Annotated in this window: 53 protein-coding genes, 1 tRNA gene and 1 rRNA gene (1 of these 55 only partly in view); 19 read left to right on the top strand and 36 right to left on the bottom strand. The window is 60.2% G+C overall.

Annotated elements, in window-relative coordinates; all coding sequences use genetic code 11:
* From mshE to AB5Z02_RS04470, 8 genes are all read right to left on the bottom strand, one after another.
* A protein-coding gene (gene mshE / locus AB5Z02_RS04505) for an MSHA fimbrial ATPase MshE (protein ID WP_005348611.1) crosses the window boundary here: on the bottom strand, positions 1–502 show its 5' portion. Its footprint begins 1208 nt before the window's first position; 502 of the gene's 1710 nt are visible here — the first part of the coding sequence; its start codon is at positions 500–502; its stop codon lies off the left edge, out of view.
* Positions 503–576: 74 nt separating this feature from the next.
* A complete protein-coding gene (locus tag AB5Z02_RS04500; RefSeq protein WP_231720647.1) occupies positions 577–1671 on the bottom strand; it encodes a tetratricopeptide repeat protein in 1095 nt (364 codons plus the stop codon).
* Positions 1668–2558 (bottom strand): MSHA fimbrial biogenesis protein MshM, encoded by an 891-nt coding sequence (gene mshM / locus AB5Z02_RS04495; RefSeq protein WP_120416286.1) that lies wholly within the window; start codon positions 2556–2558, stop codon positions 1668–1670. Before mshM ends, AB5Z02_RS04500 begins: the two co-directional genes overlap by 4 nt.
* Before the next feature lie 92 nt (positions 2559–2650).
* Positions 2651–4324: a pilus (MSHA type) biogenesis protein MshL gene (mshL, locus tag AB5Z02_RS04490; RefSeq protein WP_231720648.1), complete on the bottom strand. Its 1674-nt coding sequence runs from the start codon at positions 4322–4324 to the stop codon at positions 2651–2653.
* Between the two features lie 70 nt (positions 4325–4394).
* Positions 4395–4724 (bottom strand): MSHA biogenesis protein MshK, encoded by a 330-nt coding sequence (locus tag AB5Z02_RS04485; protein WP_005342886.1) that lies wholly within the window; start codon positions 4722–4724, stop codon positions 4395–4397.
* Positions 4717–5364 (bottom strand): MSHA biogenesis protein MshJ, encoded by a 648-nt coding sequence (locus AB5Z02_RS04480; protein ID WP_181269656.1) that lies wholly within the window; start codon positions 5362–5364, stop codon positions 4717–4719. The genes AB5Z02_RS04485 and AB5Z02_RS04480 overlap by 8 nt, the downstream gene beginning before the upstream one ends.
* Complete coding sequence (locus tag AB5Z02_RS04475; RefSeq protein WP_231720649.1) at positions 5364–5957, bottom strand: PilN domain-containing protein; 594 nt, start codon at positions 5955–5957, stop codon at positions 5364–5366. The genes AB5Z02_RS04480 and AB5Z02_RS04475 overlap by 1 nt, the downstream gene beginning before the upstream one ends.
* Positions 5957–6820 (bottom strand): hypothetical protein, encoded by an 864-nt coding sequence (locus AB5Z02_RS04470; protein ID WP_047434655.1) that lies wholly within the window; start codon positions 6818–6820, stop codon positions 5957–5959. The genes AB5Z02_RS04475 and AB5Z02_RS04470 overlap by 1 nt, the downstream gene beginning before the upstream one ends.
* An 87-nt stretch (positions 6821–6907) precedes the next feature.
* On the opposite strand from AB5Z02_RS04470, the gene AB5Z02_RS04465 reads away from it, so the two are divergent.
* Entirely contained in the window at positions 6908–7831 is a 924-nt protein-coding gene (locus AB5Z02_RS04465; protein WP_231720650.1) for a 1-aminocyclopropane-1-carboxylate deaminase/D-cysteine desulfhydrase, read from the top strand.
* Between the two features lie 64 nt (positions 7832–7895).
* Here AB5Z02_RS04465 and AB5Z02_RS04460 read toward each other — a convergent pair whose 3' ends face one another.
* A complete protein-coding gene (locus tag AB5Z02_RS04460; RefSeq protein ID WP_162504463.1) occupies positions 7896–9824 on the bottom strand; it encodes an EAL domain-containing protein in 1929 nt (642 codons plus the stop codon).
* A 504-nt stretch (positions 9825–10328) separates the two neighbouring features.
* Here AB5Z02_RS04460 and AB5Z02_RS04455 point away from each other — a divergent pair.
* Both AB5Z02_RS04455 and AB5Z02_RS04450 read left to right on the top strand, forming a co-directional pair.
* Positions 10329–11855, top strand: a complete 1527-nt coding sequence (locus AB5Z02_RS04455) for an EAL domain-containing protein (protein ID WP_368215392.1) — start codon at positions 10329–10331, stop codon at positions 11853–11855.
* A 310-nt stretch (positions 11856–12165) separates the two neighbouring features.
* A complete protein-coding gene (locus tag AB5Z02_RS04450; RefSeq protein WP_005348596.1) occupies positions 12166–13263 on the top strand; it encodes a calcium:proton antiporter in 1098 nt (365 codons plus the stop codon).
* Between the two features lie 145 nt (positions 13264–13408).
* On the opposite strand, the gene hutH is transcribed toward AB5Z02_RS04450, so the two are convergent.
* The 10 genes from hutH to ftsY all read right to left on the bottom strand — a co-directional run bounded on the left by hutH (position 13409) and on the right by ftsY (position 25467).
* Complete coding sequence (gene hutH / locus AB5Z02_RS04445) at positions 13409–14941, bottom strand: histidine ammonia-lyase (RefSeq protein ID WP_368215390.1); 1533 nt, start codon at positions 14939–14941, stop codon at positions 13409–13411.
* Between the two features lie 4 nt (positions 14942–14945).
* Positions 14946–16667 (bottom strand): urocanate hydratase, encoded by a 1722-nt coding sequence (gene hutU / locus AB5Z02_RS04440; protein ID WP_368215389.1) that lies wholly within the window; start codon positions 16665–16667, stop codon positions 14946–14948.
* Between the two features lie 53 nt (positions 16668–16720).
* The gene (gene hutG, locus AB5Z02_RS04435; RefSeq protein ID WP_368215387.1) at positions 16721–17683 is read right to left on the bottom strand and encodes a formimidoylglutamase; all 963 of its coding nucleotides are present in this window, start codon (positions 17681–17683) and stop codon (positions 16721–16723) included.
* Positions 17676–18911, bottom strand: coding sequence for an imidazolonepropionase (gene hutI / locus AB5Z02_RS04430; RefSeq protein ID WP_368215385.1), 1236 nt, complete (start codon positions 18909–18911; stop codon positions 17676–17678). Before hutI ends, hutG begins: the two co-directional genes overlap by 8 nt.
* Before the next feature lie 154 nt (positions 18912–19065).
* Complete coding sequence (gene hutC / locus AB5Z02_RS04425; protein WP_033137710.1) at positions 19066–19770, bottom strand: histidine utilization repressor; 705 nt, start codon at positions 19768–19770, stop codon at positions 19066–19068.
* Between the two features lie 11 nt (positions 19771–19781).
* Complete coding sequence (gene can, locus AB5Z02_RS04420; RefSeq protein WP_005339998.1) at positions 19782–20441, bottom strand: carbonate dehydratase; 660 nt, start codon at positions 20439–20441, stop codon at positions 19782–19784.
* Between the two features lie 125 nt (positions 20442–20566).
* Positions 20567–21421: an RNA polymerase sigma factor RpoH gene (gene rpoH / locus AB5Z02_RS04415; RefSeq protein ID WP_005339997.1), complete on the bottom strand. Its 855-nt coding sequence runs from the start codon at positions 21419–21421 to the stop codon at positions 20567–20569.
* Between the two features lie 451 nt (positions 21422–21872).
* Entirely contained in the window at positions 21873–22826 is a 954-nt protein-coding gene (gene ftsX / locus AB5Z02_RS04410) for a permease-like cell division protein FtsX (RefSeq protein WP_106844124.1), read from the bottom strand.
* Positions 22826–23494 (bottom strand): cell division ATP-binding protein FtsE, encoded by a 669-nt coding sequence (gene ftsE, locus AB5Z02_RS04405; protein ID WP_005339995.1) that lies wholly within the window; start codon positions 23492–23494, stop codon positions 22826–22828. Before ftsE ends, ftsX begins: the two co-directional genes overlap by 1 nt.
* An 89-nt stretch (positions 23495–23583) precedes the next feature.
* Positions 23584–25467 carry a signal recognition particle-docking protein FtsY gene (ftsY, locus tag AB5Z02_RS04400; RefSeq protein WP_368215383.1) on the bottom strand — a complete coding sequence of 628 codons (1884 nt, stop codon included), beginning with the start codon at positions 25465–25467 and terminating at the stop codon, positions 23584–23586.
* Positions 25468–25577: 110 nt separating this feature from the next.
* On the opposite strand from ftsY, the gene rsmD reads away from it, so the two are divergent.
* Together rsmD and AB5Z02_RS04390 are read left to right on the top strand one after the other, a co-directional pair.
* Positions 25578–26207 (top strand): 16S rRNA (guanine(966)-N(2))-methyltransferase RsmD, encoded by a 630-nt coding sequence (rsmD, locus tag AB5Z02_RS04395; RefSeq protein WP_005339991.1) that lies wholly within the window; start codon positions 25578–25580, stop codon positions 26205–26207.
* Complete coding sequence (locus AB5Z02_RS04390; protein ID WP_005342853.1) at positions 26191–26502, top strand: DUF1145 domain-containing protein; 312 nt, start codon at positions 26191–26193, stop codon at positions 26500–26502. Before rsmD ends, AB5Z02_RS04390 begins: the two co-directional genes overlap by 17 nt.
* 855 nt (positions 26503–27357) lie before the next feature.
* On the opposite strand, the gene AB5Z02_RS04385 is transcribed toward AB5Z02_RS04390, so the two are convergent.
* From AB5Z02_RS04385 to AB5Z02_RS04365, 5 genes are all read right to left on the bottom strand, one after another.
* Positions 27358–28344: a YafY family protein gene (locus AB5Z02_RS04385; protein WP_005339987.1), complete on the bottom strand. Its 987-nt coding sequence runs from the start codon at positions 28342–28344 to the stop codon at positions 27358–27360.
* A 287-nt stretch (positions 28345–28631) separates the two neighbouring features.
* On the bottom strand, positions 28632–29018 hold the full coding sequence (locus AB5Z02_RS04380; RefSeq protein WP_042081419.1) for a SirB2 family protein: 387 nt from the start codon (positions 29016–29018) through the stop codon (positions 28632–28634).
* Complete coding sequence (locus AB5Z02_RS04375; protein WP_005357666.1) at positions 29015–30871, bottom strand: monovalent cation:proton antiporter-2 (CPA2) family protein; 1857 nt, start codon at positions 30869–30871, stop codon at positions 29015–29017. The genes AB5Z02_RS04380 and AB5Z02_RS04375 overlap by 4 nt, the downstream gene beginning before the upstream one ends.
* A gap of 67 nt (positions 30872–30938) precedes the next feature.
* The gene (locus AB5Z02_RS04370) at positions 30939–31535 is read right to left on the bottom strand and encodes an NAD(P)H-dependent oxidoreductase (RefSeq protein ID WP_368215381.1); all 597 of its coding nucleotides are present in this window, start codon (positions 31533–31535) and stop codon (positions 30939–30941) included.
* Between the two features lie 95 nt (positions 31536–31630).
* A complete protein-coding gene (locus AB5Z02_RS04365) occupies positions 31631–32473 on the bottom strand; it encodes a LysR family transcriptional regulator (RefSeq protein WP_041209599.1) in 843 nt (280 codons plus the stop codon).
* 143 nt (positions 32474–32616) lie between these two features.
* Here AB5Z02_RS04365 and AB5Z02_RS04360 point away from each other — a divergent pair, with 143 nt between their 5' ends.
* The 6 genes from AB5Z02_RS04360 (at position 32617) to AB5Z02_RS04335 (ending at position 40662) form a co-directional block, all read left to right on the top strand.
* Positions 32617–33339: an SDR family oxidoreductase gene (locus AB5Z02_RS04360; RefSeq protein ID WP_368215379.1), complete on the top strand. Its 723-nt coding sequence runs from the start codon at positions 32617–32619 to the stop codon at positions 33337–33339.
* An 88-nt stretch (positions 33340–33427) separates the two neighbouring features.
* On the top strand, positions 33428–33751 hold the full coding sequence (locus tag AB5Z02_RS04355; RefSeq protein ID WP_368215377.1) for a hypothetical protein: 324 nt from the start codon (positions 33428–33430) through the stop codon (positions 33749–33751).
* A gap of 46 nt (positions 33752–33797) precedes the next feature.
* Positions 33798–34229, top strand: coding sequence for a DUF411 domain-containing protein (locus AB5Z02_RS04350; RefSeq protein ID WP_005339953.1), 432 nt, complete (start codon positions 33798–33800; stop codon positions 34227–34229).
* A 234-nt stretch (positions 34230–34463) separates the two neighbouring features.
* Positions 34464–36617, top strand: coding sequence for a S9 family peptidase (locus AB5Z02_RS04345; protein WP_368215376.1), 2154 nt, complete (start codon positions 34464–34466; stop codon positions 36615–36617).
* 414 nt (positions 36618–37031) lie between these two features.
* Positions 37032–38003 carry a TAXI family TRAP transporter solute-binding subunit gene (locus tag AB5Z02_RS04340; RefSeq protein WP_005339950.1) on the top strand — a complete coding sequence of 324 codons (972 nt, stop codon included), beginning with the start codon at positions 37032–37034 and terminating at the stop codon, positions 38001–38003.
* A 103-nt stretch (positions 38004–38106) separates the two neighbouring features.
* Positions 38107–40662, top strand: a complete 2556-nt coding sequence (locus AB5Z02_RS04335; protein ID WP_005357644.1) for a TRAP transporter permease — start codon at positions 38107–38109, stop codon at positions 40660–40662.
* A 521-nt stretch (positions 40663–41183) separates the two neighbouring features.
* Here the strand turns inward: AB5Z02_RS04335 and AB5Z02_RS04330 are convergent.
* Positions 41184–42437, bottom strand: a complete 1254-nt coding sequence (locus tag AB5Z02_RS04330) for a phosphatidylserine/phosphatidylglycerophosphate/cardiolipin synthase family protein (RefSeq protein WP_368215374.1) — start codon at positions 42435–42437, stop codon at positions 41184–41186.
* 73 nt (positions 42438–42510) lie between these two features.
* On the opposite strand from AB5Z02_RS04330, the gene AB5Z02_RS04325 reads away from it, so the two are divergent.
* Positions 42511–42687, top strand: coding sequence for a hypothetical protein (locus tag AB5Z02_RS04325; RefSeq protein ID WP_005339947.1), 177 nt, complete (start codon positions 42511–42513; stop codon positions 42685–42687).
* Here AB5Z02_RS04325 and AB5Z02_RS04320 read toward each other — a convergent pair.
* From AB5Z02_RS04320 to tatA, 3 genes are all read right to left on the bottom strand, one after another.
* Entirely contained in the window at positions 42665–44086 is a 1422-nt protein-coding gene (locus tag AB5Z02_RS04320) for a lytic transglycosylase F (RefSeq protein ID WP_123173944.1), read from the bottom strand. The two genes, AB5Z02_RS04325 and AB5Z02_RS04320, sit on opposite strands and share 23 nt — an antisense overlap.
* A gap of 228 nt (positions 44087–44314) precedes the next feature.
* Positions 44315–44617 (bottom strand): YfcZ/YiiS family protein, encoded by a 303-nt coding sequence (locus tag AB5Z02_RS04315; RefSeq protein WP_101531245.1) that lies wholly within the window; start codon positions 44615–44617, stop codon positions 44315–44317.
* Positions 44618–44633: 16 nt separating this feature from the next.
* Complete coding sequence (gene tatA / locus AB5Z02_RS04310) at positions 44634–44795, bottom strand: twin-arginine translocase TatA/TatE family subunit (RefSeq protein WP_005339944.1); 162 nt, start codon at positions 44793–44795, stop codon at positions 44634–44636.
* A 276-nt stretch (positions 44796–45071) separates the two neighbouring features.
* Between tatA and AB5Z02_RS04305 the strand changes: the two genes are divergently transcribed.
* A complete protein-coding gene (locus tag AB5Z02_RS04305) occupies positions 45072–46040 on the top strand; it encodes a LysR family transcriptional regulator (protein WP_005348538.1) in 969 nt (322 codons plus the stop codon).
* A gap of 77 nt (positions 46041–46117) precedes the next feature.
* On the opposite strand, the gene AB5Z02_RS04300 is transcribed toward AB5Z02_RS04305, so the two are convergent.
* Both AB5Z02_RS04300 and AB5Z02_RS04295 read right to left on the bottom strand, forming a co-directional pair.
* The gene (locus AB5Z02_RS04300) at positions 46118–46717 is read right to left on the bottom strand and encodes a YhgN family NAAT transporter (protein WP_041234986.1); all 600 of its coding nucleotides are present in this window, start codon (positions 46715–46717) and stop codon (positions 46118–46120) included.
* 99 nt (positions 46718–46816) lie between these two features.
* Positions 46817–47062: a YecH family metal-binding protein gene (locus AB5Z02_RS04295; RefSeq protein WP_005357633.1), complete on the bottom strand. Its 246-nt coding sequence runs from the start codon at positions 47060–47062 to the stop codon at positions 46817–46819.
* Positions 47063–47271: 209 nt separating this feature from the next.
* Here AB5Z02_RS04295 and AB5Z02_RS04290 point away from each other — a divergent pair, with 209 nt between their 5' ends.
* Entirely contained in the window at positions 47272–48555 is a 1284-nt protein-coding gene (locus AB5Z02_RS04290) for a dicarboxylate/amino acid:cation symporter (RefSeq protein WP_219295564.1), read from the top strand.
* A gap of 11 nt (positions 48556–48566) precedes the next feature.
* Here AB5Z02_RS04290 and AB5Z02_RS04285 read toward each other — a convergent pair whose 3' ends face one another.
* Positions 48567–48881 carry a DUF2007 domain-containing protein gene (locus AB5Z02_RS04285; protein ID WP_005339933.1) on the bottom strand — a complete coding sequence of 105 codons (315 nt, stop codon included), beginning with the start codon at positions 48879–48881 and terminating at the stop codon, positions 48567–48569.
* A gap of 9 nt (positions 48882–48890) precedes the next feature.
* Positions 48891–49793, bottom strand: coding sequence for a LysR family transcriptional regulator (locus AB5Z02_RS04280; protein WP_019444678.1), 903 nt, complete (start codon positions 49791–49793; stop codon positions 48891–48893).
* Between the two features lie 96 nt (positions 49794–49889).
* Here AB5Z02_RS04280 and AB5Z02_RS04275 point away from each other — a divergent pair, with 96 nt between their 5' ends.
* Both AB5Z02_RS04275 and AB5Z02_RS04270 read left to right on the top strand, forming a co-directional pair.
* Positions 49890–50942 (top strand): HlyD family secretion protein, encoded by a 1053-nt coding sequence (locus AB5Z02_RS04275; RefSeq protein ID WP_368215372.1) that lies wholly within the window; start codon positions 49890–49892, stop codon positions 50940–50942.
* On the top strand, positions 50942–52495 hold the full coding sequence (locus tag AB5Z02_RS04270) for a DHA2 family efflux MFS transporter permease subunit (RefSeq protein WP_368215370.1): 1554 nt from the start codon (positions 50942–50944) through the stop codon (positions 52493–52495). Before AB5Z02_RS04275 ends, AB5Z02_RS04270 begins: the two co-directional genes overlap by 1 nt.
* Positions 52496–52573: 78 nt before the next feature.
* Here the strand turns inward: AB5Z02_RS04270 and AB5Z02_RS04265 are convergent, their stop codons facing one another.
* Positions 52574–53200 carry a lysoplasmalogenase gene (locus AB5Z02_RS04265; protein ID WP_005348507.1) on the bottom strand — a complete coding sequence of 209 codons (627 nt, stop codon included), beginning with the start codon at positions 53198–53200 and terminating at the stop codon, positions 52574–52576.
* A 187-nt stretch (positions 53201–53387) separates the two neighbouring features.
* Here AB5Z02_RS04265 and AB5Z02_RS04260 point away from each other — a divergent pair, with 187 nt between their 5' ends.
* Positions 53388–53531, top strand: a complete 144-nt coding sequence (locus AB5Z02_RS04260; protein WP_162182404.1) for a hypothetical protein — start codon at positions 53388–53390, stop codon at positions 53529–53531.
* A gap of 210 nt (positions 53532–53741) precedes the next feature.
* Here AB5Z02_RS04260 and AB5Z02_RS04255 read toward each other — a convergent pair whose 3' ends face one another.
* A complete protein-coding gene (locus tag AB5Z02_RS04255; protein WP_139412213.1) occupies positions 53742–54860 on the bottom strand; it encodes a fatty acid desaturase in 1119 nt (372 codons plus the stop codon).
* Positions 54861–55007: 147 nt separating this feature from the next.
* On the opposite strand from AB5Z02_RS04255, the gene fabR reads away from it, so the two are divergent.
* Both fabR and AB5Z02_RS04245 read left to right on the top strand, forming a co-directional pair.
* Positions 55008–55628, top strand: a complete 621-nt coding sequence (gene fabR / locus AB5Z02_RS04250; protein WP_005339921.1) for an HTH-type transcriptional repressor FabR — start codon at positions 55008–55010, stop codon at positions 55626–55628.
* A 19-nt stretch (positions 55629–55647) separates the two neighbouring features.
* Positions 55648–56013: a YijD family membrane protein gene (locus AB5Z02_RS04245; protein ID WP_005348493.1), complete on the top strand. Its 366-nt coding sequence runs from the start codon at positions 55648–55650 to the stop codon at positions 56011–56013.
* 476 nt (positions 56014–56489) lie between these two features.
* Here the strand turns inward: AB5Z02_RS04245 and AB5Z02_RS04240 are convergent.
* Together AB5Z02_RS04240 and rrf are read right to left on the bottom strand one after the other, a co-directional pair.
* Positions 56490–56566: transfer RNA gene (locus AB5Z02_RS04240), tRNA-Asp, on the bottom strand.
* 94 nt (positions 56567–56660) lie between these two features.
* Positions 56661–56748: ribosomal RNA gene (gene rrf / locus AB5Z02_RS04235) — 5S ribosomal RNA — on the bottom strand; the annotation flags it as partial.

Below are 56748 nucleotides of genomic sequence, written 5' to 3'. Positions count from 1 at the left end.
CGAAGCCGGAGTCCTGATACTCCTCCTGCAGCTGTTCGGCGAAACTCTCAATCTCGCGGGTACGGCGATAGAGGCGGTCGAAATACTCCAGCAGCTGCCCTTCCCGCGCCACCGCCAGCACCATGATGCGCGGGCTGAGCAGGGCGGCGACGGCATCCAGTGCGCTCAGATCAGCCGGATCCGACATGGCCACCGTCACCTTGTCGTCGGTAAGGTTGACCGCCAGCGCCCGATAACGGCGCGCCTGCACTTCGGGCAGCAGCGGCACCGCGGCGGCGTCGATGGTGAGGTTGTTGAGATCGAAGAAGGGCACATCCAGCTGGCGGGCGAGGAACTGCAACAGCTGCACCTCGCTGATAAAGCCGAGGTCGATGAGAGTGGTGCCCAGCTTGCGGCCGGTCTGACGCTGCTGCTGCAGGGCAAGCTGCAGCTGATCATCAGAGATGATCTGCTCTTGTACCAGCAGGTCGCCGAGGCGCATTTTCAGTCTGGGTTGTGCCATGTTTGCTCCGATCTCTGTTACTTCACACCCGTTGCCGCATCCGATTAGGCTTAGCTAATCGAACCTGCTGTTTATCAAGGGGTTAGTTGACCAATTCGTTGTTCCAGCCAGTTGGTCGACGCCTCGCCGAGGTTGCCGTGCAGCAAGGCGTTGCGATAGGCATCGAGCGCCCGCTGGCTGTGGCCCTGACCATCCTCGGCCACACCGAGGCCAAGCCACCAACGGCCCTGATCCGGCTGCTGACGCAGCAGCTTCACATAGAGCGCCGCCGCATCGGCATTCTGGCCCAGCTCCTGAGTCAGCCCGGCCCAGGTGGCGTAGTAGTCCATGTTGCTGGCGAGATCCGGTTGATAACCGGACAGCCAGCCAAGCGCCTGCTGCTGCTGCCCCTCGCTGATGGCAAGACGGGCCAGCAGCAGACGAAAATCGGCCTGTTGGGGATCGAGCCGGATCCCCTCTTCCAGCAGCTGACGCGCCTCGGTCAGACGGCCCTCGCCGTAGAGCAGCCCCGCCAGCTGCTCGCGCGCCCCCTGATTGTAGGGATCGTGGGCCAGCACCTGATAGTAGTTGTCCTGCGCATCCCGCAGGCTTCCCTTGGCCATGGCGGTAGTCGCCTTGCGCTCCGCCAGTGCCGCCAGCTCCTTGGCCGACAGCTCCACCGTCTCGATCTTCAATACGCTCGGTTTGCGCGGCGCGCTGGCGACTGCCTGCTGCTCTGCCGCCAGTTCGGCGTAAAGCTCGGGCTGCAGCTCTTCATCGGTCGGCTCCATCTCGTCAACCTCGCTGGAGGCATCAAAGGGCGCACCGTCGGCCATGCCATCCGAGTCACTCTCGCCTGCCTCATCATTCACCTCATCCTGACTTGGCAACGGCAGCGCGGCCGCCACCTCGACCGGCTCGGGCGGGCTGACTGGCGCGGCGGCCCTTGCCACAACATCGGGAGTCACCGCATCGGGGGCGATCACTTCGCTGGCAGCCGTAACGGGTTGGGTCTGCTGCCAGTAGATCCAGGTTCGCCAACCAAGGATCCCCAGTGCCAGACCGCAGATCAGGGTCAACAGCAACATCCACCATCCCTGCTGGCGCGCAGGGGCAATATAGACGGCAGCACCTTCGGATCCTTGCTGGCGCCGGTCCAGATCTTTCAGCATCTGGTTGATAACGCTCATGGCCAGACTCCATAAGCCAGGGCGCACCCCAGCAACAGTAACAGGGGCCACCAGCGCCGTGGCGCAAAGCGGCTGGCATCGTCGGTATCGCGAATGGCGAGCCGCACCAGACGGCTATCGATCTGGCGCACACCCTGACCATAGGCCAGCATCAGGCACTTCTGCGCCAGGATATTGATCAGTCTCGGGATCCCTCGCGATGCGCGCCACAACAGACGCATGGCGCGACCTGCAAACAGCGGTGCCCCGCGGTAACCGGAGACCTGCAATCTGTGCTCCAGATAGGCGCGGGTCTCGTCAAAACGCAGCGGCCGCAGGCAGTAGGAGAAGCCAATCCGCTGGCGCAGTTGGCGCAGATGCGGCTTGGCCAGTCTGGCATCCAGCTCCGGCTGGCCGAACAGCACGATCTGCAGCAGCTTGCTCGATTCGGTCTCGAGATTGCCGAACAGGCGGATCGCCTCCAGCGTCTCGTCCGGCAGCGCTTGCGCCTCGTCGATCAGCACCACCACCCGACTGCCCTGCTGGTGCAGGCTGATCAGGTGACGATGGATACGATCGGTCAGATCCAGTTCGCTCTGATCCCGTACCGCCAACCCCAGCTCCAGCGCCAGCGCGATGCGCAGCTCGGCCGGAGTAAGGTGGGGATTAGGCAACCAGGCAAGCCGCACCGGGCGCGCTTCCGAACCCAGCTCGCTGAGCAACTTGCGGCAGAGCAGAGTTTTGCCGGTACCCACCTCGCCGGTCACCTTGATAAAGCCCTCCCCCTGCGCCAGCGCCCAGTTGAGCACCTGCAGCGCCTCTTCGTGAGGCGGCAGGCCGTAGTAGAAGCCGGTATTGGGAGTGAGGCTGAACGGTGCCTCCTGCAGGCCGAAGTGGGTCAGGTACATGAGACCTCACCTGCCACGGCGAGCAAGCAGCCTGTGCTGGCAAGGCAGCACAGGCCGTTCGGGATAAGGGTGACCGCATCTGGCGTCATGGGTCAGCCCTTGGCCGGATACCACTTGTCGAGCAGCTCGGAGGATCGTTGCAGCTCATTTTGCCAGGTATCTTTCTCCACCACGGTCGGTTTGAGCATGATCACCAGCTCCACCTTCTTGGTGCTCTCGCGGCGGTTGGTAAAGGCTTCGCCCACCCAGGGAATATCCCCCAGCAGCGGCACCTTGCTGACGATCTCCTGCTTGTCGGTCTTCATCAGACCGCCGATAACGATGATGTCACCGTTATTGGCCTGCACCACGGTATCGGATTCGCGGATCGAGCTCTTGGCGAGCGGCAGTTGCAACTTGCCACCCGAGGTACCCATGTCGATCACCTTGTTTTGCTCTTCGGTATCGATAACCGAAGGATGGATATGCAGCAGCACCTTGCCCTCTTCATCGATCTGCGGCGTTACGTCCAGTGCGATACCGGAGAAGAAGGGGGTCAGCTCCACGTTAGGTGTCTTGTCTGTGCCCGTCGAGGTAGTGGTAATGGTGGTGGACGCATTGGTGACGTAATACTCGTCCGTCCCCACCTTGATCACCGCTTTCTGGTTGTTGGTTGCGGTGACACGGGGACTGGAGAGGGTATTCACATCGCCCTGGGTCTTGAGCAGGTTGACCGCCACATTGAAGTTGCCATCAGAGATCTTGAAACCGGCGCCGCCGCCCAGCGCACTGAAGATCTGGTTGGGGGTGCTGGGCAGCTGAGTATTGGCAAGCGACTGGCCACCGGTAATCCCCTTGTTGCCATCCCAACTGGCGGAGAGACCGCTCCAGTCGACCCCCTGTTCATACCCTTCGTTGAGGGCAACTTCGATGATCCGCGCCTCCAGCACCACCTGCCGCTTGAGGTGACTCTCGGACTGAGTCAGGAATTCACGCACCGCCTTGAGCTCTTTCGGGTAGGCGCGAATGGTGACCAGACCCGCCTGCGGGCTGGTGATCACGGCGCGACCGTCACCCGTGCCAATCAGGGTCTGCAGGGAGTCGCGCAGATCAGTCCAGTAGTCGCTGTTGGTGTCGGTTTCGATACGGGTGCCGTTGTTGTTGTCACCGCTCGAGTTGTTGCTGGTTGAGCTGTTGCTGCCGCTGTTGTTGTTCGATGCACTGTCAAAACTGCTGTCGCTGCTGTTATTGCTGTCATTGGCCGTCACCCCGCCGGTGCTGACCGAGGTGCGGGAGAGACCACGACGGGACATCATCAGGTAGTTGACCGGGATGGTTTCGGTACGCAGACCCGCCGGATAGATATGGAAGACATTGCCCTTGCGCTGCACGTCGAAGCCGTACATGTCGCCCACCACAGCCAGCACCTCTGGCAGAGTCACATCCTTGAGCTCGACGGAGACCAGCCCGGCCACCCCGGGGTGAACCGCCACGCTGTAGCGGGAGCCCTTGAACAGGGAACCGAAAAACTCTACCGCCTCCACGTCGTGAGCCGCGATACGCAGCCGCTTCTCCGGCATGCCGACCGGCATCTGCGGCCGGTTCAACTGCAGCAATTCACTTTGCACCGATTTGGGCAACGCGGTCAGAGGGGCAGCCTGTTTCTGCTGTTCGTTCATGGCCTGTTTGAGAGCATCCTTCGCCTGGGTCGGCTCGGGGTGCTGATACGTGGTACAGCCTGTAGCCATCATGGCCACGGAGATCAGACAGAGACGGTGTTTTTTCATGTAATTAGGGCACCCTGACTTGCAATTAAACTCGATAAAGCCGATTCACCTCTCGAGAGGCAAGCACGACTCAAACCCGGATCTTGCTGGCAAACAGTGTTACCGCATGGCGTTTTCCCGCCTTTTCCAGCACCACGGCATCGGCATTGATGGCCACCAGCGTATAGCCGTCCACCTGTTGTCCGACCCGATAACTCTTGCCATTGAGTACCGCCAGTGCCGGGCCATTGCCCAGCACGACACTCTGCAGCTTCGGCAAACCGGCACTGCTCTCGCCAGTTGCACGGGCACCAACCGCCACATCCGCCAGTGGCGCGGTGGGATCCTGCAATACTTCGACCTGCTCCGCCTGTACCAGCAAGCTGAACAGGCAACAGCACAACGCAAACACTCTAGCCACGGATAAACTCCTTGCTGGTACTCAGGGTGTAGATCTCCATCTCCACCACCGCGCCGGGATAGGCTTTGACCTGATAGTCGAACTGCTTCCAGTAGAAGTGACGCGGCAAGGCTTCCAGCGCTTTAAGATATTGATACACATCGAAATAGCCGCCTTCAAGCTGAAGCCGGATACCATGCTTGTAGAGATTGACCTTCTGCTCTCCCGCCATCAGCGGGGTCGGCTCCAGCGAACTGAGGGCCAGCATGTGAAGGTTGGCGGAGCGGGAGAGCAGCGCCTCCAGCACCAGCGGCATCTCGTGCGCCGGGATCAGATCGACGGTCTGGGCCTTGAGCTCATCGTCGATCCGGGCCAGATCCGCCTCGACCTGTGCCAGCTGGTCGCGAACCCCCTGATTGGGATCCCGCTTGAGCCGGGCCTGTTTGCCGAGGTTTTCCAGCTCCATGATCTCGAGGTCGCGCTCGGCGGCGTTCAGGGCCATGCGATCCTGCTGCAGGCGGGTATCGGCACCATCGAGCCAGCCGTAGAGTCCGGCCGCGCCCAGCAGCACCAAACCAGTCAGCAGGATCAACACCCGCTCCCGCTGGCTCAACACGGCGATACGCTGGCCCCATGCCTGCCATTGTGCTTTCAGGTTCATCAGGGTTTCTCCCGCGCAATGCCGCTCAACTGGAAGGTCAGACGCCCCTCCTTGTCACGGCCGAGGGTCAGTTCACCAAACTCCTTGCCCACCAGACTCGGGGTCTGCTTGAAGCGGTTGACCCAGGCCGGCACATCCTGACTGCGTCCGGCAAAGCCGGAGAGGTTGATCCGCCCTTCGTTGATCTCGATGCGCTGCAACGAGAGGTTGCTGTTGCGAATGCGGGAGAGATCCGCCATCACGCTGGCATAGCCCTGGGATTTTTGCAGGGTCAGACTGCCCAATTGGCGCATCAGCCCCTGCTTGGCCGTCAGCTCATCCTGCTTGTTGACCAGTTGCTGTTGCAGCCGAGGATCTGCCTGATGGCGCGCCAGCTCGGCATCGAGCCGCTGCGCCTCGCTGCGCTTGAGTTCCAGCTCGGCAGAGCGCTGCGCCAGCGCCCGGCTGACCTGCTGCTGCTGCCAGCTGTAACCGACACCCGTCAACAGGATCAGCAGCAGCGCAAAGCCCCATACCAGCGCCATCTGATTGAGGCTGGCCCACTGCCACTTGGGGCGAAACTCGGCGCCATAGAGGTTTATCTGACGTTTCATCACGCATCCTCCCCGATGGCGGCTGCGTAGGCCGAGAGGTATTCGACGCCGGCCAGGATCGCCTTGTTGGCCATGGCGGAGACGGCAAAACCGAAGGTCTGCTCCATGTGGCGCACCAGGGTACCGATAAAGGGCGAGGCGACGGCAAACTGCATCTGCCCCAGCTCGGGCAATTTCAGCTGGCCCGCCAGATAGTCGAGGGAGCGCTGGATCTCCAGCGCCAGTGAATCGAGCAGCATACTGTCCGGCTCATGTTCGCCAGTCAGGCTGGTGAAACCGCGCAGCTGGCGGGAGAAGCAGAGCCCGCCCTGATGGAAGACCAGCAGTTGCAGATCCTGCCCCTTGGGCTGCCACAGCAGCATGCGCACCGTCTCGTCAGCGTCATAGAGAGAGGTGAGCGCCAATTCGTCGCTGATGATGGATTGCAGGGTGGCGATGCCGTTGATGGCATCGGCCAGCTGTTGCACCCGGCTCTTGGGCAGGCAGATCACATTGATGCGCGGACGACCGGCAGGCGGGGTGGGCAAGTCCACATAATCCATCGCCAGTTGCAGCACGGGTTCGCTGACATAATCCTTGATAGCCCAGGGGAGCGCCCCCGCCATCTCGGCGTCAGGCACGGCAGGCTTGTCTATCTGGATCTGTTGATAAAGGCTGGCGGCGAGGGCCACCCGCACCGTAGACTTGGCCAGCCCATGACGGCTGAACAGCTCGTTCATGGCCACTGCCCACTCCTGTGGGCCGTTGATGGTGCGCGTCGCGAAGACGGGGGGATTGCCCACCGCAGCCAGCATGATCCTGTCATTGGCCAGCAAGAGCCCGACCTGGCGGCTTGGCGTCGACCGTCTGAACAGTTGTTTCATGTAAGCCCGCCCATCAATAGTGATTAAATGTATGAAATATTAACATAAACAGCAGATTAGCCTCCAGATTAAAAGACGGACTCACCATTGCAAGCCATCCTTTCCGCCGAGCCAGAGGGTCAAGCCATCCTCCCTTCCCCCCTGCAACGCCTCCACCATCCGTTGCTGACCTGCTATGGCGTCGAGCTGTGGTGCAAGCGGGATGATCTGATCCATCCGGCCATCTCCGGCAACAAGTGGCGCAAGCTCAAATACCACCTGCTGCATGCCAAAGAGCACGGCAAACGGCATCTGCTCTCGTTTGGCGGCGCCTACTCCAATCATATCCACGCGCTGGCGGCAGCGGGGTGCCAATCTGGTCTTCGTACTACCGGTATCATACGGGGCGAATATGACGCCGTCAGTAACTCTACCCTGCAGGATGCCCGGCGCTGGGGCATGGATCTCGTTTTTGTCGACCGCCAGAGTTACCGGCGACGGCAGGATCCCGACTGGCTGGCCCAATTCGATGCCCCCGATACCCTGATCGTGCCGGAAGGGGGTAGCAGCCCGCTGGCCATCCCCGGCGTGGCGGAACTGGTCGGCGAAGTGCCCTTCTCGCCGGATCTCTGGGTACTGCCCTGCGCCAGCGGCGGCACTCTGGCGGGCCTGCTCACCGGCAAACGGGATCGGGAGCAGATCCTCGCCATTGCGGTACTGAAAGGAGGCAGCTTTATCGCTGACGAGGTGTGTCGCCTCCATCCTGCGGCTGCCAATATCCCCGGCTGGCGCATCGCGCTCGATCACCACGATGGTGGCTATGCCAAATTCAGCCCGGCCCTCTGGCAGTGGGTACAGGATTTCAGCGCCACGACCGATCTGCCCCTTGAGCCTATCTATAGCGGCAAGGCAATGTGGGGACTGTTTCGCGAGCTGGCGGCAGGCCGTATCGCCCCCGGCAGCAAAATCGTCTTTATCCACACCGGCGGCATGCAAGGGCTCGCCGGGCTGCGGGAGCAGGGGCGACTGTGATCCCTGACTTACGGCAACCGCAAACAACAGAGGGTCGCCCCAAGGCGACCCTCTGTTGTTTATCTCAATCACCAGCCGGTTCCAGCACCAGACGCTGGGGCTCGGCAAACCAGGGCCCCTGCCCGGCATGCACCCCGAGGTGGCGCAGCATCTTCCACTCATCGCCACTCTCCACCCCCACTGCCAGCACCCGGGTGCGGGTATTGGCACAACCCCCAACCAGACTGCGTACCGCCATCTGGTTGACCTGACGGGCATGGATTTCCCGTACCAGGCTGGGGTGTAGCTTGAGGAAGTTGATCTCGAACTCCTTGATGTACTGGGTGCTCACCACATCCTGACCGGCATGATCGATGGCCAGCTGGCAACCCAGCATCCGCAAGGAGCGCAGCGGCCGCTTTAGCGCCTCGAAGTGGCGGGTCACCTGGGATTCCGAGAGTTGCAAAATCAGCCGCTCGTTGGTGCTGCGCGGCAGCTGGAACAGAGCGAAGAAGAGCCAGCGCTGGAACTCGCGGTTGAGCAGGCTCTGGGCACTGAGGGTCAGGCTGATGGGGCAGCTCTGCTCGGAGCGCTGACGCAGCAGAGCGAGGGTCTGCTCCGCCACCAGCCGATCCAGTTGCAGCAACAAGCCCACCTTCTCCGCCATCGGCATGAAGATCCCCGCCTGCAAAGCCCGTCCCTGCTCGTCGTGCAGATAGGTGAGCAACTCCTGCTGCAACACCACCTGCCCCCGATCCTGCTGGATCGGCTGGGTATAAAATTCGATGCCGTGCTCTTCGAGACGGCGGCTGATCAGGGTGCGCCAGCGTACTGTGCCCTTGCTGCTCTGCTCCTCATCCAACTGCTTCTCGTAGAGGAACCAGCCGTTGTGGCCTTGCAGCCGGGCACTCTTGAGGGCCAGCTCCGCCTCCTCCTGCACCTTGAGCAGGCTGTCTTCTGCCTGATAACAGACGGCGCCGAGATAGACCGCAGTCTCCGGATTGACCTCCTGCGGCCAATGCAGCCGTTGCAGGCTCTTGAGCAGCTGGCTGGCGCTATCCACCATCTCGCTCTCGGACATATTGGGCAGCAACACCGCAAAAACCTGACCGGCATAGCGGGCCTGCAGGGCACCGTTGTGTTTGCGCACGAAGGCACCTATGGTGGCGCTCGCCTCCATCATCAAATCATGCCCCAGCAGCTCGAACTGATCGGCCTCCAGCTCCTCCAGACAGGCGAGATCGATCAGCAGCACGCCGCCGCTCATCACGCTTGCCTCCATGATGGCGCTCTCCAGCCGGTTGTCGAAAAACAGCCTGTTGCCGATGCCGGTCATCTTGTCGACGAAGGCGTTGCTGCGAATGAAGTTGTCGAAGCGGCTGCGCTCCTTGCGGGCATCCGCCAGCTCGGCGAGCAAATGGTCGAGGGCCTGACTGGCGGCCACCGGCCACTCTTCGGCGGGGTCATGACTCAGTTTGGAGAGCTTGTCATCGAGGATCAGCTGGGCGCGAATGCCCAGCAGCTCGGCCCCGCGCAACTGCTGGCGCAGCCAGCGGATGGAGTACCAGAGACCGAACACCACGATAAAGATGCCCAGCGAGATGCCGGACATTGCCTTGATGGAGTATTCCGCCTCCTTGAAGGGGCGCTCCAGTTTGAAGTTGGCCTGCATGCCGGCCTGATGGGGCAGCGGGTGGCTGTATGGCACCAGCAGCTGTTCGTCGACCGGATTGCGCACATCGCGGAACCAGTAGACCCGCTGGTTATTCTGGCGCACCTCCAGCTCTACCACATGGGCAGCCCGCAGCAGGGTGGGCAGCCAGTGGCTCATATCCTCCATGTCGTGAGCAACATCGAGCTGCTTGTCGATCACTTCGACCAGCGCATCGACCTTCTTTTGCTGCAGCTCCATGCCCAGCTCGCGAAAGCTGAACACCCCGCCAATCAGCACGGTCGCCATGGCTGCAATCACGCAAAGGGTGATAAATGAGACAAGCTGTGTAGTGAGTTTCATGCGCCTTTCCGTATGCCCAGCATCATCCATGTCGCCTCATGGTAGCAGCGGCGATCGGGCCACAGCTATGGATGAAGATCCCGCTTCTGCAATTTAAGCGGGCAAGCATAACTCAAAGCAGAGGGAGAATACCAAGGATGACGGGCTACAAATGCGGGAAAGGGCGGGATGACAGACAGAAAAATGGTCCCTCAAAGGGGACCAAAAGGAACACTCATATCAAAACTAACACTCTGTGCTACTGACAAAAAACAGATACAGGAGTATTGAACACACGGTGAGTCAAACCGCAGGGCTACTCTAATGCAGTTCGGATAAGCTGAGCAATTGTCATTTATGACAGGTCAGCGATTGAATCTAGCCAAAGTTAATAATAAACACATTTAAAATCATGCAGTTAAAAAATCAATCAACAAGTGTGACAACTCGGACTCAAATTGATTGCACTAATGCTCTATGATGGCTAAGTCCATTTGTGTCTCATGAAACTGGCAGGTACTTCCTTTGCGTAAATCACCCGTCTGGATCGCTCTGTTGCTGTTCATCCTGCCTGTCGTGGGCAGCCAGTTTCTCGGCCTGTGGTTTGCCAAGCCGATGGCCTTTCATCTGCTGGAAGAGAAGGTTGCCGAGCTCAAGGGAGCCATGGCCGTACGCCACCGGGAGCTGGATGCTGCCATCAACAAACAACTGGCACAATTTGAGTTCAACTGCGGCGCCAAAGACATGGAGCTGCTGCGCGATCCGCGCTTCTACAGCGCTCATATCCGCCTGCAAGGGTTGGAGCTCGCCTCCGGCAACAGCTGCTCCAGCCTGGGGGTGGAGATCCCGCTGATCAAAGAGCTCCAGAACAGCGGGCAGAAGTTTGGCAAGTTGGGGATCACCGCCACCGTGGCCAAATACAATACCGAGCAGGAGCTGGTGGCCTTTTACCGATCCGGTGACAACCTTGCCTACTGGGTGCTGGATAACAGCTGGAGCCACGACCTGCTGCAACACCCCTGCAGCCACTGCTTCTATCTGGAGTTCAGCCGACAGGATACCGATGCAAGCACAGTCCACTTTCCCCGTGGCGACAAGGAGATCAAACAGGAAGAGAGCAATATCAGCCTCAGTTTCTTCGATCCCAATGAACTCACCAAACAGACGGTCTGGGCGGGAAAAGCGCTGGAGCAATATGCCCATGACCAACTCAATCACTACGGTCTCTGGTTCGGTATCGCGCTCGGCGCCCTGTTAAGCGTCACATACTGGCTGCTACGCAGCTATCGGCGCTCCCTCAAAGGACTGCTGCAAACAGGATTGATACGCAAGGAATTTATTCCCCTCTACCAGCCGATAGTGGATGCCCGTACCCACCAAGTGGTGGGATTCGAGGCGCTGCTGCGCTGGCAGCGGGGAAACGAGCTGATCCCCCCGGGCACCTTTATCGAATATGCAGAGGAGCAGGGGCTGATCCTGCCGATGACCGAACAGTTGCTGGAGCAGGTGATCACCGACCTGCCGCAGCTGGCACCGGAGCAGTGGGTCAGCGTCAATCTGGTGGCGGCCCATATCGAGCAACCCCTGCTGCGCTCCTTGCTCGCTCACAGCCAAAACCCCTCACCCACCCGGCTCACCTTCGAGCTGACGGAGCGCAAGCCGATCCTCGACATCAAGGCGGCCACCGAGGAGATCACCCTGCTGCAACAGATGGGGTATCACTTCAAGCTGGATGATTTCGGTACCGGCTACGGCGGCTTTGCCTACCTGCAGAGCCTGGGGATCCGCCAGATCAAGATCGACAAGATGTTCGTCGATACCATAGGCACCAACGACCTCAAGCGCAGCGTACTGGATGCCATCATCGTCTTCGGTCGGGAATCGGGCATGGAGATGATCGCCGAAGGGGTCGAGAGCCAGTTGCAGGTCGACTATCTGAGCCAGCACGGCGTCTATCTGATCCAGGGCTACTTCTTCGGCAAACCCATGCCGCTGAAGATACTGACCCATTGGCAACGGGAGTGGCAGCTGCAACACCAGCAGGCCAGCTAACGCAGATATGGCAGGATCTGGCCGCGAAAAGGTTTGGCCAGCGGCTCGACATCATCAGGTTGATGCTGGCGGTAGCGCCGTAACCCAGCCCGGCCATCAGGCGGATAAAGCCTCCTGCAGGCCCTGACCCGGCTCCATGGTGAAATCAAACCGTCTCCTGCCACCCCTTATTTACATTCAGCAACAAAATGATCTGCCCTGACGGGGATAACAACCTTTATCATAAGGAGCCGGTTATTGCGCAACCGATAACCGTGCAGCCTGTTTATGTCATCCGGTCGTCAAGACCCCCAATAGAGAACCATTGCCTATGAAGACAGTTATCCGGCAAGAGATTGCCCTGCCCGTTGGCCTGCTGACCCTGCTCTTTTTCAAGACCCTGGGCAGTGACCTGCTGACAGAGACAACTCCGCTCGGGATCTATCTTCCGGTTTCGGCGGCACTACTGGCCATCGTCACCTGGGCCATCTTCTCGGTGGTGCGCCACTCCGATGCCCTCGCCATCAAGCTGGGCGAGCCCTTCGGCACCCTGATCCTCACCCTCTCGGTCATCTCGCTGGAGGTGGTGATGATCTCCTCGGTGATGCTGACCGGCGAGCCCAACCCCACCATGGCCCGCGATACCATGTTTGCGGTAGTGATGCTGGTGAGTACCGGTCTGGTGGGCTTCACCCTGCTGTTTGGCGGCTGGCGCTACCACACCCAGAGCTTCAATCTGGACGGGGTCAAATCCTATCTGGTGGCCATCATCCCGCTGGCCCTGCTCTGTCTGGTGCTGCCCAACTTCACCGAGGGTGGTGCAATCGGCAGTATGTCGCGCGCCATGTCGTGGATGCTGATCATCATCTCGATCCTGCTCTACGGGGTCTTTCTGCTGATCCAGACCCGCAGCCACAGCCACTTCTTCGTCGACAGCGATCACGAGGATTACGAGGAGCACCACGGCCCGCTGCAGAGCAACGTCTATCACACCATCCTGCTGCTCGCCTACCTGCTGGTGGTAATCCTGCTGGCCAAGACCCTGGCCATCCCCATCAACTACGGGGTGCATGTGATGGAAGCACCCGCCGCACTGGGCGGCTTTATCGTGGCCTGCATCGTGCTGGCCCCCGAAGCAGTCGGTGCCATCAAGGCCGCCTTCAACAACCAGCTGCAGCGAGCAATGAACCTCTACTTCGGCTCTGTGCTGGCCACCATCGCTCTCACCGTGCCTGCCGTGCTCTTTATCGGCTCCATGCTGGATCAGGAGGTACGCCTCGGCCTCTCCCCCGCCGATATGGTGCTGCTGGTCACGACCCTGATGGTCTGTAAAGTGACCTTCAGCAGCGGCCGCACCAATGTGCTCCATGGAGCGACCCATCTGGTGTTGTTCGTGGTCTATCTGTTCCTGATGTTCGAACACGAATAACCGCGTTCAACCAACGTCAGAAACGCAAAGACCGCCCGATTGGGCGGTCTTTTGTTATCTGCTCCCGGCTGTCACCGGCGCCTGTGAAGCGGCTTCCCCCTCATCCCCAACCCTTCTCCCGCCAGGGGAGAAGGGTGATCAAGGCTTACAGGCTGGGCAGCACCCCGGCCGGGATCAGGTCGTTGTAGCTGGCACGGCCCAGCAGGGCGGCGGCCGCTTCGATGTCCGGCGCGAAGTACCTGTCCTTGTCGTAGAAGCTCACCTCTGCCCGCAGTCGTCCCTTGGCCAGCTCGATCAGCTCGGTACTGCGCAGCGGCGCGCGAAAATCGAGCCCCTGTGCCGCAGCCAGCAGTTCGACCGCCAGAATGCCACGGGTGTTCTCAGCCATATCGGCAAGCCGGCGGCCAGCGAAGGTCGCCATGGAGACGTGATCCTCCTGATTGGCCGAAGTCGGCAGGCTGTCCACCGAAGCGGGATGAGCCAGAGTCTTGTTCTCGGAGGCCAGCGCCGCCGAGGTGACCTGAGCGATCATAAAGCCGGAGTTGACCCCGCCGTTGTTGACCAGAAACGCCGGCAGACCGGACATGCGCGAGTCGATCAGCAGCGCCATTCGTCGCTCGGAGAGGGAACCTATCTCGGCGATGGCCAGCGCCAGATTATCGGCGGCGAAGGCCACCGGCTCGGCGTGGAAGTTGCCGCCGGAGAGGATCTCCTCGTCATCGGCAAACACCAGCGGGTTGTCGGAGACCGCGTTGGCCTCACACACCAGCACCTCGGCGGCCTGGCGGATCTGGGTCAGGCAGGCTCCCATCACCTGCGGCTGGCAGCGCAATGAGTAGGGATCCTGCACCTTCTCGCAGTTGTGATGGGACATGCCGATCTCGCTGCCATCCACCAGCAGGTGGCGATAGCAGGCGGCCGCATCGATCTGGCCACGCTGACCGCGCACTTCGTGGATGCGGGCATCGAACGGCCGGCGGCTGCCAAGGGCGGCCTCCACACTCATGGCGCCTATGGTGATGGCTCCGGCGTAGAGATCCTCGGCGTGGAACAGCCCTTCCAGCGCAAAGGCTGTGCTGGCCTGGGTGCCGTTGAGCAGCGCCAATCCTTCTTTGGGCGCCAGTGCGATGGGCTCGAGCCCGGCAATTTTCAGCGCCATGGCGGCGTCGATCAGCTCGCCCTTGTGGCGGGCCTTGCCTTCACCGATCAGCAGGCAGCTCATATGAGCCAGCGGCGCCAGATCGCCGGAGGCACCGACGGATCCCTTCTTCGGCACCACCGGATAGACTTCAGCGTTGATGAGGGTCATCAAGGCCTCAAGCACCGTCAGCCGGATGCCGGAGAAGCCCCGCGCCAGCGAGTTGAGCTTGAGCACCATCATCAGCCGCACGGTAGCGTCATCCATGTACTCTCCAATCCCTGCCGCGTGGGAAAGCACGATGGAGCGCTGCAACTCGTCCAGCTGCTCCACCGGAATGCGGGTGTTGGCCAGCAGGCCAAAACCGGTGTTGATGCCATACACCACCCGGTTCTGCTCGATCACCTTGGTAACCACGGCAGCGGAGGCGTGGATCCCCGGCAGCGCGGCCGGATCCAGTGAAACATGTACCGGTTCGCGGCTGACGCGGCGCAGGGTGGCAAGATCCAGCTCGCCCGGAGTAATAGTCAATTCAAACATGGTGTTACACCTTTCCTTTGACACCGTTGGCGCCGTCAATCATCGGCAGATCCAGTTTCTCATCAACGGCACAGTTGATGGCAATCTCATAGCCCGCATCGGCGTGACGCATCACCCCGGTGGCCGGATCGTTGCGCAGCACCCGACCGACGCGACGGGCCGCATCATCGCTACCGTCACAGACGATCACCACACCGGAGTGCTGGGAGAAGCCCATGCCGACCCCGCCGCCGTGGTGCAGCGACACCCAGGTCGCGCCGCCAGCGGTGTTGAGCAGGGCGTTGAGCAGCGGCCAGTCGGAGACGGCATCGGAGCCATCCATCATCGACTCGGTCTCGCGGTTCGGGCTCGCCACCGAGCCGGAATCCAGATGGTCGCGGCCAATGACGATGGGCGCTTTCAGCTCGCCGTTTTTCACCATCTCGTTGAAGGCCAGACCGAGCCGTACCCGATCCTTGACCCCGACCCAGCAGATCCGCGCCGGCAGCCCCTGAAACGCGATGCGCTCGCGGGCCATGTCGAGCCAGTTGTGCAGGTGAGGATCATCGGGGATCAGCTCTTTCACCTTCTGATCGGTCTTGTAGATATCTTCCGGATCGCCGGAGAGCGCAACCCAGCGGAACGGACCAATCCCCTCGCAGAACAGCGGACGAATGTAGGCGGGGACGAAGCCGGGGAAGTCGAAGGCGTTCGCCACTCCCTCCTCCAACGCCATCTGGCGGATGTTGTTGCCGTAATCCAGAGTCGCCGCGCCACGGGATTGCAGGGTCAGCATGGCTTCCACCTGACGGGCCATGGAGCGACGGGCGGCCAGATTTACCTCCTGCGGGGCGCTCTGTTGCAGCTCGCGCCACTTTGCCACGCTCCAGCCCTGGGGCAGGTAACCGTGGATCGGGTCGTGGGCAGAGGTCTGGTCGGTCACCACGTCCGGCGTGATGCCACGAGCCACCAGCTCGGCGAAGACGTCGGCGGCGTTGCCGAGCAGGCCGACGGAAACGGCGGTGCCGCTCTGCCTGGCCTCTTCGACCATCGCCAGCGCCTCATCCAGGCTATGAGCCTTCTTGTCCACATAACGGGTGCGCAGACGAAAATCGATGCGGGTTTCGTCGCACTCCACGGCGATCATCGAGAAACCGGCCATGGTGGCGGCCAGCGGCTGGGCGCCGCCCATGCCACCGAGACCACCGGTGAGGATCCAGCGGCCCGCAGGCGAGCCGTTGAAGTGCTGATTGGCCACCGCGAAGAAGGTCTCGTAGGTGCCCTGCACAATCCCCTGAGTACCTATGTAGATCCACGAACCGGCGGTCATCTGGCCATACATCATCAAGCCCTTCTTATCGAGCTCGTTGAAGTGCTCCCAGTTGGCCCAGTGGGGCACCAGATTGGAGTTGGCGATCAGCACCCGCGGCGCATCCTTGTGGGTCTGGAACACCCCGACCGGCTTGCCGGATTGCACCAGCAGGGTCTGATCCTCCTCCAGCCGGGTCAGCACCTCGACGATCTTGTCAAAGCAAGCCCAGTTGCGGGCGGCGCGACCAATGCCGCCATAGACCACTAGCGACTGAGGATGCTCGGCCACCTCGGGATCCAGGTTGTTCATCAGCATCCGCAGCGGCGCTTCGGTGAGCCAGCTCTTGGCGGTCAGTTCGGTGCCGCGCGGGGCACGGATCACGCGGTTAGGGTCAGTTCTGGAATCAGCGCGAGGATCCTGCTGTTGCACAGACATACACACTCCTTGTTGTATCAATAGGGTGCCTTCGGCGGTATGCGGCCAAAGGGTTAACGGGTCAACAGATGAACCAGTCGCGCGGCCACGCGGGCACTGCGGTTATCCTGATCCAGCGTCGGGTTGTACTCGGCCAGATCGGCGAGCCTCAGCTTGCCGCTGGCCCGGATATGGGCGATCAGCGGTTCGATCACCGCCAGCTCCACACCGCGGGCGGCGGGGGCGCTCACTCCCGGCATCAGGTTGCCGGGCAGCACATCGAGGTCGATAGTGAGATAGAGGTGATCACAATCGTCGATAAAGGCGTCCAGCCCTCTTAGCAAGGCTGGCAACTCGGCCTGAGTCATCGCCTCATCCAGCACATGCCACACTCCCAGCGCCTTGGCACGGGCAAACAGGGCTTGAGTATTGGCGGTCTCGGCCACCCCGAGGCAGGCGTAGTGAAACGGCGTGCCCTGAGCGGCGCACTGCTCGGCAATCTGGAAGAAGGGGGTACCGGAGCTTGCCAGCTCCTGTTTCATCCGCAGGTCAAAGTGAGCGTCGAGGTTGATAATGCCGACCCGACCTTCGCCGCCAAGATGACGGTTAAGGCCGCTCCAGCTGCCGAAGGCCACCTCGTGGCCGCCCCCCAGCACCAGCGGGAAGTGGCCCAGCTCGAGCGCAGCGGCGACCCGCTCGGCCAGTCGGCCGTGGGCACCATCGAGATCGCCATCGGGGCAACTCACATCCCCGCCATCGTAGACAGGCCGATTCAAGTGCCAGGCGGTGTTGGCCAGCAGCTTGCGCACCGCTTGCGGCGCCCCGGCGGCGCCGACACGCCCCTTGTTGCGGCGCACCCCTTCATCGCAGGCAAAACCGAGCAGCACTACACCGGCCGCCTCTGGTGCCCCGGCAGGCTCTTGTGCCCCGGCGGTCCAGGGCTGCACCTTATCGTGCCAGCGCAGGGCCAGCTCACCATCTTCCGGATCCTGCCGCCCCTGCCAGAGCGACATGTCGATCGGGTTGACCTTATCCATGGAGGCTCTCCTCACCGTTGAAAACACGGCCTGCCAGCTGATCGACGCCGACCATGTAGCTCAGCTCGGCCGGATGGGCGCAATTCCAGATCAGAAAATCTGCCGCCATCCCCACCTTAAGCTGGCCAAGGTGCGCCTGCTCGCCGAGCGCTTTGGCGGCGTGGCGGGTTACCCCGACCATCGCCTCCACCGGCGTCAGGCCAAACAGGGTGCAGGCCATGTTCATCGCCATCCGCAGCGAGACGATGGGGGCGGTGCCCGGGTTGATGTCGGAGGAGACCGCCATCGCCACCCCCGCCTTGCGCAGGGCGGCAACCGGCGGCAGCTTGGTCTCTTTGAGGAAGTAGAAGGCGGTGGGCAGCAGAGTGGCGACCACGCCACGGTGGGCCAGCGCCAGGATCCCTTCCGGATCCAGATACTCCAGATGGTCCACCGAGAGGGCGCCAAAGTTGGCGGCGAGTGTGCTGCCACCGAGATTGGAGAGCTGATCCATATGCCCCTTCACCGGCAGGCCGTACTGATCCGCCGCCAGATAGACCTGCTCGGTCTGGGCCAGCGAGAAACCGATATGCTCGCAGAAGACATCCACCGCATCGGCCAGACCCGCCTCGGCGGCGGCAGGGATGATCTCCTGACAGATGGTCTCGACCCAGCTGTCGGAATCGTCGCGATATTCAGGCGGCACCGCATGGGCCGCCAGCAGAGTGGTCTTGACCCGGATCGGCAACGCCTCTCCCAGTCGACGGGCCACCCGCAGCATCTTGAGTTCATCATCCAGCGTCAGGCCATAGCCGGATTTTATCTCCACCGTAGTGACCCCTTCGCGGATCAGGGATGTCACCCTCGGCAGCGCCAGCTCGAACAGTTGCTCTTCGCTGGCGGCACGGGTGGCACGCACCGTGCTGATGATGCCACCGCCCCGACGGGCGATCTCGGCATAGGGCACTCCCTGCTGGCGCAGCTCGAACTCCTCGGCGCGGCTGCCGGCAAAAACCAGATGGGTGTGGCAATCGATAAGGCCGGGGGTGACCAGCTTGCCCTGCATATCCTGCCAGTGGGTGGGATGGGGCCCCTGCAGCTCGGCCATCGGCACCAGTGCATGGATCTTGCCATCCTTCACGCCGATGGCGTGGAGCGGCAGCAGGCCGTAGTCGGCCAGCTCGTCATTCAGGGTGGCGAGCGTCACGTTGAGCCAGACCCGCTCGCAGTTCAACAGTTCCTTGTTCATAGCGACCTCAAATGTATATACATATCCTTATAGTCGATCTCTATGACGAAAGAAAGAGCAGAGTTCACATCCTGATAACAGCATCAAACTTAGAGTTTAAGCACAAAAAAACCCACCAAGCGGTGGGCTTTGAAAAACCTAGTTGTATAGACATTTACTCCAGCTGAGTCTTGGAGCTGAGCTTGTAGCGGGAACCGGGGGAGAGCAAACGGGCGTAGGAGACCAGATGCCCCTCCGACCAGGTGCGCCGGTGCAACAATAGGCAGGGGGAATCTACGCGAATTTGCAACAATCCCGCCTCACCGGCGCTCGGCAACACGGCTTCCACCACGTGCTCCATCTCGGAGAGGGGGCAGACATCCATCAGATAGCGGTTGGGGGTCTGTTGGGTAAAATCCTGCTCGCCATAGCCCGGCAAGCGCCCGGCATCGACGAAGCGCTCCTCCAGCTGCAGCGGCTCGCCATCGGCCTGATGGACGATCAGGCTGTGAAAGATGGGGGCGCCAACCCGCAGTCCCAGTTGTACCGCCACCTTCTCGTCGGCGGCCAGCCGCTGCAGCCGGATCACCCGGGCACTGTACTCGCCGCCACGCTCGGCGATCTCGTCAGCGATGTTGCGAATGGCCAGCAGCGGCGATTCGGTACGCCGGTCCGCCACGAAGCTGCCGGAGCCGGCGGTACGCACCAGCCACCCTTCCGCCACCAGCTCCCGCAGCGCCCGGTTGACCGTCATCCGGCTCACGGTGAACTGCTCGCACAGGGCCGCTTCGGTCGGGATCCTGTCCCCCGCCTGATAGTGGCGTTCGCGGATCCGGTCCAGAATGTGCTGCTTGATCTGCAGATAGAGGGCTGGCGCCACCATGAAGCTCCCTAGCGCCGACGGTGGGGCGGACGCATGTCCGGCCAGGCGCGATAGACATCTGGGATCTGATCCGGCCCGCTGATGCAGAGATCGAGATCGTGCAGCAAGCCATCCTTGATCCCGTAGATCCAGCCATGCACCGCCAGCTCCTGCCCCTTGCGCCAGGCGTTCTGGATGATGGTGGTGTGGCAGACATTGGCGACCTGCTCGGCCACGTTCAGCTCGCACAGGTAGTCGAAGCGCTCATGCTCATCCTCGATGGCCTCGAGCTCTTCACCGTATTTGAAGTAGACATCCTTGATGTTGCGCAGCCAGTTGTCGATGAGCCCCAGCTCCTGGTTCTGCATCGCGGCCTTGACGCCACCGCAACCGTAGTGACCGCAGACGATGATGTGCTTCACCTTGAGCACTTCTACCGCGTATTGCAGCACCGAGAGGCAGTTGAAATCGGTATGTACCACCAGATTGGCGACGTTGCGGTGGACGAAGACATCCCCCGGCAGCAACCCCATCAGCTGGTTGGCGGGGACCCGGCTGTCGGAACAACCAATCCAGAGGTATTCGGGGGCCTGCTGGGCAGAAAGAGTGGCAAAGAAAGCGGGATCTTCGGCTTTGATCCGTTCGGCCCACTCACGGTTGTTGGTAAACAGGTCGTTCAACAGTTTCACTTCTGCTCTCCCTAATGTGGCAGTGGCGGCAACATAACACACTCAAGGGTAACCAAAGCAAGGCCGACCAGATCCCTGCGAAACAAAAACAGGGCCATCAGGCCCTGTTTTTATGAGAGGAAGCATCAGGCTTCCATGGCATCTTTCAGCTTCTTGAGTGCGTTTTTCTCAAGCTGACGCACACGCTCGGCGGAGACGCCGTAGGTATCGGCCAGCTCCTGCAGAGTGGTCTTGCTGTCATCATCGAGCCAGCGGGCGCGAATGATGTGCTGGCTGCGCTCATCCAGAGTGGCGAGGGCCGAGCTCAGACGACGGGTCGCGTGATCGTCCCAGTTGTCGTTCTCGATGGTGGCGGCCAGATCGGAGGATTTGTCCTCCAGATAGTGAACCGGAGCGAAACCGCCCTCTTCCTCATCGTCACCCACCAGATCGAACGCCTGATCGTAGTTGGCCATCCGCGCTTCCATTTCGGTCACGTCAGCGGCAGAAACGCCGAGATCGGCCGCCACGGCCTGAACCTCTTCGTGGTTCAGCCAGCCCAGACGTTTTTTGGATTTGCGCAGGTTGAAGAAGAGCTTGCGCTGGGCCTTGGTGGTCGCCACCTTGACCATGCGCCAGTTGCGCAGGACATATTCGTGGATTTCGGCCTTGATCCAGTGCACGGCAAAGGAGACCAGACGCACGCCGACCGTCGGGTCGAAGCGCTTGACCGCCTTCATCAGGCCGATGTTGCCTTCCTGAACCAGATCGGCCTGAGGCAGGCCGTAACCGGCATAACTCTTGGCGACATGAACGACAAAGCGCAGGTGCGACATAACCAGCTGACGGGCAGCCTCGAGATCGCCATCCTGCTGCAAACGCTCAGCCAGTTCACGCTCTTCCTCTGCGCTCAGCACAGGAATAGAGTTTACTGCCTGGATATAGCCTTCCAGACTACCTTGCGGAATCAGAGCCATAGTGCGCTGCAATGAAGTTCCCATCTGTTACCTCTTACTTTTCAATCGAATCAGTCTAACACCCTGAGAGGGTCTGTCTACTGACCGGATGCCATTCTGCGGCGTGTATCAAAGAACATGCCCAGTTTTAGACCGGCTTATCTTAAGCCTGCAGGATGAATCATGAATGAACAGTCAAAAAAAGGGGGTCACAATGAAGGACCCCCGAAAAGTAGCATGCTAAGTCCATTGTTGCGGAGCTCGCAACCTTCACATGCTTGCCAAGTCTGACGAGCAAGGCAGAGGGGCCACACCCGTATAAATGCTTCAGCTTTAATAGACTGCTTATAAATCAGAAGGTTCACTGGATCTAGCGAAGATCCGGAAGATCATTGTTATTCAGAATACTCTGACTATGGGGGCCAAGCCAGAAACGGCCCCTCTTTTACTTGATCCGCCTCTCAAAATCCAGCGATTTACTTTGATGACAAAGTAATCAGGATGGTTCGATGTCGCGAATGTGGCGATGGACCGAAAACCAGGAGGCAATCAGCCCCAGCAGGGCGCCCAGCAAGATCAGATTGATCCCGTCTACCGCCCCCATGCCAACCAACCGGAAGTTACTGTTATACAAGCCCGCCAGCTCCTTCACCACCCCTTCGCTCCAGATCACCATCACTTCGGTCAGCCACCAGGCCAGCATGCCGCCGATCACCCCGAACCAGATACCGGTATAGAGGAAAGGGCGATGAATGAAGGAGTCGGTCGCCCCCACCAGCTTGAGCACTTCAATCTCGGAACGCTGGTTGAGGATGTTGAGACGCAGAGTATTGCCGACGATCAGCAACACGGCGGAGAGCAGCAGCACCGCGATACCGGTAATGGTGTGGCGCAGCAGGTTCATGATCCCCTGCAACCGGGTCAGCCACTGCAGATCCAGCTTGCCCTGCTCGACTCCCACTTCGTTGTTAAGCTTGCTGAGCAGCTCGGCGGCCCCTTCCGGGTTCTGCCAGCGCGGATCCGGGATCACGCTCAGCACCGGCGGTAGCGGGTTGCTGTCCAGATAATCGAGGGCATCGCCGAAGCCGGAGATCTCGCGAAACTCCCGCAACGCGTCGTCACGGCTCAGGTAGGTGACCGAATCTACCTCGGGATAGAGCAGGATCCGGTGCTGCAGATCGAGAATGCTCTGCTCCGGCAGATCCTTGCGCAGGTAAAGGGAGATCTGGGAACTGGTCTGCCAGCTCCCTTCCACCACCTCGGCGTTTTTCAGCAGCACGTGGAAGCAGGAGGGCAACGCCAGACTGACGCCGAGCACCGCCAGCGTCATCAGAGAGGCGAGCGGATTGCGCCACAACTCCCCGAGACTGGCAAACGCCTGCCGTACATGGTCAACCCCGTACATCATCAGACGGCGCAGCGGCGGTTGTTTATGACGAACGATAGCCATCAGAGCTCCTCCCCGGCCGAATACATGCGGCCCGCCTTGAGGGTCAGGGTGCGATAGCGCATGCGGGCGATCAGCCCCAGATCGTGGGTGGCAATCAGTACCGAGACCCCAAAATTGTTGAACTCCTGGAATAGCCGCATGATATCCATGGAGAGCTGGGGATCCAGGTTGCCGGTCGGTTCATCCGCCAGCAGCAGCGGCGGCTTGTTGACGATGGCACGGGCGATGCCGACCCGCTGCTGCTCACCACCGGAGAGCATCCGCGGCTGGTAGCGCTCCTTGCCGAGCAGCCCAACCTTGTCCAGCGCCGCCGCCACGCGCTTGTTGATATCGGCGTGGCTGTAGCCATCGATCACCAGCGGCAGCGCCACGTTGTCGAACACGGTTCTGTCCATCAGCAGGCGGTGATCCTGAAAGATCATCCCGATCTGGCGGCGAACATAGGGGATCTGGCTGCGCTGGATATGGCTGACATCATCACCATGAAAGAAGACGCGACCATCGGTCGGACGCTCCATCACGCTGATCAGTTTGAGGAGGGTACTCTTGCCCGCCCCCGAGTGCCCGGTCAGAAAGGCCATCTCTCCCTTTCGCAGGTGAAAGCTGACCTTTTGCAGCGCCTGATGGCCGCCGCTGTATACCTTGCTGACCTTGTCAAAACGAATCATAACGGTTCCCTGAAATTGACAAACCCCGACCGGAGTCGGGGCATGGAACACTTACTCATCACGGCTGAGCTGACTCATCACGGCCGGACTTATTCATCGCGGCTAAAGAGCGCCTCGATGAAGTCGTTGGCAACGAAGGGACGCAGATCGTCGATCCCCTCGCCCACCCCGATGTAGCGGATCGGGATCTGGAACTTGTCGGCCACCGCGAAGATGACGCCGCCCTTGGCCGTGCCATCCAGCTTGGTGAGGGTGATGCCGGTCAGGCCAACCGCCTCGCTGAACAGCTTGGCCTGGCTCAGCGCGTTCTGGCCGGTGCCGGCGTCCAGCGTCAGCATGATCTCGTGGGGCGCCTCTTCATCCAGCTTCTTCATCACCCGCACCACCTTCTTGAGCTCTTCCATCAGGTTACTCTTGTTCTGCAGGCGGCCGGCGGTGTCGGCGATCAGCACGTCAGCTCCGCGGGAGCGGGCAGCCTCGATGGCGTCATAAATGACGGAAGCGGAGTCGGCACCGGTATGCTGGGCAATCACCGGAATGTTGTTGCGCTGACCCCAAACCTGCAGCTGTTCGACCGCAGCAGCACGGAAGGTGTCACCCGCCGCCAGCATCACGCTCTTGCCTTCAGCCTGGAACTGCTTGGCCAGCTTGCCGATGGTGGTGGTCTTGCCGACGCCGTTTACGCCGACCATCAGGATCACATAAGGCTTCTTGCTGGTGTCGATCACCAGCGGCTGTTCGACCTTGGCCAGCATCTCGCCCATGTCCTGCTTGAGCAGGCCGTAGAGCGCCTCGGCATCCTTGAGCTGCTTGCGGTCCGCGTGCTGCACCAGCCCTTCGATGATGCGAGTAGTGGTATCCACACCGAGATCGGCGGTCAGCAGCTGGGTTTCCAGCTCTTCAAACAGCTCATCGTCGATCTTCTTGCCACGGAACAGGCCGAAGAAACCGGAGCCGATATTCTCCTTGGTGCGCACCAGACTGCGCTTGAGGCGAGCAAAGAAGCCCTCCCGCTGCGGTTTGTCCTGGGTGTCGTCGTCTACCTTGGCGGCCAGCGGCAGAGCGGCCAGGGCGGCGGCCTCAGCCTCCATCGCGGCGACCAGGCGCATATCTTCCGCGCGCTGTGCCTCTTTGGCGATACGGGCTTCTTCCGCAGCCTGAGCTTCAGCGGCAATGCGAGCCTCCTCCGCAGCGCGAGCCTCGGCAGCAATGCGAGCTTCTTCCGCAGCGCGGGCTTCGGCGGCGATACGAGCCTCTTCCGCGGCGCGGGCTTCGGCGGCAATGCGAGATTCTTCCGCGGCGCGAGCTTCGGCGGCGATGCGGGCCTCTTCTGCGGCGCGAGCCTCGGCAGCAATGCGAGCTTCTTCCGCAGCGCGAGCTTCAGCAGCAATGCGAGCCTCTTCCGCAGCGCGAGCTTCAGCAGCAATGCGAGCCTCTTCCGCGGCGCGGGCTTCGGCAGCAATGCGAGCCTCCTCTGCAGCGTGAGCTTCGGCGGCGATGCGGGCCTCTTCTGCGGCGAGAGCCTCGGCAGCAATGCGAGCCTCTTCCGCAGCGCGAGCCTCGGCAGCAATACGAGCCTCTTCTGCGGCGCGAGCTTCGGCGGCGATGCGGGCCTCTTCTGCGGCAGTGCGAGCGGCTTCAGCGGCACGCTCCTCTTCGGCGATCAGCGCTTCGTTGACGATCACCGGCTCCAGATCGGAGGCGCACTCCTCCACCACCAGCGGGCCGTGGTCGTCCAGCTCGGTCGGCAGGCAGCAATCATCTTGCAAAACGGAATTCTGTGCGCTGGCAGGCACTTCGGGGGCAACGGCCGGCGTACTATCGGAAACAGTTATTTCGGAAACGGGAGCGGGGGTAGCAGTGACCTCGGGCTCAACGGTAACGGGGGTGGCTTGGGGTGTCTGTGGTTGGACAGCCTCAGCCTCTTCTTTCTTGCGGCCGAAACCCAGCCAGGAAAACAAACCTTTTGCCATCTAAAAATACTCACATCAAAGGCTGACTGCTAAGATAGCCGTCCCTTGGCGGGTCGGCATAAAAATGAACCGCCTTATACTACCACTTTATTTTCTGACGATGAAACGCGATGCCCAGAGTGAAATCCAGCCGTAGCAACCCGAGCAAGAGTCCCGCCCCGCAAGGAAAATCGGGCTTTGTAAGAATCATCAGCGGCCAGTGGCGAGGCCGCAAATTGCCGGTCAAGGATGTGGAGGGGCTCAGACCCACCACGGATCGCGTCAAGGAGACCATCTTCAACTGGCTGGCCCCCCACATTCGTGGCACCCGCTGCCTGGATCTGTTTGCCGGTAGCGGCGGACTCGGACTGGAGGCTCTGTCGCGCTATGCCGAGCAGGTGACCCTGATCGAGATGGACAAAGGGGCCGCCGACCAGATCAAGAAGAACCTGACCGCCCTCGGCAGCAGTCAGGGTCAGGTGATCCAGTCAGATGCAGTGAGCTGGCTGCAAGGCCCGGCCACGCCGTTTGATCTGGTGTTCCTCGATCCGCCGTTTCGCCGCGAGCTGCTGCCGCAGGTGTGCGAACTGCTGGAGCAGCGCGGCTGGCTGGCACCGGACGCCCTCATCTATCTGGAGCGGGAAAAAGAGATGGCCGATCTGGCGCTGCCCGCCAGCTGGCAACTACTCAAGGACAAACAAGCCGGTCAGGTCTGCTATCAACTCTATCTAAGGGAGGTAAACAATGAAGCGAGTCTTTAATCTGTTGGCGATGGGGCTGATATTGTTCTTCTGGTTTGGCGTGCTGGTGAGCCTGATTGCCCCGCTGCCCGGCAAACTCAACGGCTTTCTGCCGGTCTGCGGCGTGATCGTCGCCCTGCTGCACTGGCTGCAGGCCAGCATGATCAAGGCGGCTTGCAAACGCTACTTCGCTGTCACCAAGGCCGAGTTTGTGACTGTGCTGATCTTTGGTGTGTTTGGCATGGTCGACATTCGTCAGCGCCTGCAAGAGATCGTCAACGCCGCCCAGCGCGGCAATCTCTCGGACAAACCATAAAAGAAAAGGGGACGGCGGTAGCCGTCCCCTAGAGTCGTGTCGTCCTGTCCGTAGAACTGCAATGCTCCCTGCAATCCCTGACGTTATCCTAATCCTTTGGAATATCCCCTTTCCAATCCGTTGGCGTGTCCTGCGGCGTTCCTGGCCTGGCAATTCATCCTGAACTGCTTCACTGTCTCCATCCTGGAGGTGTCCATTACCACGTCCTGTGGGGTTCCTTGCGTCTTCCTGACAGATAACCATCCGGGTTATCTCACTTCATCCTGAAGTATTCCTCTCGCATCCGGCGAGGTCCTGTTCATCCTGAAGAACGAGGTTCCGTTCGTTCTGCTCCCATCCCGAGAGTGTCCTGCCGCATCCCGCGGTGTTCCTTTATTCATCCGTGACGATAATCATCCTGATTATCGAGCTCATCCTGAGGTGTCCCTTGTCCACATCCTGCGGACTATTCCATCTTTATGCGCTGTCCTGCATCCTGCCGAACCAGCTCCGTCCTTGTGAGACCCATACTAAGGAAATGCGCACCCCGAACAAGGGCCATCCGATGATAAAGATCCGATGCAGCTCCCATCTCAAAAAACGAACTTAAAAACTAACCCTTTAATATCAGCCACTTATTTAGTTTCACGGGAAAGCTCGATCATTCTGGCATGGCTTCGCGTACGGCTCAAAGCGCCAGCCTCTTACAGTCGCTATGGCAGATCTCTTACACGGGTTTCGCCCCCAAAAACGGGGCAGGAAAACGGTTCAATCCTGACGTTAAGACTTAAAAATTAGTTGAATAAATATGCTTAAAAAAACCGCAAAAAAAAGAGCCGAGACCAGGCTCGACTCTTCAACATTCCAATTTTTTAATCAGCTCAAGCGGTTGGCCGGATTGAGATAGGCCTTGCGCAGCGATTCAGGTGCCAGCACCTCCAGTTCACCGCCGATGTTGTTCAACCAGCTGCGAAACTCCGGGGTGTCCTGCACTTCGGTCTCCACCACCACACTGCGCTTGTCATAGCGGGTCATGCGCGGATTGTTGCCGGGGATCTGGTTATCCACCAGCGACTGGCTGTTGGCATCGATCCGGCCGACGAAGCGGATCGGGCCACTCACATCCTGATAGCCCTGATCGCGGATCAGCTTCTGGATATTGAAATCCTTCGGCTGGGTGGCGCTGAAGTTGGTCAGCTCCACGTTCTTGATATGGTCAAACGGGATGCCGTAGACCTTGGGATCCAGCTCGGACAGAGTGCAGAGCAGGATCGGACCGTCCGGCTGATTGAGAATGCCGAGCGGGTTGATACGGTCGTAGCAGAGCCACACGGTGCGCTCTTTGATCACGCGCTGGATCTCGGCACTGAACTTGCGACCACGCCAGAGCGCATCGCGGATCAGGGTGCTGCGGCGGATCTCCGGGTTGCCGGCAAACGGACGCGGTGACTGGTGGACACTCTCCAGCCAGCGTTCGGCCAGTTCGCTCTGGCTGTCGCGGATCACCTGACTCGCCTTGTCGACCAGCGGGTTCAATTCGGTCAGTACACTCGCCGGCAACAGTTGGCTCGCCTGATCACTCCAAGTTTTCAGGGCCACCGCCAGCGAGAGCGGCATGATATTGGCAAAGTCGTTGAGGCCGTGGCGCTCGAAGCACCAGCCATGGGGTTTGCTGCGCTCGTCCGAGGTGAGGTCGAACAGTCCCATGCCGGACATCTCCTCCAGGTCCCGTTGCACGGTACGCAGACTGACGTGGATGCCTTCCTCTTCCAGTTTTACCTGGAGTTGGCTGGCGGTCAGCTTGTAAGGGCGGTGCGGGATGCAACGCGCCAAGGTCAGTTGTCGTAACAGCTTCTTGCTCATGGTGCTTGCCTTCACTGGTTTAGCGTTGACTGTATGCTAGTCGCGACTTGCGACAGTCTATGTCGCAAGTTTTGCTGCGACAACTGTCGCCATTTTCATACAAAACACACTAAGCAATTGATTTACAAAGACAAAACACTCAAAAAAGGAGCCGCTAGAGGCTAAAATTAGCCAAAAATTCCTCAAATGAAAGTTCTATGTTGCGATCTATTGCCAGCATAAAACTCCGATTAATTAATTTATATCAGAATATGATTTCAGGGGAGAGCATGACTCTCCCCTTTTGTTCACATCAGCCACGACCAGGCTGACTTGGTGATGGCCGCACCGACCATGTAGCCAAACACCGCCAGTGCCGCCACACCGGCTACCAGCTTCTGACCGCGGGCCGGGCGCTTGAGCGCCATGACACCCAGACCGATATAGAGCACCAGTGCAATCAGCTTGGCCATCAGCCAGGGTTGTTGACCCGGGCTCAACTGCAATGCCACCGCCAGCAACACACCAAACAGCAGCAGGAAAGTGTCGTTGATATGGGGCAGGATCTTCAGCCACTTCTGCTGCAACCGATCGCTGCCGGCCAGCGCCAGACTCCAGCGATAGATAAAGAGCAGCAGACTGACCAGCGCCAGCGTCATATGCAGGTGTTTGAACATGGGATAATAGGCAATCATTTTGCTTCCTTGTCGTCGTCGGGTAGCCCGCTGTTCCAGTTGTGGGCATGGATACGCTCCTGCCCCTCCTCGTCGTCTTGCAACAGATCGGAGAGGATCTCCCGGTATTGCAGGCTCTTGTTGATATAAGTGTGTTCGTCGTCCAGATAGTTGACCTGCTCACGCAACAGCCAGTTATCGTGCTGCTTGAAGGTCTGCCCCGCCCGCCAGGCCTGGTTGGCCCGAAAACCGAGCTGGGTCAGGGCTTCCACCCCCAGATCGACCGCCGAGCCCAGGGTTTCCCGGTGCACGCTCTCGACCCCGTGGCGCAGGATCTCGTGGGCATGGGGTCGATCCAGCGCTCGCGCCAGGATCTTCAGGTGCGGGAAGTGCTTCTGCACCATCTCGATCACCGCCAGCGAGGTAGCTGGATCGTTGATGGAGAGCACCAGCAGCTTCGCCTTGTGCGCCCCTGCGGCATGGAGCAGATCGATCCGGCTGGCATCGCCATAGAAGACCTGATAGCCATACTTGCGCAGGGTCTCTATCTGGCTAGCATCCTGCTCGAGGATGGTGGTACCGATGCCGTGACCGTGCAGCAGACGCCCCACGATCTGACCGAAGCGGCCGAAGCCCGCGATGATCACCGGATGCTCCACCAGCTCAGGTTGCTCATGCTGCGGTGCGTCGCTCTGGTTACGGTAATCGAACCAAGGCTGGATCACCCGATCGTTGAGGATCAGCAGCAGCGGGGTGAGCGCCATCGAGAGCGCCACCACCAGCGTCAGCAGCGAGATGGTCTCGCCGGGCAGCACCCGGTTCTGGGCGGCAAACGAGAAGAGCACGAAGGCAAACTCGCCCCCCTGCGCGAGCGCCAGCGCGAAGGTCCAGCGTTGACTCGGCGAGATGCGGATGATGAAGCCGAGCGCCATCAACACCAGCCATTTGAGCACCATCAGGCCAACCACCAGCGTCGGGATGAGGAAAGGGTGTTCGGCAAACAGCCCGAAGTCGATCCCCGCCCCCACCGACATAAAGAACAGGCCGAGCAGCAAGCCCTTGAACGGCTCTATGTCCGCTTCCAGCTCATGGCGATATTCGCTGTCGGCCAGCACCACACCGGCGAGGAAGGAGCCAAGTGCAGGCGAAAGCCCCACCGACTCCATCAGCACAGCGATAGCGATCACCAGCAGCAGGGCGGCGGCGACGAAGATCTCCCGCATATGGGACTGGGCGATGGCACGAAACACCGGCCGCATCAGGTAGTGGCCACCCAGCACTATGCCGGAGATGGCCGCGACTACCAGCAGACCATGCTGCCAACCTGCCAGCTCGGAGCCACCATTGCTGGCGACCGGCGCCATGGCCAGCAGTGGCAGCAGCGCCAGGATCGGAATGACCGCAATATCCTGAAACAGCAGCACCGCAAAGGCGGAGCGACCGCTCTCGCTCTGCATCAGCTTGCGCTCCTGCAGGCTCTGCAGAACGATGGCGGTGGAGGAGAGCGCCAGAATGAGGCCGATGGCCAGCCCCTGTTGGAGTGGCAGACCGATCAGGTGCGCCACGCCTGTCAGTGCCGCCGTGGTGAGCAGCACCTGCAGGCCGCCGGTGCCGAGGATCGGCCCCTTCAACTGCCACAAGAGGGCCGGACGCAATTCAAGACCGACCAGAAACAGCATCAGCACCACGCCAAACTCGGCGAAGTGCATCACATCCTTCTGCTCCCCCACCAGCCCCAGCAGAAAGGGGCCTATGATGATCCCCGCCAGCAGGTAGCCGAGCACCGAACCCAGCCCCCAGCGTTTGGCCAGCGGCACCGCGATGACGGCGGCAGAGAGATAGATAAAGGCATCAAACAGGATCCCGTGGCCCATCAGTCAGCCCTCCGTTTGAACGTCTGATCCGACTTATAAGCTCGACCAACAAGCTGTCCGTGTTTCATCAGAGCACCTCCAGCAAGTCGCGCAGATAAGGGCGCCCGGCCAGCTGCTCCGGGGTCAGCTGATCGTCACGCAGGGCACAGAGCAGCTGGCGGTAGTCCTGACCACAGCGGCGCAGGGCTGCGGGATCCTTGATCTTGTGGAACGAGTGGAGCACAAAGGGCGGCAACCAGTTCATGCCGCACAATCTGGCCGCCTGTTGAAAGGGCAGCAGAAAATCGAGCAGCGGCCGGCTGTTGTACCCCTCGCTGCAGTAGGACTCCGGCGCACCGCCGGTGGTAATGGCGCTCAGCCACTGCTTGCCCTTGAGGGCATGAGCCTCGGGGCCGTAGGCGTAGCCGTACTCCAGCACCAGATCCATCCACTCCTTCATGATGGCCGGGCAGGAGTACCAGTAAAACGGGTGCTGAAAGACGATGATGTCGTGCTCCGACAGCAGCGCTTGCTCCCGCTTAACATCGATGAACATGTCGGGATAGTGGTGGTAGAGATCGTGAACCGTGACCCCCTCCAACCCCTCAATCGCCTGCAACAGCTGCTTGTTGGCCCGCGAGCCCTGCAAGGCGGGATGGGAAAAAATAACCAGAATGCGTTTCATGACAACATCACCCGAACAAGCGCCAGAGCTGGCGCGATAAAAGAGAAAAGGGGTGTGACAGACGCATCGTAAAGATGCACAGGAAAGCGACCTTATCAGGAAGCACCGTGGCCTGCCAACTCGGGGATCAGCTCCCGCAGCGCCGGATTGAGGGTCTGATGAGCGGGGTAACAAAGCCCGATCCGGCGAAACATCCGCGGCCCGCTCACTGGCAAGGTACAGAGCCCCGCCTCATCCTCCACCAGCCCGTCCGGCAGAAAGCTGATGCCGACCCCGGCCAGCACCAGCGCCATCACCAACCCCTTGCTCTCGGCCTTGGCCACCAGATTGAGGGTGAGCCGGTCACAGGCCAGCAGACCTATGGTCTGCTGGTGGGCTTCACAAGGTGGGCACTCAATAAAATCATAATGTTGCAGCTCGGCCAGCTCGATTTTCTCACGGCTGGCCAGGGGATGGTCGACCGGCACGCAGAGCACGTAATCCTCTTCCCAGAGCGGCAGAAAGATCTCGTCCTCCCGGCGCAGGGCGTCCAGCGTCAGCCGACAGTCGGCTGGCGTGCCGTAATCGGAGAGAGTGAGATCCAGCTCGGGCAGTACCGTCTGTACCCGTTGCAGCAACCCCGCCACCCGACGCCGGCTCAGGTCGGGCATGATGGCGATATTGAGCCTCGCACGCGTCGCTTTCTGGCGAAACAGCTCCGGCAGACGGCGCGCTTCCTCCACCAGCTTGACCGCATGGGGATAGAGATAGTGGGCAGGATCGCGCGCCTCCACCCCCTTCTTGCCACGGATGAAGAGGCTGTCACCGAGCGCCTCTTCCAACTGGCGCAGCCCAGCCGAGAGAGAAGGCTGGCTGACGTGGCAGCGTTCGGCCGCCGCCGTGATGTTCTTCTCTTCATAGATGGCGATGAAGAAACGCAGCAATCTCAAGTCCAGCATAAACCCAACCATAGTTTTTTCAGATGATAACCAGCGGAAAACAATATTTATCACTTATAGATGCAGTGACTATAGTGACCCTGTTCCGCGCTGGCCAGCAGCTTGTTGGCTCAAACCGACTATCGAATCTGAAGGAAAAAATCATGTCCAAAGCTCTCGTCGTTATCACCGGTGCCTCTGCCGGGATCGGTGCCGCCATCGCCCGCGCATTCTCTGCCGCTGGCCATCCCCTGCTGTTGCTGGCCCGCCGGGTCGAGCCGATGCAGGCACTCGGTCTGCCGAATTCCCTCTGCATCGGGGTCGATGTGACCGACACCGCCGCCATGAAGGCCGCCGTCCAGCAGGCGGAAGCCAAATTTGGCCCGGTCGGCTGCATGGTCAACAACGCCGGCGTCATGCTGCTGGGTCAGGCTGACGTGCAGGATCCGGCCGAGTGGCAGCAGATGCTCAACATCAACGTCATGGGTGTGCTGAACGGCGTCCATGCGGTACTGGCCGGGATGAAGGAGCGCCGCAGCGGTACCATCATCAACATCAGCTCCATCGCCGGTCGCAAGACCTTCCCGAACCATGCCGCCTACTGCGCTACCAAGTTCGCCGTCCACGCTCTGACCGAGAACATCCGCGAAGAGGTGGCCGATGTCGGCGTACGGATGGTGACCATAGCTCCGGGTGCGGTAGAGACCGAGCTGCTCAGCCACACCACTGACGAAAGCATCAAGGCCGGTTACCACGACTGGAAAGATCAGATGGGTGGCGTCATTGCGCCGGAAGTGATCGCCGATGCAGTACTCTATGCCTGGAACCAGCCGGCCAACGTCTGCGTGCGCGAGATCGTGCTGGCGGCCACCCGTCAGCAACCTTAATCTGCACTGACGGGTACTATGGGGAGGGCTTGACCCTCCCCGGGGGCACAGGGTTACCATGTGCCCCTTGTTATTTTCGAGTCATTCCATGGTTCTCACCCGTCGCCAACTCGCTCACGCCCGTCGCTGGCTCCCCCTGTGGAGTCTGGTGCTGGTGTTGATGTCGTTTGGCAGCCGGGCTGCAACCGATCTCTGTACCCTGACCACCCACTGCAGCCAGAGCGAACGTTCGCTGGAAAAAGCGATGCCCTGCGGCAGTTTCACCACAGCACTTTCGATGACGCTGCTGGCCAGCGACAGCCTGACGGTCGCCGTGCTGGAACCGGATACCCCCGACTTCGCCTCCCCCTCTCTCTTTATGCCGGACGCCCCGTGCGAGCGGCTCGAACGTCCCCCACGCATCCAGATCTGAAACGCATCCCGTATCGGGCATCTTTTCTTTCAATCTGAGGTGAGTGATGTACAAACCCCTGTTACTGGCCATGCTGGCCGGTACCGTCAGCTTTTCGGCCCTCGCGGCCGAGAAGATGACCGTCTACAAATCCAAATATTGTGGCTGCTGCCAAAGCTGGAACGAGCACATGGAGCAGAATGGCTTCGAGCTGGAGGTCATCGAAACCGAGCAGCTCGGCGCAGTGAAGCAGCAATACGGTATCGCGCCGGAACTGGCTTCTTGCCATACCGGTATCGTAAATGGCTATGTGATCGAGGGGCATGTACCGGCCGCCGATGTACAAAAGCTGCTCAGGGAAAAACCGGCGATCCGTGGCCTGACCATTCCGGGCATGCCCCAGAGTGCGCCGGGCATGGATATTCCGGGCCATCCCTACGAGGTACTGAGTATCAGCAACGAGGGCGCGACCAACCGCTGGTCGAGCTACCCCGGCTGACGAAAACTGGCCATGAGAGGGCACTCCCATATCATGTGAGGCACACCTGAGCGGACTCTTGCCGCTCATAGCCAGAAAGAGGGCCGCTATCGCGAGATAGCGGCTTTTTTTGATTACATTTCCTGCAATAACAAGGGATTGCTTGCAACCACCGGCAACAAGGGGCAGATTTAACGCCAATTCATGGAGCCGATGCTCAGGTCTACCAACCCTTTCCAGCGCCAAGGATGCGACATGTTTACCTTTTCCCGAGGAGTTCTGCTGCTAGCCTTTCTGACAGTTCTCCCCCCCACTTATGCCAATGAAGAGCCCGCCATGCTGACAAGCGAACATCCAATCCAGCCGCCCGTGGCCCCTAAACATCCCCGCACTCTGAAAAAACATGGGGATACCCGCATCGACAACTACTACTGGCTGCGTGACGACGAGCGGCAGAAGCCCGAGGTGTTGGACTATCTCAAGGCCGAGAACGCCTATACCGAGGCCATGCTCAAGCCGACCCAACCCCTGCGCGAGCAGCTTTACAAAGAGATGGTCGCCCGCATCCCCCAGCAGGATGAGTCGGTACCTTATGTGAAAAATGGCTACCGCTACCAGACCCGCTATGAGCCGGGCAAGGAGTACGGGATCTACTCGCGCACCAAGCTCGGTGAAGAGCAGTCGAGCCTGTTGCTCGACAGCAACCAGCGGGCAGAAGGGCACGAGTTCTATGCCCTCGGCGCTCTTGAGGTGAGCCGCAACAACCGCTGGCTGGCGGTGGCGGAAGATTTCCTCTCCCGCCGTCAGTACCAGATCCAGTTCCTCGACCTGGAGAGTGGCCAGTGGGCCACCGACAAACTGGAAAATACCTCCGGCAATCTGGTGTGGGCCAACGACAACAAGACCGTCTTCTATGTGCGCAAGCACCCGCAGACCCTGCTTCCGTATCAGGTCTATCGCCACACGCTCGGAACGGATCCGGCCACGGACAAGCTGGTCTATGAGGAGAAGGATGACTCCTTTTACATCAGCCTCTACGCCACCACCTCGGAAGATTTCATCGTCATAGCTCTCTCCAGCACCACCACAGGCGAAGCGCGGCTGATCGATGCCAACCAGCCGGAGCACGCCCCCCGCCTGTTCCTGCCCCGTCAGGTGGATCACGAATACAGCCTGGATCACTACCGCGGCCGCTTCTATGTGCGCTCCAACAAGGACGGCAAGAACTTCGGCCTCTACGAGACCAAAGAGAGCCCGGTCGATCGCTGGAAGGCGGTGATCGCCCCCAATCCGGAGGTGCTGCTGGAGAGCTACGCCCTGTTCAAGGATTGGCTGGTACTGGAAGAGCGCAACAAGGGGCTGACCCGACTGCGCCAGATCAACTGGCAGAGCGGTGACGAGAAGGAGATCGCCTTCGACGATCCCGCCTATGTCACCTGGCTCGCCTACAACCCGGAGCCGGATACCAGCGCTCTGCGCTATGGCTACTCCTCCATGACCACCCCCGCCTCTACCTATGAGCTGGATATGGCGAGCGGCAAGCGCACCCTGCTCAAGCAGCAGCCGGTGGCAGGCTTCAAGGCCGACCAGTACGCCAGCGAGCGGCTCTGGGTGACCGCCCGCGACGGCGTATCGGTGCCGGTGTCGCTGGTCTATCGCAAGGACAAGTTCAAGAAAGAGCAGGCCGATGCGCCCAAGAATCCGCTGCTGGTCTATGGCTACGGCTCCTACGGCGCCAGCATGGATCCCGACTTCAGCAGCTCGCGCCTGAGCCTGCTGGATCGCGGCTTCGTCTACGCCATCGCCCATATCCGGGGTGGTGAAGAGCTGGGCCGTCACTGGTACGAAGATGGCAAGTTGCTGAAAAAGCAGAACACCTTCAATGACTTTATCGATGTCACCAAGGCGCTGGTTGAGCAAGGCTACGGTGCCAAAGATCAGGTCTACGCCATGGGCGGCAGCGCCGGTGGTCTGCTGATGGGGGCGGTCATCAATCAGGCGCCCGAACTCTATCGCGGCGTGGTGGCGCAGGTGCCGTTCGTCGATGTGGTCACCACCATGCTGGACGAGTCCATTCCCCTCACCACCGGGGAGTATGACGAGTGGGGCAACCCGAACCAGAAGCGCTACTACGACTACATGAAGAGCTACAGCCCCTACGATCAGGTCAAGGCGCAAGCCTACCCCAACCTGCTGGTCACCACCGGGCTGCACGACTCCCAGGTGCAATATTGGGAGCCAGCCAAGTGGGTCGCCAAGCTGCGCGAGCTGAAGACGGATGATAACAAGTTGTTACTGAACACCGACATGGATGCCGGCCACGGCGGCAAGTCGGGCCGCTTCAAAGCCTACGAGGATATCGCGCTGGAATACGCCTTTATCCTGGCTCTGGCCACTCCGGCCAACTGATCTCTCATGACTCCGGCCCTTGTCATTCAAGGGCCGCATAAGAATCCTCTCGTAGTTTTTCCCTCTTCCATTTCCCTTCATATCAAATTAATCTTCGGCAAGAAAATGAATGATCGAGGTCATGTTTCTCAAGATTTAACTCCGCTATTTTGCCATTTCGTTTGATTTATGTTGGGTGAATGTGCTTAATCGGAGTGCTTGCAACTTTTTATTTGGCCCCTCAGGGGCCAATTTATCTTCGACCGACAGGAGGTCGGTAGCCTCACCACAGGATGAGGGTGACTGCCGGAAAGGGGGTGATCAACGCCCCCCACTTTCGTGCAACGAGAAGAGCGGGCAAGCCCGGCGCAGAACGGGATTGCCATCAATTTATCCGGGGATCGGATAAACAAAATCAAAGAAAAGGGAGAAAAAATGAAAGGATTAACTTTGGCATGCGCCCTGTCGGCGGCTCTGGTCGGTGTCTCATTCGGTGGTCCGGTGCAAGCGCAGGAGCGCTTCGTGACCATAGGCACCGGCGGTCAGACCGGCGTCTACTATGTCGCTGGCCAGTCCATCTGCCGCTTCCTCAATCGCGGCGCCGCCGATCACCAGATCAAGTGCAACGCTCCGGCCAGTGGCGGTGGTGTTGCCAACGTCAACGGCATCCGCAGCGGTGAATTCAACTTCGGCATCATGCAATCCGACCACCAGTTCAAGGCGATGAAGGGGCTGCCACCGTTCCAGGCCGAAGGGGCCATGGACGACATGCGCGCCGTCTTCTCCCTGCAGAGCGAGGTGTTCACCATCCTGGCTCGCCGCGATGCCAAGATCGCCAGCTTCGACGATCTGAAGGGCAAGCGCGTCAACATCGGCAACCCGGGCTCCGGCCAGCGTGACACCATGGAAGAGATCATGGCGGTCAAAGGCTGGAAAAAGGGTGACTTCGGTCTGGTCTCCGAGCTGAAACCGGCCGAACAGGCCTCCGCCCTCGGTGACAACAACATCGACGCCATGAGCTACTTCGTCGGTCACCCGAACGGCGCCATTCAGGAAGCCTCCACCACCACAGATGCAGTACTGGTACCTGTGACCGGCGCCGACATCGACAAGCTGCTGGCCGAGAAGAGCTACTACAGCAAGGCCGAGATCCCGGGCGGCATCTACAAGGGCAGCGACAAGCCGACCCCCTCCATCGGTGGCAAAGCGGTGCTCTCCACCAGCGCCAAAACCGATCCGGAAGTGGTCTATCAGCTGGTCAAGTCGGTGTTCGACAACCTGGATCGCTTCAAGCGCCTGCACCCTGCCTTTGCCGACCTGAAAGAGGCCGACATGATCAAGGTGGGTCTCTCTGCACCGCTGCATGAAGGGGCTGCCCGCTACTACAAAGAGCGCGGCTGGCTCTGATTGAAGGCCCCGGGGCCTTTGTCACTCTCTTCGACACCCGTCTGCCGCCTGATTGCGGGGGCGGGTGTCGCTCTTGTTGTACTCGTTGGCACAAGTTAACCCTATGCAAGATAAACAACTCTCTACCGAGGAACTGATCGCCCAAGATGTGGGCGCTCGCCTGCCGCTGGGCATCATGGGCTGGCTCATCACCGCACTGGCGCTGGCCTGGTCCCTGTTCCAGCTCTGGATCGCCTCGCCACTCCCCTTCATGGTGGGGTTTGGCGTACTCAATGACACCGAAACCCGCTCCATTCACCTCACCTTTGCCCTGTTGCTCGCTTTTCTGGTGTTCCCGGCATTTCGCTCCTCGCCGCGGGATCGGGTTCCCCTCGGCGATATCGCCCTCGGCCTGATCGCTGCTGGCGCCGCCTCTTACCTGTTTGTGATGTATGAAGCACTGGCGCTGCGTCCCGGCACCCTCACCACCGCCGATCTGGTGACCGCCTGCATCGGCATTCCGCTGCTGCTGGAAGCGGCGCGCCGCGCCCTGGGGCCGGCACTGGCGGTCATCGCCATCGTCTTTCTGATCTACAGTCTGGCGGGCCCCTGGATGCCGGGACTGCTGGCACATCGCGGAGTAGGTTTCACCGCACTGGCCAACCACCAGTGGATCACTACCGAAGGGGTGTTCGGCATTGCCCTTGGCGTCTCCACCAGTTTCGTGTTCCTGTTCGTGCTGTTCGGCGCCCTGCTGGAGCGTGCCGGTGCCGGTCACTACTTTATCCAGCTCGCTTTCAGCCTGCTCGGTCACTTGCGCGGCGGCCCGGCCAAGGCGGCAGTGGTCGCCTCCGGCCTGACCGGTCTGATTTCCGGCTCGTCAATTGCCAACGTGGTGACCACCGGCACCTTCACCATCCCGATGATGAAGAAGGTGGGCTTCAGTTCAGAGAAAGCGGGGGCAGTGGAAGTGGCCTCCTCGGTCAACGGCCAGATCATGCCGCCGGTGATGGGGGCTGCGGCTTTCCTGATGGTCGAATACGTGGGCATCCCCTATGTGGAGATCATCAAGCACGCCTTCCTGCCTGCCGCCATCTCCTACATAGCGCTGCTCTACATCGTCCATCTGGAGGCGTTGAAACTGGGCATGCAGCCCATCGGCAACCATCAACCCAAGCCCTGGCTGCGCCGCCTGACCGGCTTTGCCTTTGGCGCGGCCCTCATCAGCGGCCTGTCACTGGCGGTCTACTATGGCCTCGGCTGGCTCAAACCTGCGCTGGGTGACTACGCCCTGCCGGGGATCTCGGTACTGCTGGCTGCCACCTATGTGGCTCTGTTGAAGATCGCCGCCAGCAATGAACCGCTGCCTGCCGAAGATCCCGACAAGCCGCTCACCGAGTTGCCCAACACCCGCGCCGTGCTGCTCTCCGGCCTGCACTTCCTGCTGCCGGTGGTAGTACTGGTATGGTGCCTGATGGTGGAACGCCTCTCGCCGGGGCTGTCGGCCTTCTGGGGTACCGTGATGCTGGTGATCATCCTGCTGACCCAGCGCCCGCTGCTCAACTGGCTGCGCAAGGACGGCAAGCACGACTACGGCACCGTCGCTGATGGCGTGGTGGATCTGCGGGAAGGGCTGGTTGCCGGTGCCCGCAACATGATTGGTATCGGCATTGCCACCGCCACCGCGGGGATTATCGTGGGTGCGGTCTCCCAGACCGGGGTTGGTCTGGTGCTGGCGGATCTGGTGGAGTTCCTCTCCATGGGTAACCTGCTGCTGATGCTGCTGCTCACCGCCCTGCTGAGCCTGATCCTTGGCATGGGGCTGCCCACCACTGCCAACTACATCGTGGTGTCCAGCCTGCTGGCACCGGTGGTCGTGACGCTGGGGCAGCAAAACGGGCTGATCGTGCCGCTGATCGCGGTGCACCTGTTCGTCTTCTACTTCGGCATCATGGCGGATGTGACGCCGCCGGTGGGACTGGCTTCCTTCGCGGCTGCCGCCGTCTCCAAGGGCGATCCCATCAAGACCGGGATCACCGCCTTCTACTACAGCCTGCGTACCGCAGCGCTGCCGTTCCTGTTTATCTTCAACACCGATCTGCTGCTCATCGACGTGGACTTCGCCCACGGCGTGCTGATCTTCATCGTGGCGACCATCGCCATGCTGATCTTCGCTGCCGCCACTCAGGGCTGGTTCCTGGTGAAGAGCCGCTGGTACGAGAGCGTGCTGCTGTTGCTGGTCGCCTTTACCCTGTTCCGCCCGGGTTTCTGGATGGACATGGTGCACGACCCCTATCGCGAGACCCCGCCTGCCCAGCTGGCCCAAACCATGGGTGAAGTGGAGGCGGAGAGCACCCTGCGGCTGCGGATCCTCGGTGAAGATGCAGTGGGCAAGCCACGCAAGTTCACCCTGCTGGTCGCCGTACCGGATGGGGCAAATGGCGAGGAGCGGCTGGCCAATCTGGGGCTGAGCCTCTATGAGCAGGATGGCAAGACGCTGATCGACAACGTCGCCTTTGGCAGCCCGGCCGCCACCATGGGACTGGAGTTCGATCAGGAGATCCTCACCGTCAAGGCGCCGACCGAGCGCTGGACCAAGGAGTGGATGTGGATCCCGGGCTTCCTGCTGTTCGGGGCGATCGTCTGGCTGCAGCGTCGCCGCAGCGTCAAGGCCGGTTAACCCACCGGGCAGATGAGACCGAGGGCCGCTATTGCGGCCCTCTTTTTATTGCCTTGCCCTCTGCGGCTCTTGCGATGAGCAACAGTCATGGAAAAAGGTAAACGGTGGCTAGCGGCCAAAAAAGTGGGGTGACATGTCCATGTCACCCCCTCGCAAATAGCATGTTCCATATTGGAGTCCGGCCACGCCGTGTCTCTGTTTCACTTTCCGATAGTTCGCGACCCATCTGAAGTGAGCGCCAATTGCAGCAATGCAACTGGCCAGCAACCCGTTACAACCTTCGTCCACACGGCAGACAAGCCGCCGTGTTTGTCCTTGCAACTGAAATATTACGCAGAAAAACAAAATAAAAAACGTTTTTATGCCTATTCCATTCACATCAGAGTACAAAAAACAGCCTTATCATCACCACTAAATTGTTATAAAACAGCAAGATAGATTCATGCATGGTTATTCACCCGCAAAGGGCGTCAGCAATGGCTTACAAGGCTTTGCGAGATCTCGCACAAAAAATGGCCGCCTTACAGCCAACGGCGCAGTGGCAACCAGTCGCTAAGGCGGGCTATCAGTCGCCTTGACCACCCCTCGGGTTTGCGCGGCAATCCACCCGCCAGCTCCTGCCAGCGAGCCAGCCACATTCGCAGCGCCTCGCAGATCGGCGGGCAGTGCAGATGCAGCATCAGTTCGGTATTGAGAAACAGCGAGCGAGGATCGAGGTTGAGGCTGCCAAACAGCGCCCGCACCTCCCCCAGCAGGATCAGCTTGGCGTGCAGGCTGCCGTGGCCGTGGTCAAACTCGGCGACCCGGATCCCTTGGCGCAGCAACCAGCCGAGATAGCGCTGATAGGCGCCATAGACCAGCGGCACATCGGTGCTGGCCAGGGAGTTGGTGAGAATGTCGATGGCGACCCCCTGCTGGCGCAGCCGCGCCAGACGGTGCCGGAACCCGCGAGTAAGGATGAGGTAAGGGGTCACCAACCCCAGCGAGCCGGGATTGTCAGCCAGCTGGCGCCAGAGCTGACGGGCGGTGGTGGGACGGGAGATAAGCCCCTTGCCGGGACGGTCGAACCATACCTCGGCCCGCCCCTCATGCCATTGCAGCGGCAAATCGCTCTCGTCAAACAGCGCCGCGGGCAGATCGTAAACCGTGGCCACCGCCGGATCCGTCATGGTGAACAAGAAGTCGTTGACCACCTCTATTTCGGCGGGCAGCAGCTCGCGGCGCAGCAGATGGCGGATGGGGTGACTCCAGCGGCTGTGCCAGAACTGCTCGAACCCCTGCGCCATCTGCTGGCACAGGCCCCCCTGACAGGCGAGATCGAGATCCACAAAGGGGGCCTGCGGATCCAGACCGAAGTAGCGATCGCCGATGTTGCGCCCGCCGATCAGCGCCAGCTTGCCATCCACCAGCAGCAGTTTGTTGTGCATCCGGTGGTTGATGCGGCGAAAGCTGAGCAGCCCCTCCAGCAACAATGCCAGCGGGCGCCAACCCCGCAGCCAGAAGGGGTTGAACAGCCGCACCTCGATCCCGGGGTAGTGAGCCACCATCTCCAGAAAGCGGTTGTCACCGGCATAGAGATCATCCACCAGCAGCTGCACCTTGACGCCACGCCGGGCGGCGTGGAGCAGCTCACTCAGCAGCAGCTTGCCGCTGCTGTCCTCCTCCCAGCTGTAGTACTGCGCCTGGATCCGCTCGCGGGCATGGCGGATCCAGTGACAACGCACCTTGAGCGCCAGCTGGGGATCGTCGATCAGGGCAAAGGATCCGGGGATCATGGTGTCATCCTGCTGTCATGGCCGGGTGTCATAACGCTGGCGAGCCTCTTCACATATTCAAAAGGAGTTGCTGATGGAACTACATGATACCCCGATGTTGCGCTATCTGGGCCAGCTCAGCCAGCCAGATCTCATCCCGGCCACCGGCCCCGCCCACTGGTTCCTGCAACACAGGGACGGTGGCTGGCAATTGCCGACCGTGCAGGCGACCCTGCCGGTCAACCGGCTCAGGGCTGAGCCGCTTCGATAGCGGCAGCCTTGCCCTCGATCTGGGGCAGGCTGAAACGATAGGCCACGTAGTACTTGTAGATGGTGCCGACATAGTTGATCGGCCCCTGTCCGACTTCGTTGGCCACCAGCTGATCCACGTTACCGAACCAGACGTTGGGATCGAGCCCCAGCTTCTCCGCCTTGCCTCGCAGCGCCTGCACCCGGTTCGGCCCGGCGTTGTAGGCGGCAAGGGCAAACAGGTGGCGGTTGAGCCGATCCAGCTTGGGATCATTGAAGTAGGTATCGAGGATCAACCGCATGTAGCGACAGGCGGCCTCCACATTGCCCTCAAGCGTGGTGAGTCTGGCGCCGTTGATGCCGACTTCCCGCCCTGTGCTGGGCAGCAGCTGCATGAGGCCCACGGCCCCCTTGGGCGAGCGCGCCTTGGGATTGAGGCCGGACTCCTTGTAGCCAAGCGCCGCCAGCATCAACCAGTCGAGATCGTATTGATTGGCGTACTTCTCCAGCACCTTGCGAATGGTCGCGAGGCGCCCCATGGGATCCGGCGCCAGGATATTGCTCATCTGATCGCTGTGAACCAGCAACCGGCGCAGGGTCATGTCGCTGTAGAGGCTGTTGCGGCTGACGCTCGCCAGATAGCCATTGACCGCCTTGAGCAGCTCGGGGCTGTTCTTGCGCAGTGCCCAGGCACTGGTGCCGTTGCTGCGCAGGGGGATCAACTTGTGGGCCTTGAGGCCGGAGATCATCCCACCCAGCCAGATCCGCCCCTTGTAGCTGTCAGTCACTGTCAGGGGAATAATGCCAGCAGCCACCATCTCCAGCAGATCGCCATCCTGCAGATATTCGGGCACCGTTTCGATATAGACGGGGGGCAGCCCCAGCTCGCGAAACAGCCAGTTGAGCTGGCGCAGACTCTCGTAGTAGCTGGAGCTGGCGCGCACCCAGACCCGCCTGCCGGAGAGCTGGGTAATGCGGCTGAAGGCGGGCAGGCTCTGCTGGCTCACCACCCACTCCTCTATGGATGAAATGAGCGGCCGGGAGAAGGCCACCTGTTCACGCCGGGTCGGAGTCACCGTCATGGTTGCCGCCACCAGATCGCCGCGCCCCTCGGTCAGATAGTCCAGCAGCTTGTCTTGGCGCACCGGGATGTAGACCACCTTGAGTTTGACCTTCTCTTTGGCGAGATAGGTCTTGTTCAGCCAGCGCTCGAACCCTTGCAGCTGATTGACCAGAATGCCGTACTGGGCGCCGCGATCGAGAAAGTAGAAGCCGCGCTCATAGACCACCAGAGCCCTGAGTTCGCGCTTTTGCAGAATGCTTTCGAGATCCCCGGGTTGGGGCAGACGCTGTGGCTTGAGTTCAGCCGCGAGCAGGGGAAAACAGCAGAGGGCCAGCAGAGCCCAAATCCAGCGTCGCATCACGATGGCTGCCCCTGTGCTGAGGTCACGTCTGCTGCCTGTTGGCAGCACGGATCACGATAGAGGGTGGGATTGGGGGCAGAGATCCATCGCTGCGTCATGATATTTACGCCTTCTGTTGGCCGACTCGCGCCGGGCAAAACGTCTGTGGGATAGAGTAACTATAGAACGCCGACCCACAGCAGAAGGGTCAACACGGCAGGCAAACCTGCCGCGTTATCAGACAACTCAGATAGAGCGGGCCCGCATTTCGAAAATCAGTTTTTCGGCGGTGCAGGTGAATTGCAGGCGGGCTTTCAGGATCACGCCATTGGCGCCCTGGGTCAGTTCGCTGCTCACTTGAGCTTCGGCGGTGACCTGTTTGGCCAGTGCTTCATAGGCAGCCAGCTTGGCGCGGGCATCTGCCTCGGCCGCGGCTTCAATAACCAGCTCCATCACATCGTCACCTTCGCCGATGATGGTGCCGATCTCGGCAAAACAGCCGCAGCTGTCACAGGTTTCGTTCAGTTCAACTTTCTCGTCTACAGACATTTTCTACTCCTACTGCTTATTTCGGATGATTTGCGTCGTCACGCATCGCCTTGCGAAAATCTTTGATGGCGGTCCCCAGATCCTCACCTGCACTGGCAAGACGCTTGCTGCCGAAGACCAGCACAACGACCAGCAAGAGGATCAGCATATGCCAGATATGAATTCCACCGAGTCCCATAGGGATACTCCCTCACAAAGAGATATCTGTTACTTGTATCAAAATAGAGCGCAGGGATTGTTGGGCAAAATCAAGGCAGGTGCAAGTGAGCAAATAAATCATAGCCAAAAAATAGGGCGACCCTGAGGTCGCCATATTGATTGTGCTACATGTCCCCTCAACCGCTACATCCTGTACCAGTGGTTCATGCGAACCTGAGACCATTCGAGGATAAGATCGCCAAGATATGAAAACAAATGGTATAAATTCATCTTAGAATTGAAGAGGATTCATATCATGCTGCTGGAACAACTGGGTCGCATCGACCTCAATTTGCTGATTATCCTGCAGGTATTGCTGGAAGAGCGCAACGGCAGCAAGGCGGCACGCCGCCTTCATCTGAGCCAGTCCGCGGTCAGTAAAGCCCTCGGCCGTCTGCGCGATACCTTCAATGATCCCCTCTTCATCCGATCTGCCTACGGGCTGGAACCCACCGGCCGTGCCCTTGCACTGCAGCAGCAGTTGCAACCCATCCTGCTGTCGCTGGATAACCTGATCCAGCCGCCCGAGTTCGACCCCGCCAGCTCGGAGCGAGAGTTCGTCATCGCCAGCATGGACAGCGCCTTTACCCTGTTTGCCCCGCTCTACCTGAGCGAGCTGAAGCGGCAGGCACCAAGGATCCGCTTGCGTTACGAGGAGTGGACCGAGAACAGTCTGACCGAGATGAGTCAGGGACAGGTGGACATCGCCTTCGCGGTGCGGGAGAACTGCATCAGCTCCGATTATCGGCTCGATACCCTGCCCGACAGCATCTGTCAGCGAGTGCTGGCGGTCGATGACCTCACCTGTCTGGTGCAGCAGCACCACCCCGCGCTGCGAGAGCCCAACTGGAATCTGGAGCACTACCTCAGTTATCCCCATGTGCAGACTTACTGCGAGGGACGGGACCGCTGGATGCTGGATCACAAGCTGGCAGAGCAGGATCTCTACCGGCGTATCGAGGCAACCGTGCCCTCCTTCGAGGCGGCGCTGCGGATGGGGATGCACTCCGACATGATAGTGACCCTCTCCAGGCTCTACGCTCGCCACGCTACCCAGGTCTATCCGCTGTTGCAGCTGCCGCTGCCCATCGGGTTGGACAGCATCTCCCATCTGCTCATCTGGCATCAGCGTCACAGCGAGGATCCGGGCCACCGCTGGCTGCGGGAATTGCTGCTCTCCCTCATCATGAGCAAACTGGAACCCGCAGCGACCACTCACGAGTGACGACACGCCCTCTCGGCAGGAAGAAAAGAACGGGGCTCTGCGTAGCCCCGTTTCATTCACTTCAAGATGTAAACCGCTCAGCCTTGGCCGGTCACTGCCAGATAGTGATGTACCCCGTCCAGCAGCATCTGGACCGAGATCATCACCAACAGCATACCCATCAACCGCTCCACCGCAGTGAGTCCCCGCTCACCCAGCAGCTTGTTGAATACCTCGTAGAACATCAGGATCACCGCGCTGGCAGCCCAGGCCATAAAGAGTGCCAGCGACCAGTCCACCATCCGGGTCGGCTCCTGATTGGCCAGCAGCATCAAAGAAGCCAGGATAGAAGGACCGGCGATCATCGGGATCGCCATCGGCACCAGGAAGGGCTCCTCGCCCGCCGCCAGCCCGGTCACGCCCCCCTCACTCGGGAAGATCATCTTGATGGCGATCAGGAACAGGATGATGCCCCCCGCAATGCTGACCGCCTCCTGCCGCAGGTTGAGGAAACCGAGGATCTGCTGACCGACGAACAGGAACAGCATCATGATGGCCAGCGAGAAGAGCAGCTCGCGCACCATCACCTTGCGGCGCCGCTTGGGATCGATATGACGCAGGATAGAGAGGAAGACCGGCAGGTTGCCCAGCGGGTCCATGATCAGAAACAGCATGACTGCGGCAGAGAAAGTATCCATACAACGCCCGGGCTACGCCCTGAATAGGGAAAAGAGAGGGGGCGAAATATAGCAAAGGGCGAAGAATTGAGCGAGCGCCATGATGCGCTCGCAGCGGGATTAACCGTGGTTGCAGATCTTGTCGGCGCGGGTCTGGAAACCCTCAGCCGAGTCGATGAATTTGCCGCGAGCGGCCAGAAAGTCGATCAGCGCTTCCGCATCCATCTCGCTGGCGCTGCAGGTATGAAAACGGGCCTCGGCACCGAACCGCTCGGCCATCGCCTGTTTCAGGCTGGCACGGGTAAATTGCCCCCCTTGTGCCAGCATCATCTCCATCACTTCGTGACCATGAACCGATTGCGACATCTCTCACCTCAATAATGAACATATTTAATGCCAATTAAATATCTCCCCGCCCGGAGGGATCTTGATATAGGCCAATAAATTGCGCATTACCTGGTCAGGGGAGTAGTCACCGCCACCGCTTTGTCGATAATGTGGCAACCCGCGTCAGGGATCGCTACACTGGCGCCCCTTTTTGGCCATCGCAGACAATGTATAAGGATATTGGCGTCATGCTGTTCCATGGAGAGGCTCTCAAGCCCTGGCAGATCTGGACCCGCCGACCACTCTGGCTCAAGACCCTGATCGGCATGCTGACGGGGGTAGTTCTGGGCGTCGGCTTTGAAGAGCAAGCCCTGCTGCTCAAGCCCCTTGGCGTCTTGTTCGTCAACACCATCCAGATGCTGATGGTGCCTCTCATTTTCTGTTCGGTCATCGCCGGCCTCACCTCGCTGCTCAAGGGCAAGGCCCTCGACCGCATCGGCAGCAAGGCGATTTGTCTCTACTTCTTCTCGACCGCCATCGCCATCTGCATCGGCCTGATGATGGGCTGGCTGCTGGAGCCCGGCATGGGTGCCGACATGGGGCCCCATCAGCGACTCGGTGTGGCAACCCAACCCACCCTGGCCAGCGTGCTGAGCCATCTGGTGCCGAGCAACCCGGTACAGGCGATGGTGGATGGCAAGATCCTGCAAGTGATCGTCTTTGCAGTGGCGTTGGCGGTCGCCCTCAACGCCAGCGGTCGCCGTGGCCGCCCCGCCATCCTCTTCTTCACCTCGTTGGCCGAGGGGATGTTCAAGCTGACCCAGATGGTGATGGCGCTCGCCCCTTACGGTGTCTGCGCCCTGATGGCCTGGATGACCGGCAAATACGGCCTCGACCTGCTGCTGCCGCTGCTCAAGGTGATCGGCGCCGTCTACCTCGGCTGTCTGCTGCACGTGCTCGGGGTCTACAGCGGCCTGCTGCTCCTGCTGGCACGGCTCAATCCTTTGCACTACTTCAAGAGCATCGTTGATGCCCAGGCGGTTGCGTTTACCAGCAGCTCGAGCAGCAGTACCCTGCCCATCAGTCTGGCCTGCGCCGAGAAGCGGCTGGGAGTCTCCCCCGCCATCACTGCCAAGGTGCTGCCCATCGGCGCCACCATCAACATGGATGGCACCGCCCTCTATCAGGGGGTCACAGCGCTGTTCGTGGCTCAGGCATTCGGGGTGGATCTGCACATGGTCGATTACCTGACCATCATCAGCATCGCCACCCTGGCCAGTATCGGCACCGCAGGCACCCCGGGCACCGGGTTGATGCTGCTGACCCTGACCCTGACGGCGGTGGGCTTGCCGCTGGAAGGGGTGGCACTGATTGCAGGGATTGACCGGATCCTCGACATGGCGCGCACCACGGTCAACGTATCGGGGGATATTCTGGTGTCGGTGCTGATCGCCCGCAGCGAAAACGAGCTGGATCTGGCGACCTATCACGATGCCAGCGCAGGGGAAGATATCGAGTTCCCGCCGCGCTAGCGGAAGAAAGATCAGCTGTCGTGGGGATCGTGATGACAGCGCCAGCAGACGTCGAAGTTGGCGCCGTTCTCCTCCCCGCACTGGCCGCACAGCCAGCCGTTTCCCTGACGCTGCTGGTAACGCTCGATGACCCGTCCTGCCTTGCTGCGATCCTCGGCCCGCACCATCAGGGTCACCTGCAACATGTCGACCGGCAGCTCGCCAAGGGCGCCAGACAGCCCCTCGCCATTGAGGCGCACCAGCACCCCTTCCGCCTCCAGTGCCCCTTTCAACGCGTGTGCCTCCAGGGTGTGTGAGGCGCGATAGAGATTGATCCAGTTATCCATAGCTCCCCCTTACAACAACTTGTCGATGCCAAACTCGGCGCCGTTCTCAATCATGAAATCGATGAATGCCCGCAACTTGCGCGGCATCAGTTGCCGCTCCGGAAACAGCAAATAAATCGGCACCCTGGGCTGCTGCCACTCTGGCAGCAGGATCACCAGCTCGCCGCTGGCCAGCTCATCCTGACAGAGCATAGCGGGTAACGAAGCCAACCCCAGCCCCGCCTTCGCTGCCTCCCGGGCACAGGTAATATTATTGACCCGAAAACGGGATGGGGGGTCAACCAGCACCTCTCTTCCATCCAGCTCGAAGCACCAGTGAGAGGCGAGAAATCCGCTACTTACCGTCACCCGCTCGTGGTTGGCCAGATCCTCCGGCCGCTCGATGACCGGACTACGGGCCAGATAGTCCGGGCTGGCACAGAGCAGCCTCCCGGTGCTCCAGAGCCGGCGCGCCGCCAGATTGGAGTCGCTCATGTCGCCAATCCGCACCACCGCATCCAGCCCTTCGCTGATGGGGTCCACCACCCGGTTGGTCAGTTCCAGCTCCACCTGCAGGGCGGGATAGGCCTGCAAAAACTTGGCGACCAAGCGCCCGACCACCAGTTGCCCCGTCTCGATGGGTACCGCCAGTTTGAGGGTGCCGGTCACCTCCTGCTGGCTGGCGCTCAGCATCAGCTCGGCTTCGGTCAGGGCATCGACCGCCTTGCTGCAGTGCAGGTAGTACTTCTCCCCTTCCTCGGTCAAAGTGAGCTGACGAGTGGAGCGATAGAGCAGACGCACTCCGAGCCGCTGTTCCAGTTCGGCGATGCGGCGGCTGACCATCGCCTTGGTCATCCCCAGCTCGCGGGCGGCCCCCGTAAACGAACCCTTGTCGACGATACGCACCAGAATTAACGCGGCATTGAGATCCATTGTTGCACCAGTGAAACTGTATATCTCGTGAACCAATACTAATCGAAACAGTTGACCAGTGTTAGCCTGCGCCCCTTAAGTTCAGGAATCACAAAAATGAGTCAACACAAAAAAATTCCCCTGCTGGCAGCCATGATATTGGCGCTGCTCGGTCTGCTGTTCGCCGGTTACTGGTATCTTCACGGCCGCTATTTTGAAAGCACCGACAACGCCTATCTGCAAAGTGAAGTGACCGGGATCAGCTCCAAGCTGCCCGGCTATATCCGCGAAGTTCTGGTCACCGACAACCAGCCGGTCAAAGCGGGCCAACTGATCGCCCGGCTCGATGATCGCGAATACAAAACCAGGGTCGCGGAGGCCGAAGCCGACCTGCGCCTCAATCAGGCGACGGCCGAAAATCTGGCCGCCACCCGCACCCAACAACTGAGCCTGATCCAGCAGGCCGAGGCCAAGGTCGCCTCAGCCAATGCCGAACAGCTGCGCGCCAGCCAGCAGGTCAACCGGATCAGTCAGCTCAACCAGCGCCACTACAGCTCGCAAGACAGTCTGGACGAGGTGCGTGCCGGCCTGCAGGTCAATCAAGCGCAAGCCCGGGAGGCCCAAGCCGCCCTGCAAGCGGCCCGTGAGCGACTGCTGGTACTGGATGCCGAGCGCAAACAGAATCTGGCCAAGCTGGCATTGAGCGAAGCACAACTGGAGCAGGCCAAGCTGGAGCTCGGCTACACCGAACTGCGGGCACCGGCCGATGGCATCATCGGCAAGCGCAGCCTGCGGGAAGGGCTCTACGTCCAGTCCGGTATGCAGGTCGCCAGCCTGGTGCCGCTGCAGCAGGTGTGGGTCGAGGCCAACTTCAAGGAGACCCAGCTCGCCCATATGCAGCCGGGCCAGAAGGTCGAAGTAGTGCTCGATGCCTACCCGGATCAACCGGTCGAGGGGATCATCGACAGCCTGGCCCCGGCCACCGGCGCCAAGTTCGCCCTGCTGCCACCGGAGAATGCCACCGGCAACTTCACCAAAATTGTGCAACGGGTACCGGTCAAGATCCGCATCCCCGAGCCGGGCCCGCTGGCAGGCAAGCTGCTGCCGGGTCTCTCCACCGAAGTGATCGTGGATACCCGCACTCCAGGTCCCGTGGTGGCTGCCAACTGATGGAACCCATTCCACGTCGCAACTGGATCGCGGTCATGGGGGGCCTTATCGGCGCCTTCATGGCCATCCTCGATATCCAGATCACCAATGCCTCTCTGAAGGATATTCAGGGGGCCCTGTCGGCCACCCTGAGCGAGAGCTCCTGGATCTCCACCTCCTATCTGGTGGCGGAGATGATCGCCATCCCCCTGAGCGGCTGGTTGAGCCGGGGGCTGAGTGTGCGCCGCTACCTGCTCTGGACCACCGGCGCCTTTATCGCTGCCTCCGTGCTCTGCTCGTTCAGCTGGAACCTCACCAGCATGATCGTCTTCCGGGCGCTGCAAGGCTTCACTGGCGGGGCACTGATCCCGATGGCCTTTTCCCTCATCGTCACCCTGTTGCCGTTACAGAAGCGGGCCACCGGCATGGCGCTGTTTGGCCTCTGCGCCACCTTCGCCCCCGCCATCGGCCCAACCCTCGGCGGCTGGCTCACCGAGCAGATGTCGTGGCACTACATCTTCTATCTCAACGTGCCGCCGGGACTGCTGGTGATGGCCATGCTGGCCCACGGGCTTGATAAAAAACCGGTGGACTGGGAGGTGATCAAGCGGGCAGACCTCATCGGCATCGTCACCATGGCGCTTGGCCTCGGCCTGCTGGAGGTGGTACTGGAAGAGGGCAACCGGGAAGACTGGTTCGGCTCAAGCTTCATCGTGCGACTGGCGGTCATCTCGGCGGTGGCGCTGGTGTTCTTCGTCATCAGCCAGCTGATCCGCCGTCACCCGCTGGTCAATCTGCGGCTGCTGCACAACCCGCGCTTCGCGCTGGCCTGCTTCGCCTATCTGATCCTCGGCATGGCGCTGATGGGCTCCATCTATGTGCTGCCGCTCTACATGACCCAGATTCACAACTACAACGCGCTGGAAATCGGCGAAGTCCTGATGTGGATGGGGCTGCCGCAACTGCTGGTGCTGCCGTTGGTACCCAGGCTGACCCACAAGATAGACCCGCGCTATCTGGTGAGCTTCGGCTTCCTGATCTTCGCCGTCAGCTGCTTTATGAACGTCAACATGAGTGCCGACTACGCCGGGCCGCAGCTGATCCAGTCGCTTATCGTGCGGGCGCTGGGGCAACCCTTCATCATGGTGCCGCTCTCCCTGGTCGCCACCGCCAGCCTGAGTCACGACGAGATCCCCTCCTCCTCGACCCTGCTCAACGTGCTGCGCAACCTGGGTGGTGCGTTCGGTATCGCCATTATCGCAACCCTGCTCGACAACGATACCCGCACCCATGTGCTGCAAATTGGCAGCACTCTGGCCGCCAGCAGTATCGAGGGGCAGAGCTATCTGCTGCAACTGGCCCAGAGCATGATGGCGCAGGGTTCAGGCCCCGAGATAGCCCAGCAGCAAGCACGGGCCATGCTGGCCAATACCATCAACCGGGAGGCGGCCATCATGGCCTACAACCAGGTGTTCTACATCATGGGGATCTTCCTGCTGATCGCCAGCGCACTGATGCTGTTGCTCAAATCCCCCGCCCCACGGGCTGCGGATGCCGAACCGCTAGAGGCGTGAAAAAACGCCAGGCATAAAACGAAAAACAGGCCAATGCCCGTTTTTCGTTATCTGTTACCTGCACTCAACCAGAAGGCGTTATCCCGCCAGCGACCCTGCAATCAGGAATTGCGCTGCGAAGTAGCTGCTCATCACCCAGGCGCGGGCGTGGGGAAAGGGGCGACGGAAGCGATCGAGCGCCAGCATGCTGTCGGAGAAGAGGAACATCAGCGCCCCCACCAGAGCGGCAGCAGAACCGGCTGTGAGAGAGGCGTGCCAGGCCCCGGCAGCCACCCAGGCCATGCCGATGATCACCAGCATGTAGCAGAAGACCGGGATCCGCATCTCCCCCAGCTTGCCCCACAGCAGGCCAAAAACCATGCCGGCGATCAGCAACAGCAGCAAACCATCCACCAGATTGAGCAACAACGGCCCTTGGGCAAAACCGACGATATAGCAGAGATGCGCGACAAGAAATGCCGCCAACCCCTGAATGAAGCGATCGCTTGGCAGCATCAGCAGCACATCGCCCGCCAGCGAGAGGCAGAGGCCAAGCAGGATCCAGGCGTGTGAGCCATCGTGGTCATAACTCTGGTAGCCGAACGCCAACGCGATGATAAGCAGCATGGTCAGCGGCTTGCTGATATAGAACTGGCGGCTGTCTGAACCGTAGGCAGCACGGATGTGCCACCAACCTGAAGCGATGATCAAGAAACTCAATAACATGCCCTGCTCCTCACCTGTTGCTCGCAGTCATACGGCAACCGTTTTTATCATGGTGCAGGGTAACAAATTCCCTCCCCCAGTGGCAGGGGTGCTTATCAAATGGACAGACTAAGCCTAAAGTCTAATTGCCGCACCGAGTGGTTCAGGGCATAAGTGACGGGTCTGGAGGATCACCATGGAAGAAGCTATGAAAAACTATCTGCCCGCCATCGATATCATGATGTGCCATCTGGGGATCAGCTTTGAGCAGGCCTGTGAACAACTGGGTCTTAGCCAGCAGGAGCAACAGGCACTGGATCAGTTGCAGCAACAGCAGAGCCAAGCCAACTAAGCCCTCCCGTTATTGGATATCATGATGCGCCATCTGGGGATCAGCTTTGAGCAGGCCTGCGAACAACTGGGTCTCAGCCAGCAGGAGCAACAGGCACTGGATCAGTTGCAGCAACAGCAGAGCCAAGCCAACTAGCTTGAGTTGAATCATAAAGGAGAAGACCGCCAGCAGGCGGTCTTCTCCTTTAGTCTCTGTGATAATCGGACGGCATCATGCAATACCTGCCAGCAAACGACTCCAGTTGCGTTTACCTGCGATAAAGCCGTCCCGCAGGGCCCGATACTCCAGTTGCAGCTTGAGGCGGTCATAGCGCGCCAGCGCCTTGCGCTTGCGCAGCTCCAGCAGCCGCTTGCGACTGGCGTAATAGTGTTGCAACTGCTGGCTCAGTTTGTCGTACTCCTCCTGCAGCAGCGCCTGCCATAGCTCGCGATCTTCCTGCTTGCGCAACTTGGCTTGTGCCCGCTTCAGCTGCATCTGTAACCGGGCTTGTTCGATACGCTCCTCCGGCGAGGATCTGAGATCCCCCGCCAGACCACACAAGGAGGCGAGCCGGATCAACCACTTGGTCGGATCGAACTGCCACCAGTGAATGCCGTTGCGGTAGTCATTCTCGAACAGGTGGTGAAAGTTGTGATACCCCTCGCCAAAGGTGAAAAAGGCCAGGATGCCGTTATCGCGAGCGGTATTGCGGTCGGTATAGGGCTGACTGCCCCAGATATGGGCCAGCGAGTTGATGAAGAAGGTGGTGTGGTGAGTCATCACCATCCGCAGTACGCCCGCCAACAGCAACATGCCGAGCATATCCCCGTGCCACAGGCCAAGCAGCAGCGGCAGCCCCAGATTAGCCGCCAGCGCCAGCGTCAGATAGTGACGGTGCTGAAACGCGACCACCGGGTTGTTTTGCAGGTCTCGCACATTGCTGTAATCACCATAGCGATCTCCCTGATGCTCCCGCAACATCCAGCCGATGTGCGAATACCAGAAACCGCGCCCCGCGCTGTAGGGATCTTTATCGTTGTCATCCACATGACGATGGTGACGGCGGTGATCGGCCGACCAGTGCAGGGCCGAATTCTGCAGCGCCAACGCACCGCCGATGGCAAATAACCACTGCAAAGCGGGGTGCGCCTTGTAAGCCTTGTGCGACCAGAGCCGGTGATAGCCTGCGGTGATGGAGAGACCACTCAGGCAGAACAACAACAGGAAACTGGCCCACTGCCAGAGATCGTAACCGTGGCTCATGCCGTACCAGGGCACGACAATCAACGCCACTATCCCGGAGAGGGAGAACAGCAGGGTATTAGTCAAAATAATGGGGGGTCTGGCCATCTCATTGCATCCTTTCAGCGAACAGCTGTTAGCCATTTTCTATGGTGATTTCCTCACGGTCAATGGTAAAAAAGTAGGATACAAACCTGATCCTGAGGCGCCTTCGGGTTATCATTTGTCCTCGTTAAGCTGAAGGTGACTGATTTCGTGGGTATTCGCGCTCAACAAAAAGAAAAAACCCGGCGTACATTGATCGATGCTGCATTCAGCCAACTGTGCGCCAATCGGAGTTTCTCCAATCTCAGCCTGCGGGAAGTCGCTCGCGAAGCGGGTATCGCTCCTACCTCTTTCTATCGCCACTTTCGCGATATGGAGGAGCTGGGCCTGACCCTGGTTGACGAAGGAGGTCTCACCCTGCGCCAATTGATGCGCCAGGCACGCCAGCGCATTGCCGGTGGTGGCAGTGTCATCAGCACCTCGGTGCAGACCTTTATGGAGTTCGTCGAGAACAACCCCAACATCTTCCGGCTACTGCTGCGGGAACGCTCCGGCACCTCGGCCGCCTTTCGTCAGGCGGTGGCTCGCGAAATCCAGCACTTTATCGCAGAGCTGACCGATTATCTGGAAGCCACCACAGAAGCACCACGGGAAGATGCCTACATCCAGGCAGAAGCCATGGTCACCATCGTCTTCAGTGCCGGTGCCGATGCACTCGACATGACCAGCGAAGAGTGCCGTGCACTCTCCGATCGCACTATTCGCCAACTGCGGATGATCGCCATGGGCGCCGAGGTACAAAACCAGAAGCGCCGTGAACCTCACCCATGACCACAGGATGGAGAACGACATGCCTGAACAGCTTATGATCCCGAAAAAACCGCTCGCCATGGCCATGCTGATTGGTATCTGTGGCGATGCCTCTCTGGCCGTGCTGACCAACTCGGTTGTGCCCTTCTCCTTCTTCCCGCTGATTGCCCTCTGGCTGGCGGCCTATCAGCTGTTCCAGCACTATCGCCATGAACCCATGGTGGGCAACACCCCCATCTGCACCCTGCTCTGCTTCTTTATCGGTGTCTTCGGTCACTCCGCGCTGCTCAAGGTGCAATACCCGGAGCTTGGCAGCAACTTCTTTTCCCTGATCATGATGCTGCTGTTACTGGCAGCCCTCTCCATCAAGCTCGGCCTGAGCATTGGCAACAAAGAGAAGCGCTGATAAATCGACCGAGTGATGGTAATCAGCTGATAGATAAAGCAAATAGGCCTTCCCGTCGGGAAGGCCTATTTGCTTGAGCGATACCTGATTAATACGGCAATCTCGGTATTCCCAACCTAGCCAAGCTGCTGGGCTTCAAGATCGATGTGCAGATGGAAGAGGGGGTCGTCAATATGGAACTGCCCTGTAGTCAGCAAGCGGCAGAAGCCTGATTTGACCACCTGCTGGATCGTTCAAATGGCTGTAAATGAAGCTGATATAACGCAGATATAGCCAGAAAATGATGGAAATAACCGGCTATCTGGCACTCTCTTGACAGGTAAAAACCAAACGTTGACGGTTTAACATGCTAAAAACACCAAAGCCCTGTCGAGAGACTGGGCTTTGTGTTGGTTCCTGTGTGCAAATCTGGAGGTCACTGGGCAAAAACGCCCATAGCAAAAAGGCCTTCCCAATCGGGAAGGCCTTCAAATTAGTGGCGGAGCGGACGGGACTCGAACCCGCGACCCCCGGCGTGACAGGCCGGTATTCTAACCGACTGAACTACCGCTCCGCATTCGGTTAGCTTGCGCTAAATTGTTTGCCGCGTCAGTGAGGTGTCATCCTCGCAGCCGGTCATGTGATTTCACATCACCGTTTAATTGGGTACCTGGCAGTGTCCTACTCTCGCATGGCGAATGCCACACTACCATCGGCGCTACCGCGTTTCACTTCTGAGTTCGGCATGGGATCAGG

It is taken from the genome of Aeromonas sp. R2-3, assembly GCF_040908375.1.
GTDB classification, from domain to species: domain Bacteria; phylum Pseudomonadota; class Gammaproteobacteria; order Enterobacterales; family Aeromonadaceae; genus Aeromonas; species Aeromonas veronii.
Note: the sequence above shows the minus strand (reverse complement) of the source record. Positions and strands in the feature narration are given on the sequence as shown.

Coding starts and splice junctions, on each gene's coding strand:
- AB5Z02_RS04335 (WP_005357644.1), top strand. CDS start 38,107: ATGCAAGATAAACAACTCTCTACCGAGGAACTGATCGCCCAAGATGTG.
- AB5Z02_RS04385 (WP_005339987.1), bottom strand. CDS start 28,344: ATGAGCAAGAAGCTGTTACGACAACTGACCTTGGCGCGTTGCATCCCG.
- mshM (WP_120416286.1), bottom strand. CDS start 2,558: ATGTACCTGACCCACTTCGGCCTGCAGGAGGCACCGTTCAGCCTCACT.
- AB5Z02_RS04340 (WP_005339950.1), top strand. CDS start 37,032: ATGAAAGGATTAACTTTGGCATGCGCCCTGTCGGCGGCTCTGGTCGGT.
- AB5Z02_RS04260 (WP_162182404.1), top strand. CDS start 53,388: ATGAAAAACTATCTGCCCGCCATCGATATCATGATGTGCCATCTGGGG.
- hutG (WP_368215387.1), bottom strand. CDS start 17,683: ATGGATAAGGTCAACCCGATCGACATGTCGCTCTGGCAGGGGCGGCAG.
- AB5Z02_RS04470 (WP_047434655.1), bottom strand. CDS start 6,820: ATGAAACAACTGTTCAGACGGTCGACGCCAAGCCGCCAGGTCGGGCTC.
- ftsX (WP_106844124.1), bottom strand. CDS start 22,826: ATGGCTATCGTTCGTCATAAACAACCGCCGCTGCGCCGTCTGATGATG.
- AB5Z02_RS04345 (WP_368215376.1), top strand. CDS start 34,464: ATGTTTACCTTTTCCCGAGGAGTTCTGCTGCTAGCCTTTCTGACAGTT.
- tatA (WP_005339944.1), bottom strand. CDS start 44,795: ATGGGACTCGGTGGAATTCATATCTGGCATATGCTGATCCTCTTGCTG.
- AB5Z02_RS04360 (WP_368215379.1), top strand. CDS start 32,617: ATGTCCAAAGCTCTCGTCGTTATCACCGGTGCCTCTGCCGGGATCGGT.
- AB5Z02_RS04390 (WP_005342853.1), top strand. CDS start 26,191: ATGAAGCGAGTCTTTAATCTGTTGGCGATGGGGCTGATATTGTTCTTC.
- hutH (WP_368215390.1), bottom strand. CDS start 14,941: ATGTTTGAATTGACTATTACTCCGGGCGAGCTGGATCTTGCCACCCTG.
- AB5Z02_RS04290 (WP_219295564.1), top strand. CDS start 47,272: ATGCTGTTCCATGGAGAGGCTCTCAAGCCCTGGCAGATCTGGACCCGC.
- AB5Z02_RS04300 (WP_041234986.1), bottom strand. CDS start 46,717: ATGGATACTTTCTCTGCCGCAGTCATGCTGTTTCTGATCATGGACCCG.
- AB5Z02_RS04275 (WP_368215372.1), top strand. CDS start 49,890: ATGAGTCAACACAAAAAAATTCCCCTGCTGGCAGCCATGATATTGGCG.
- AB5Z02_RS04355 (WP_368215377.1), top strand. CDS start 33,428: ATGGTTCTCACCCGTCGCCAACTCGCTCACGCCCGTCGCTGGCTCCCC.
- AB5Z02_RS04500 (WP_231720647.1), bottom strand. CDS start 1,671: ATGAGCGTTATCAACCAGATGCTGAAAGATCTGGACCGGCGCCAGCAA.
- AB5Z02_RS04325 (WP_005339947.1), top strand. CDS start 42,511: ATGGAACTACATGATACCCCGATGTTGCGCTATCTGGGCCAGCTCAGC.
- rpoH (WP_005339997.1), bottom strand. CDS start 21,421: ATGGGAACTTCATTGCAGCGCACTATGGCTCTGATTCCGCAAGGTAGT.
- AB5Z02_RS04480 (WP_181269656.1), bottom strand. CDS start 5,364: ATGAACCTGAAAGCACAATGGCAGGCATGGGGCCAGCGTATCGCCGTG.
- hutU (WP_368215389.1), bottom strand. CDS start 16,667: ATGTCTGTGCAACAGCAGGATCCTCGCGCTGATTCCAGAACTGACCCT.
- AB5Z02_RS04370 (WP_368215381.1), bottom strand. CDS start 31,535: ATGAAACGCATTCTGGTTATTTTTTCCCATCCCGCCTTGCAGGGCTCG.
- AB5Z02_RS04475 (WP_231720649.1), bottom strand. CDS start 5,957: ATGAAACGTCAGATAAACCTCTATGGCGCCGAGTTTCGCCCCAAGTGG.
- AB5Z02_RS04255 (WP_139412213.1), bottom strand. CDS start 54,860: ATGGCCAGACCCCCCATTATTTTGACTAATACCCTGCTGTTCTCCCTC.
- ftsE (WP_005339995.1), bottom strand. CDS start 23,494: ATGATTCGTTTTGACAAGGTCAGCAAGGTATACAGCGGCGGCCATCAG.
- AB5Z02_RS04375 (WP_005357666.1), bottom strand. CDS start 30,871: ATGGGCCACGGGATCCTGTTTGATGCCTTTATCTATCTCTCTGCCGCC.
- AB5Z02_RS04350 (WP_005339953.1), top strand. CDS start 33,798: ATGTACAAACCCCTGTTACTGGCCATGCTGGCCGGTACCGTCAGCTTT.
- AB5Z02_RS04295 (WP_005357633.1), bottom strand. CDS start 47,062: ATGTCGCAATCGGTTCATGGTCACGAAGTGATGGAGATGATGCTGGCA.
- mshL (WP_231720648.1), bottom strand. CDS start 4,324: ATGAAAAAACACCGTCTCTGTCTGATCTCCGTGGCCATGATGGCTACA.
- AB5Z02_RS04380 (WP_042081419.1), bottom strand. CDS start 29,018: ATGATTGCCTATTATCCCATGTTCAAACACCTGCATATGACGCTGGCG.
- AB5Z02_RS04265 (WP_005348507.1), bottom strand. CDS start 53,200: ATGTTATTGAGTTTCTTGATCATCGCTTCAGGTTGGTGGCACATCCGT.
- AB5Z02_RS04365 (WP_041209599.1), bottom strand. CDS start 32,473: ATGCTGGACTTGAGATTGCTGCGTTTCTTCATCGCCATCTATGAAGAG.
- AB5Z02_RS04305 (WP_005348538.1), top strand. CDS start 45,072: ATGCTGCTGGAACAACTGGGTCGCATCGACCTCAATTTGCTGATTATC.
- AB5Z02_RS04330 (WP_368215374.1), bottom strand. CDS start 42,437: ATGATCCCCGGATCCTTTGCCCTGATCGACGATCCCCAGCTGGCGCTC.
- AB5Z02_RS04270 (WP_368215370.1), top strand. CDS start 50,942: ATGGAACCCATTCCACGTCGCAACTGGATCGCGGTCATGGGGGGCCTT.
- AB5Z02_RS04285 (WP_005339933.1), bottom strand. CDS start 48,881: ATGGATAACTGGATCAATCTCTATCGCGCCTCACACACCCTGGAGGCA.
- AB5Z02_RS04320 (WP_123173944.1), bottom strand. CDS start 44,086: ATGCGACGCTGGATTTGGGCTCTGCTGGCCCTCTGCTGTTTTCCCCTG.
- rsmD (WP_005339991.1), top strand. CDS start 25,578: ATGCCCAGAGTGAAATCCAGCCGTAGCAACCCGAGCAAGAGTCCCGCC.
- AB5Z02_RS04460 (WP_162504463.1), bottom strand. CDS start 9,824: ATGAAACTCACTACACAGCTTGTCTCATTTATCACCCTTTGCGTGATT.
- AB5Z02_RS04280 (WP_019444678.1), bottom strand. CDS start 49,793: ATGGATCTCAATGCCGCGTTAATTCTGGTGCGTATCGTCGACAAGGGT.
- ftsY (WP_368215383.1), bottom strand. CDS start 25,467: ATGGCAAAAGGTTTGTTTTCCTGGCTGGGTTTCGGCCGCAAGAAAGAA.
- AB5Z02_RS04315 (WP_101531245.1), bottom strand. CDS start 44,617: ATGTCTGTAGACGAGAAAGTTGAACTGAACGAAACCTGTGACAGCTGC.
- AB5Z02_RS04450 (WP_005348596.1), top strand. CDS start 12,166: ATGAAGACAGTTATCCGGCAAGAGATTGCCCTGCCCGTTGGCCTGCTG.
- AB5Z02_RS04245 (WP_005348493.1), top strand. CDS start 55,648: ATGCCTGAACAGCTTATGATCCCGAAAAAACCGCTCGCCATGGCCATG.
- hutI (WP_368215385.1), bottom strand. CDS start 18,911: ATGAACAAGGAACTGTTGAACTGCGAGCGGGTCTGGCTCAACGTGACG.